This is a genomic window from Olleya marilimosa CAM030, assembly GCF_000518485.1.
GTDB lineage: Bacteria > Bacteroidota > Bacteroidia > Flavobacteriales > Flavobacteriaceae > Olleya > Olleya marilimosa.
The window spans coordinates 230,686-288,356 of sequence record NZ_KI912443.1; the positions used below are offsets into that span (position 1 = coordinate 230,686).

55 protein-coding genes, 1 tRNA gene and 1 riboswitch (2 of these 57 only partly in view) are annotated in these 57,671 nt (G+C 31.8%); of the genes, 36 read left to right on the forward strand and 20 right to left on the reverse strand.

Translation table 11 applies throughout. From position 1 onward, the window contains the following. The 5 genes from ftsZ to M890_RS0114945 all read left to right on the forward strand — a co-directional run. Positions 1 to 1,509, forward strand: the 3' portion of a protein-coding gene (gene ftsZ / locus M890_RS0114925; protein ID WP_028284288.1) for a cell division protein FtsZ. Its footprint begins 465 nt before the window's first position; only the last 1,509 of its 1,974 coding nucleotides appear in the window; the start codon falls outside the window, past its left edge; it ends in the stop codon at positions 1,507 to 1,509. Positions 1,510 to 1,662: 153 nt separating this feature from the next. Then, the gene (locus M890_RS0114930) at positions 1,663 to 2,112 is read left to right on the forward strand and encodes a GatB/YqeY domain-containing protein (protein ID WP_028284289.1); all 450 of its coding nucleotides are present in this window, start codon (positions 1,663 to 1,665) and stop codon (positions 2,110 to 2,112) included. A 10-nt stretch (positions 2,113 to 2,122) separates the two neighbouring features. After that, positions 2,123 to 2,196, forward strand: a tRNA-Arg gene (locus M890_RS0114935). 165 nt (positions 2,197 to 2,361) lie between these two features. Further along, on the forward strand, positions 2,362 to 3,243 hold the full coding sequence (locus M890_RS0114940) for a zinc-dependent peptidase (protein WP_036597730.1): 882 nt from the start codon (positions 2,362 to 2,364) through the stop codon (positions 3,241 to 3,243). Between the two features lie 80 nt (positions 3,244 to 3,323). Further along, positions 3,324 to 3,743, forward strand: coding sequence for a CBS domain-containing protein (locus M890_RS0114945; protein WP_028284291.1), 420 nt, complete (start codon positions 3,324 to 3,326; stop codon positions 3,741 to 3,743). Positions 3,744 to 3,807: 64 nt separating this feature from the next. Here M890_RS0114945 and rpe read toward each other — a convergent pair whose 3' ends face one another. The 4 genes from rpe to M890_RS0114970 all read right to left on the reverse strand — a co-directional run bounded on the left by rpe (position 3,808) and on the right by M890_RS0114970 (position 7,114). After that, on the reverse strand, positions 3,808 to 4,470 hold the full coding sequence (gene rpe, locus M890_RS0114950) for a ribulose-phosphate 3-epimerase (protein WP_028284292.1): 663 nt from the start codon (positions 4,468 to 4,470) through the stop codon (positions 3,808 to 3,810). Between the two features lie 43 nt (positions 4,471 to 4,513). Beyond that, positions 4,514 to 4,921 (reverse strand): BLUF domain-containing protein, encoded by a 408-nt coding sequence (locus M890_RS16560; protein WP_051437563.1) that lies wholly within the window; start codon positions 4,919 to 4,921, stop codon positions 4,514 to 4,516. A 140-nt stretch (positions 4,922 to 5,061) separates the two neighbouring features. Next, positions 5,062 to 5,925: a sigma-70 family RNA polymerase sigma factor gene (locus tag M890_RS0114960; protein WP_028284293.1), complete on the reverse strand. Its 864-nt coding sequence runs from the start codon at positions 5,923 to 5,925 to the stop codon at positions 5,062 to 5,064. Positions 5,926 to 6,142: 217 nt separating this feature from the next. Next, on the reverse strand, positions 6,143 to 7,114 hold the full coding sequence (locus tag M890_RS0114970; RefSeq protein WP_224740615.1) for a hypothetical protein: 972 nt from the start codon (positions 7,112 to 7,114) through the stop codon (positions 6,143 to 6,145). A 114-nt stretch (positions 7,115 to 7,228) separates the two neighbouring features. Here M890_RS0114970 and M890_RS0114975 point away from each other — a divergent pair, with 114 nt between their 5' ends. Continuing rightward, a complete protein-coding gene (locus M890_RS0114975) occupies positions 7,229 to 7,891 on the forward strand; it encodes a hypothetical protein (protein WP_028284295.1) in 663 nt (220 codons plus the stop codon). A 58-nt stretch (positions 7,892 to 7,949) separates the two neighbouring features. Here the strand turns inward: M890_RS0114975 and M890_RS0114980 are convergent, their stop codons facing one another. The 6 genes from M890_RS0114980 to rpsO form a co-directional block, all read right to left on the reverse strand. Then, positions 7,950 to 9,149: a glutamate-5-semialdehyde dehydrogenase gene (locus tag M890_RS0114980; protein ID WP_028284296.1), complete on the reverse strand. Its 1,200-nt coding sequence runs from the start codon at positions 9,147 to 9,149 to the stop codon at positions 7,950 to 7,952. Positions 9,150 to 9,165: 16 nt separating this feature from the next. Beyond that, positions 9,166 to 9,945 (reverse strand): glutamate 5-kinase, encoded by a 780-nt coding sequence (gene proB / locus M890_RS0114985; protein WP_028284297.1) that lies wholly within the window; start codon positions 9,943 to 9,945, stop codon positions 9,166 to 9,168. A gap of 2 nt (positions 9,946 to 9,947) precedes the next feature. After that, positions 9,948 to 10,754 (reverse strand): pyrroline-5-carboxylate reductase, encoded by an 807-nt coding sequence (gene proC, locus M890_RS0114990; RefSeq protein WP_028284298.1) that lies wholly within the window; start codon positions 10,752 to 10,754, stop codon positions 9,948 to 9,950. Positions 10,755 to 11,036: 282 nt separating this feature from the next. Beyond that, positions 11,037 to 12,461 (reverse strand): glycosyltransferase family 2 protein, encoded by a 1,425-nt coding sequence (locus M890_RS0114995; RefSeq protein ID WP_028284299.1) that lies wholly within the window; start codon positions 12,459 to 12,461, stop codon positions 11,037 to 11,039. Positions 12,462 to 12,657: 196 nt separating this feature from the next. Beyond that, positions 12,658 to 14,910, reverse strand: a complete 2,253-nt coding sequence (locus M890_RS0115000; protein WP_028284300.1) for a polyribonucleotide nucleotidyltransferase — start codon at positions 14,908 to 14,910, stop codon at positions 12,658 to 12,660. Between the two features lie 170 nt (positions 14,911 to 15,080). Further along, entirely contained in the window at positions 15,081 to 15,350 is a 270-nt protein-coding gene (gene rpsO / locus M890_RS0115005) for a 30S ribosomal protein S15 (protein ID WP_028284301.1), read from the reverse strand. A gap of 119 nt (positions 15,351 to 15,469) precedes the next feature. Between rpsO and M890_RS0115010 the strand changes: the two genes are divergently transcribed. Together M890_RS0115010 and def are read left to right on the forward strand one after the other, a co-directional pair. Next, positions 15,470 to 16,609, forward strand: coding sequence for a sensor histidine kinase (locus M890_RS0115010; protein ID WP_232219163.1), 1,140 nt, complete (start codon positions 15,470 to 15,472; stop codon positions 16,607 to 16,609). A 32-nt stretch (positions 16,610 to 16,641) separates the two neighbouring features. Beyond that, positions 16,642 to 17,265: a peptide deformylase gene (gene def, locus M890_RS0115015; RefSeq protein WP_036597734.1), complete on the forward strand. Its 624-nt coding sequence runs from the start codon at positions 16,642 to 16,644 to the stop codon at positions 17,263 to 17,265. Between the two features lie 46 nt (positions 17,266 to 17,311). Here the strand turns inward: def and accD are convergent, their stop codons facing one another. The 3 genes from accD to tamL all read right to left on the reverse strand — a co-directional run bounded on the left by accD (position 17,312) and on the right by tamL (position 22,201). Then, the gene (accD, locus tag M890_RS0115020; RefSeq protein WP_028284304.1) at positions 17,312 to 18,169 is read right to left on the reverse strand and encodes an acetyl-CoA carboxylase, carboxyltransferase subunit beta; all 858 of its coding nucleotides are present in this window, start codon (positions 18,167 to 18,169) and stop codon (positions 17,312 to 17,314) included. Between the two features lie 312 nt (positions 18,170 to 18,481). Then, on the reverse strand, positions 18,482 to 19,549 hold the full coding sequence (gene fbaA / locus M890_RS0115025) for a class II fructose-bisphosphate aldolase (protein WP_028284305.1): 1,068 nt from the start codon (positions 19,547 to 19,549) through the stop codon (positions 18,482 to 18,484). Between the two features lie 114 nt (positions 19,550 to 19,663). Continuing rightward, complete coding sequence (tamL, locus tag M890_RS0115030) at positions 19,664 to 22,201, reverse strand: translocation and assembly module lipoprotein TamL (RefSeq protein WP_028284306.1); 2,538 nt, start codon at positions 22,199 to 22,201, stop codon at positions 19,664 to 19,666. A gap of 163 nt (positions 22,202 to 22,364) precedes the next feature. Between tamL and M890_RS0115035 the strand changes: the two genes are divergently transcribed. Then, a complete protein-coding gene (locus M890_RS0115035) occupies positions 22,365 to 23,075 on the forward strand; it encodes a TrmH family RNA methyltransferase (protein ID WP_028284307.1) in 711 nt (236 codons plus the stop codon). 38 nt (positions 23,076 to 23,113) lie between these two features. On the opposite strand, the gene porT is transcribed toward M890_RS0115035, so the two are convergent. Both porT and ubiE read right to left on the reverse strand, forming a co-directional pair. Further along, positions 23,114 to 23,839 carry a type IX secretion/gliding motility protein PorT/SprT gene (gene porT, locus M890_RS0115040; RefSeq protein WP_036597737.1) on the reverse strand — a complete coding sequence of 242 codons (726 nt, stop codon included), beginning with the start codon at positions 23,837 to 23,839 and terminating at the stop codon, positions 23,114 to 23,116. After that, the gene (gene ubiE / locus M890_RS0115045; protein ID WP_028284309.1) at positions 23,839 to 24,567 is read right to left on the reverse strand and encodes a bifunctional demethylmenaquinone methyltransferase/2-methoxy-6-polyprenyl-1,4-benzoquinol methylase UbiE; all 729 of its coding nucleotides are present in this window, start codon (positions 24,565 to 24,567) and stop codon (positions 23,839 to 23,841) included. The genes porT and ubiE overlap by 1 nt, the downstream gene beginning before the upstream one ends. A gap of 118 nt (positions 24,568 to 24,685) precedes the next feature. Between ubiE and trkA the strand changes: the two genes are divergently transcribed. The 4 genes from trkA to M890_RS0115060 all read left to right on the forward strand — a co-directional run bounded on the left by trkA (position 24,686) and on the right by M890_RS0115060 (position 28,330). Then, a complete protein-coding gene (trkA, locus tag M890_RS0115050; protein ID WP_028284310.1) occupies positions 24,686 to 26,035 on the forward strand; it encodes a Trk system potassium transporter TrkA in 1,350 nt (449 codons plus the stop codon). After that, positions 26,035 to 27,540 carry a TrkH family potassium uptake protein gene (locus tag M890_RS0115055; RefSeq protein WP_028284311.1) on the forward strand — a complete coding sequence of 502 codons (1,506 nt, stop codon included), beginning with the start codon at positions 26,035 to 26,037 and terminating at the stop codon, positions 27,538 to 27,540. Before trkA ends, M890_RS0115055 begins: the two co-directional genes overlap by 1 nt. A 91-nt stretch (positions 27,541 to 27,631) precedes the next feature. Further along, positions 27,632 to 27,880: a hypothetical protein gene (locus M890_RS16795; RefSeq protein ID WP_157243307.1), complete on the forward strand. Its 249-nt coding sequence runs from the start codon at positions 27,632 to 27,634 to the stop codon at positions 27,878 to 27,880. 183 nt (positions 27,881 to 28,063) lie between these two features. Then, positions 28,064 to 28,330 (forward strand): hypothetical protein, encoded by a 267-nt coding sequence (locus tag M890_RS0115060; protein ID WP_028284312.1) that lies wholly within the window; start codon positions 28,064 to 28,066, stop codon positions 28,328 to 28,330. 238 nt (positions 28,331 to 28,568) lie between these two features. Here the strand turns inward: M890_RS0115060 and M890_RS0115065 are convergent, their stop codons facing one another. Beyond that, a complete protein-coding gene (locus M890_RS0115065; protein WP_028284313.1) occupies positions 28,569 to 29,759 on the reverse strand; it encodes a pyridoxal phosphate-dependent aminotransferase in 1,191 nt (396 codons plus the stop codon). A gap of 30 nt (positions 29,760 to 29,789) precedes the next feature. After that, positions 29,790 to 30,884 (reverse strand): fatty acid desaturase family protein, encoded by a 1,095-nt coding sequence (locus M890_RS0115070; RefSeq protein ID WP_028284314.1) that lies wholly within the window; start codon positions 30,882 to 30,884, stop codon positions 29,790 to 29,792. A 134-nt stretch (positions 30,885 to 31,018) separates the two neighbouring features. Here M890_RS0115070 and rsmG point away from each other — a divergent pair, with 134 nt between their 5' ends. After that, a complete protein-coding gene (rsmG, locus tag M890_RS0115075; protein WP_028284315.1) occupies positions 31,019 to 31,651 on the forward strand; it encodes a 16S rRNA (guanine(527)-N(7))-methyltransferase RsmG in 633 nt (210 codons plus the stop codon). Between the two features lie 59 nt (positions 31,652 to 31,710). Here rsmG and metK read toward each other — a convergent pair whose 3' ends face one another. Further along, on the reverse strand, positions 31,711 to 32,967 hold the full coding sequence (gene metK, locus M890_RS0115080) for a methionine adenosyltransferase (RefSeq protein WP_028284316.1): 1,257 nt from the start codon (positions 32,965 to 32,967) through the stop codon (positions 31,711 to 31,713). 347 nt (positions 32,968 to 33,314) lie between these two features. Between metK and M890_RS0115085 the strand changes: the two genes are divergently transcribed. The 14 genes from M890_RS0115085 to M890_RS0115155 all read left to right on the forward strand — a co-directional run bounded on the left by M890_RS0115085 (position 33,315) and on the right by M890_RS0115155 (position 49,612). Continuing rightward, positions 33,315 to 35,894 carry a phosphoenolpyruvate carboxylase gene (locus M890_RS0115085; RefSeq protein ID WP_028284317.1) on the forward strand — a complete coding sequence of 860 codons (2,580 nt, stop codon included), beginning with the start codon at positions 33,315 to 33,317 and terminating at the stop codon, positions 35,892 to 35,894. 222 nt (positions 35,895 to 36,116) lie between these two features. Beyond that, positions 36,117 to 36,240: riboswitch (SAM riboswitch) on the forward strand. A gap of 119 nt (positions 36,241 to 36,359) precedes the next feature. Further along, on the forward strand, positions 36,360 to 37,652 hold the full coding sequence (locus M890_RS0115090; protein ID WP_028284318.1) for an O-acetylhomoserine aminocarboxypropyltransferase/cysteine synthase family protein: 1,293 nt from the start codon (positions 36,360 to 36,362) through the stop codon (positions 37,650 to 37,652). Between the two features lie 93 nt (positions 37,653 to 37,745). Next, complete coding sequence (locus M890_RS0115095; RefSeq protein ID WP_028284319.1) at positions 37,746 to 38,198, forward strand: OsmC family protein; 453 nt, start codon at positions 37,746 to 37,748, stop codon at positions 38,196 to 38,198. Between the two features lies 1 nt (position 38,199). Further along, complete coding sequence (locus M890_RS16305; RefSeq protein ID WP_036597741.1) at positions 38,200 to 39,219, forward strand: alpha/beta fold hydrolase; 1,020 nt, start codon at positions 38,200 to 38,202, stop codon at positions 39,217 to 39,219. Next, positions 39,216 to 40,217, forward strand: a complete 1,002-nt coding sequence (locus M890_RS0115105) for a homocysteine S-methyltransferase family protein (RefSeq protein ID WP_036597743.1) — start codon at positions 39,216 to 39,218, stop codon at positions 40,215 to 40,217. The genes M890_RS16305 and M890_RS0115105 overlap by 4 nt, the downstream gene beginning before the upstream one ends. Further along, positions 40,217 to 42,931, forward strand: coding sequence for a methionine synthase (gene metH, locus M890_RS0115110; protein WP_028284321.1), 2,715 nt, complete (start codon positions 40,217 to 40,219; stop codon positions 42,929 to 42,931). Before M890_RS0115105 ends, metH begins: the two co-directional genes overlap by 1 nt. Before the next feature lie 152 nt (positions 42,932 to 43,083). Next, positions 43,084 to 44,040: a methylenetetrahydrofolate reductase [NAD(P)H] gene (gene metF, locus M890_RS0115115; RefSeq protein ID WP_028284322.1), complete on the forward strand. Its 957-nt coding sequence runs from the start codon at positions 43,084 to 43,086 to the stop codon at positions 44,038 to 44,040. 26 nt (positions 44,041 to 44,066) lie between these two features. Next, positions 44,067 to 44,474, forward strand: a complete 408-nt coding sequence (locus M890_RS0115120) for an RrF2 family transcriptional regulator (protein ID WP_028284323.1) — start codon at positions 44,067 to 44,069, stop codon at positions 44,472 to 44,474. A gap of 85 nt (positions 44,475 to 44,559) precedes the next feature. Beyond that, complete coding sequence (locus M890_RS0115125; protein ID WP_028284324.1) at positions 44,560 to 44,814, forward strand: DUF2061 domain-containing protein; 255 nt, start codon at positions 44,560 to 44,562, stop codon at positions 44,812 to 44,814. After that, a complete protein-coding gene (locus tag M890_RS0115130; protein WP_036597746.1) occupies positions 44,811 to 45,428 on the forward strand; it encodes a phosphoadenosine phosphosulfate reductase domain-containing protein in 618 nt (205 codons plus the stop codon). Before M890_RS0115125 ends, M890_RS0115130 begins: the two co-directional genes overlap by 4 nt. A gap of 14 nt (positions 45,429 to 45,442) precedes the next feature. After that, positions 45,443 to 46,345: a sulfate adenylyltransferase subunit CysD gene (cysD, locus tag M890_RS0115135; protein ID WP_028284326.1), complete on the forward strand. Its 903-nt coding sequence runs from the start codon at positions 45,443 to 45,445 to the stop codon at positions 46,343 to 46,345. A 127-nt stretch (positions 46,346 to 46,472) separates the two neighbouring features. Beyond that, a complete protein-coding gene (locus M890_RS0115145) occupies positions 46,473 to 47,720 on the forward strand; it encodes a sulfate adenylyltransferase subunit CysN (protein WP_028284327.1) in 1,248 nt (415 codons plus the stop codon). Positions 47,721 to 47,775: 55 nt separating this feature from the next. Continuing rightward, complete coding sequence (locus M890_RS0115150; RefSeq protein WP_028284328.1) at positions 47,776 to 48,867, forward strand: acyloxyacyl hydrolase; 1,092 nt, start codon at positions 47,776 to 47,778, stop codon at positions 48,865 to 48,867. A 1-nt stretch (position 48,868) separates the two neighbouring features. After that, on the forward strand, positions 48,869 to 49,612 hold the full coding sequence (locus tag M890_RS0115155) for a head GIN domain-containing protein (protein WP_028284329.1): 744 nt from the start codon (positions 48,869 to 48,871) through the stop codon (positions 49,610 to 49,612). A gap of 4 nt (positions 49,613 to 49,616) precedes the next feature. Here the strand turns inward: M890_RS0115155 and gldA are convergent, their stop codons facing one another. Continuing rightward, positions 49,617 to 50,510, reverse strand: a complete 894-nt coding sequence (gene gldA, locus M890_RS0115160) for a gliding motility-associated ABC transporter ATP-binding subunit GldA (protein ID WP_028284330.1) — start codon at positions 50,508 to 50,510, stop codon at positions 49,617 to 49,619. A gap of 311 nt (positions 50,511 to 50,821) precedes the next feature. On the opposite strand from gldA, the gene M890_RS0115170 reads away from it, so the two are divergent. Genes M890_RS0115170 through M890_RS0115185 form a run of 4 tightly spaced genes read left to right on the forward strand, consistent with a single transcriptional unit; the run spans position 50,822 to position 54,765 of the window. Continuing rightward, positions 50,822 to 51,649, forward strand: coding sequence for a prephenate dehydratase (locus M890_RS0115170; protein WP_028284332.1), 828 nt, complete (start codon positions 50,822 to 50,824; stop codon positions 51,647 to 51,649). Further along, positions 51,646 to 52,788 (forward strand): pyridoxal phosphate-dependent aminotransferase, encoded by a 1,143-nt coding sequence (locus M890_RS0115175; RefSeq protein ID WP_028284333.1) that lies wholly within the window; start codon positions 51,646 to 51,648, stop codon positions 52,786 to 52,788. Before M890_RS0115170 ends, M890_RS0115175 begins: the two co-directional genes overlap by 4 nt. Beyond that, entirely contained in the window at positions 52,788 to 53,639 is an 852-nt protein-coding gene (locus M890_RS0115180; protein WP_028284334.1) for a prephenate dehydrogenase, read from the forward strand. The genes M890_RS0115175 and M890_RS0115180 overlap by 1 nt, the downstream gene beginning before the upstream one ends. 43 nt (positions 53,640 to 53,682) lie before the next feature. Next, positions 53,683 to 54,765: a bifunctional 3-deoxy-7-phosphoheptulonate synthase/chorismate mutase type II gene (locus tag M890_RS0115185; RefSeq protein WP_028284335.1), complete on the forward strand. Its 1,083-nt coding sequence runs from the start codon at positions 53,683 to 53,685 to the stop codon at positions 54,763 to 54,765. 55 nt (positions 54,766 to 54,820) lie between these two features. On the opposite strand, the gene M890_RS0115190 is transcribed toward M890_RS0115185, so the two are convergent. Continuing rightward, positions 54,821 to 55,300, reverse strand: a complete 480-nt coding sequence (locus M890_RS0115190) for a hypothetical protein (RefSeq protein ID WP_028284336.1) — start codon at positions 55,298 to 55,300, stop codon at positions 54,821 to 54,823. 113 nt (positions 55,301 to 55,413) lie between these two features. On the opposite strand from M890_RS0115190, the gene rsgA reads away from it, so the two are divergent. The 4 genes from rsgA to M890_RS0115210 all read left to right on the forward strand — a co-directional run. Beyond that, positions 55,414 to 56,364 (forward strand): ribosome small subunit-dependent GTPase A, encoded by a 951-nt coding sequence (gene rsgA, locus M890_RS0115195; protein ID WP_028284337.1) that lies wholly within the window; start codon positions 55,414 to 55,416, stop codon positions 56,362 to 56,364. Further along, positions 56,365 to 56,817, forward strand: coding sequence for a D-aminoacyl-tRNA deacylase (gene dtd / locus M890_RS0115200; protein ID WP_028284338.1), 453 nt, complete (start codon positions 56,365 to 56,367; stop codon positions 56,815 to 56,817). 1 nt (position 56,818) lies between these two features. After that, positions 56,819 to 57,013, forward strand: coding sequence for a hypothetical protein (locus M890_RS0115205; protein ID WP_028284339.1), 195 nt, complete (start codon positions 56,819 to 56,821; stop codon positions 57,011 to 57,013). Between the two features lie 84 nt (positions 57,014 to 57,097). After that, positions 57,098 to 57,671, forward strand: partial view of a DUF3858 domain-containing protein gene (locus M890_RS0115210; protein ID WP_028284340.1) — the 5' end (the start) only. 1,328 nt of this gene lie beyond the right edge of the window; 574 of the gene's 1,902 nt are visible here — the first part of the coding sequence; its start codon is at positions 57,098 to 57,100; its stop codon lies beyond the right edge, outside the window.

A 57,671-nucleotide genomic window follows, 5' to 3' on the forward strand; every position in this document is an offset into this window, starting at 1 on the left:
GCACAAGAAGGGATTGAAAAATTACGTAAAGAAGTCGATAGTTTAGTTGTGATTAATAACAACAAACTACGTGAAGTATATGGTAACCTAGGATTTAAAGCTGGTTTTTCTAAAGCAGACGAGGTCTTATCTACTGCAGCACGTGGTATTGCAGAGGTAATTACACATCACTACACACAAAACATCGATTTACGTGATGCTAAAACAGTACTTAGTAATAGCGGAACTGCTATTATGGGATCTGCCTCAGCATCAGGTCAAAATCGTGCGCACGAAGCGATTTCTAAAGCATTAGATTCACCTTTATTAAACGATAATAAAATCACTGGAGCCAAAAACGTATTGTTGCTAATCGTTTCTGGTGCTCAAGAAATTACTATTGACGAAATTGGAGAAATCAATGACCATATTCAAAACGAAGCTGGTCATGGTGCAAATATTATAATGGGTGTTGGTGAAGATGACAATTTAGAAGAGTCAATTTCAGTAACAATTATTGCAACTGGTTTTGATGTAGAACAACAAAACGAAATTTCTAATACTGAAACTAAAAAGGTAATCCATGCATTGGAAGATGATCAAAACATGGAGCAAGATTTAAATAAGAAGGATAAAGAGCCTGCTATAATCTTACCAAATATTGAGCTGGAAGAAAAGAAAGAAACACCTAAAGCAGTTGTACATACATTAGATATAGAAGAAGATACTGACGATCAATTATCAGCTTTTGAAATTGCTCAAGTAAACAAGCAAAAAAGTACAACAGTTAACGACCAAGATTTTGTTCAAACCACTCAGTTTATAAAAAATATTGATGTTAACTATACTCAAGTAAATGCGTTAATTGACGAAACGGAAGAGTTTAACATAACAAATACTAATGCTAAAGTCAACCAAGTTAGTAATGTTGAGGAGACTGAAAAAAAACAACAAATTACGTTAAGTTTTGATATGCCATTATCAGAGCCTGTAGCAGAACCTGTTGTGGAAGAAGAAAAACCTGTTATTATGAATTTAACAGATGAAATCAGTAACTTAGAAGTTAATGATTTTGTTGAAGTTGTTCCAGTAACAGAAAATTCAGAATCAGGCGAAATTAGATATGCATTAGATGACTATTCAGATGTTGAGTCTAAGACAACTAAAGTATCAGAAGCTAAAGTTGAAGTTGATAAAGAAGTTGTTTTTGAGAAAAAAGAAATTGAAGCTCAAGAATTAGAAATTGATATTGATGCTGAGGTTGATCCAATGAATACTCCAATTTCTGAATTACTTAAAAGTAGAGCAGATGAGCGTAGAAAGAAAATGAAAAATTTTAATCATAAATTTAATAGCTCAAAAATTGAAGATATTGAAAAAATTCCAGCGTACAAGCGACAAGGTTTAGAGTTAGAAGACAGACAGCATTCGTCAGATAATAATATTTCAAGAACATCTTTAGGTGTAGATGAAAATGACGACATACAATTAAGAAGCAATAATTCTTTTTTACATGATAATGTAGATTAATAATCAATTAGATTAATCCATTTTTTTGACCCGGAAAGTTCCCTCAAACTTTTCGGGTTTTTTGTAAGCTATAATCAGGTCATCACTTGCAGTTAGCCTACTTAAATAAATACTTTTAACTATCTTCGTAATAAATATTAAATAATACATACAATGAGTCTATCTACAGATATAATGAAAGCCCTAAAAGAGGCAATGAAAAGTAAAAATACAGTTGCTTTAACAGCTTTAAGAGCAGTCAAGTCAGCTATATTGTTAGCTCAGACAGAAAGTGGTGCAAAAGAAGAATTAACAGAAGAGCAAGAGCTTAAGATTTTACAAAAGCAAGTAAAACAACGTAAGGACAGTGCAGCTATATTTTTAGAACAAGGACGTGAGGATTTAGCAGCTCCAGAGTTAGCTGAGGCTGAAGTAATTTCTCAATTTTTACCAGAAGCTATGAGTGAGGAAGAGGTTGCTAAAGTTGTTGAAGACGTAATAGCAAAAACAGGAGCAGAAGGTATGAAGGACATGGGTAAAGTCATGGGAATGGTTAGTGGTCAATTAGCTGGAAAGGCAGATGGTAAAACGATATCTACCATAGTTAAGGCTAAGTTGTCTTAAACATAAGTTGGGCCTCGTAGTTCAACTGGATAGAATATCAGATTTCGGCTCTGAGGGTTGGAGGTTCGAATCCTCTCGAGGTCACAGTTTTAATTAAAAACCAATCAGTATTTTAAGTTCTTGAAATAGTGATTGGTTTTTTATTTCTAATAAAAAATAATAATTTAAGTAGCCCTAATATTTAAAAATCACTTTCTTTATTTTAATTTACATTTTATCAATAAACATTTTAAAACCAGATAATAATTAATGCTATTACAAGCTAAGGCAGAATTAGAAGAAAACCCATTGGTCTACAAATATGTCTTAGGGGTAATGTCTGTTTTACTAGTTTGCTTTTTAGTAATAGCTGGCTCTATTTGGCTATTTAAATTAGTGGAAAGTATTTATATTGACTATGTTGCTAGAAAACCATTATTCCGTCATTTTTATTTTAAATTAAATGACTTAACTCCAGGACAAAGACAAATACTAGAAAGTAATTTTAAGTTTTATAAAAGACTTAATTTAAAAGAGCAAAGGTACTTTAGGCATAGGCTTCATAAATTTTTAAATAATACCGAGTTTGTTGGTAAAGAGCATTTAGTAATTAATGATACACATCGTGTTTTGGTTTCTGCTACAGCAGTAATGTTAACTTTTGGCTACAGAGATTATAGCATTGGATTAGTAGACAAAATATTAATTTATCCCACTAGTTTTTACTCTAACTTAGATAAGACTTACCATAAAGGTCATTTTAATCCTGCTTACAGAGCTGTGATATTATCTTGGGAAGATTTTATGATTGGATACAAAATTGAAGACGATAATCTTAATTTAGGAATACACGAATTTATACATGCGTTACACTTAAGTTATTTGCAAACAGAATTTAAAAATGATGTGACTTCGTATTTATTTTTAACAAGTTTAAAGGAACTGCAAGCTTATATTAATGACAATCCTGTTTATAAAAGTAAACTAGTAAATTCAAATTATTTTAGAGCCTACGCTTTTGAAAATAATTTTGAATTTATTGCAGTTGTTGTTGAGTCTTTTATTGAAACACCACAAGATTTTAAAGCGCAATTCCCAGAACTTTACAAAAAGGTTAAGCAAATGCTTAACTTTAATTTTAAAGGCTACTAAAAAGATTTATGCTGACTTTTATCATGTTTATTTAGGTTTATATAGGCTAACTTTATTAATATAATTTAAAAGCCTATAACATGAAAAAAAGAACTCCAGTATCAGACATAATGACTAAAAATGTCATTACCTTAAATACAACTGACGATTTAGAAAAAGCAGAAAACTTATTTAAGCTTCATAATATTAGACATATACCTGTTGTTAGTGGAGAGGCTATAATTGGAATGTTAAGTTATACGGATTTACTTAGAATAAGTTTTGCAGATGCTACAGATGAACAGGATAGTGATGTAGACACAGTAGTATATAATATGTTTACCATTGAGCAAGTTATGGCTAAAAATTTAATAAGTGTGTCTAGTAGTACAACAATAAAAGAGGTTGCAGAGCTACTGTCTAAAAAAGAATTTCATGCATTACCTGTTGTAGATAACAATGTTTTGGTTGGGATTGTTACTACTACAGATTTAATTAATTACTTAATTAATCAGTTTTAGGGTTAATAATAAATAATTAAGTAATTAAAAAGGCTCCATATTATGGAGCCTTTTTTTATATCTATTAACTGTTAGCTAAAGCTTTTAGGTTTTTTATAGCGTCTTTTTGATTTTCGCTTTTAAAAACATGACTACCAGCAACAAAAACATCTGCACCAGCTTCAACTAGTTTTTCAATGTTTTTATCTGTTACACCACCATCAATTTCTATTTTGGTATCAAGACCTTGTTCGTCTATCATTTTTCTAAGTTTTTTTACACGTTGATAAGTAACGTCTTCAAACTTTTGACCTCCAAAACCAGGATTAATGGACATAAGTAAAACCATATAGCATTCTGGAAGTATATCCTCTAAAACAGATACAGGAGTAGTAATATTAAGGACAACACCAGCTTTACAGCCAGCATCTTTAATTTGTCTTAATGTACGATGTAAATGTACAGTAGACTCGTGGTGTACAGTAATAATATCTGCACCTACTTTTGCAAACTCTTCAATATATCGTTCTGGTTTTTCAATCATTAAATGCACATCTAATGGTTTAGTGGCATGTTTTTTAATGGCAGCAATTACTGGCATTCCATAAGATATGTTTGGGACAAAATGACCATCCATAACATCTATATGAAACCAATCGGCATCACTATTGTTAACCATTTCTGTATCGCGCTGTAAGTTGCCAAAATCGGCAGCAAGCATTGAAGGAGCAATTAATTTAGAAGACATTTTTTATAGTTTTGTGTTGTTTGCACAAAGCTAACATTTTTTATTAGTGCTCAGTTAATAGCTCTTCAATTATTTGTAAAAACAAAGGACTGTTTTCTATATTATTTTGTTGCAAACCCGTAACAAATTTTTGTAAACCATAAAGAGCGTCAGTATCCTTAATAACTGCATAACCAATGTCAAAAGATTTAAAATTTAATTGAGCAATGGATTTGTTTAGAAGTTCTAATATATTAGAGTGTCTATGGTCTTTTTTAATTTCTTCATAAACCGTATCAATTATTATAGGGTTTCCTTCTAGTATCTGAAAAAACACATTGTCTCTTTTAACCAAAACACCTGTAATGTTGTGGCTATTATTTTTTAACTGAGTTTGATTAAATAAAGCCTCAAACTCTAGTAAATTTAGGCTAGCATTAGCTTCGCTTTTATAGCAAATGGTTTTAAACATAATTAAATATAGTGATAAAATTTAAATAATAATAATGTTGATATTTTAAATGAATGAACCCGAAGTAATCAGCTTCGGGTTCTTTCATCAATCAAAAAACGAACAGTTATGAATAACTGTTTGTTACCGTAACTTAAGTTTTATCCTAAGTAAGTTTTTAATATTTTACTTCTAGACGTATGTTTTAATCTACGTATAGCTTTTTCTTTAATTTGTCTTACACGCTCTCTAGTAAGGTCAAAAGTCTCACCAATTTCTTCTAAAGTCATTGGGTGTTGGTTACCTAAACCAAAGTATAATCTAATAACATCAGCTTCACGAGGCGTTAGTGTTTCTAAAGCACGTTCAATTTCTGTACGTAAAGATTCATGTAATAATTCACGATCTGGATTTGGTGACTCACCAGAGTTTAATACATCATATAAGTTAGAGTCTTCACCTTCAACTAAAGGTGCATCCATACTTACGTGACGACCAGAATTTTTCATAGACTCCTTAACATCGTTAATAGTCATGTCTAATTCCTTAGCAATTTCTTCTGGACTTGGTGGACGCTCATGCGCTTGTTCCAAGAAAGCAAAAGTTTTATTTATTTTATTAATAGATCCAATCTTATTAAGTGGTAAACGCACAATTCTAGATTGTTCTGCCAATGCTTGTAAAATAGATTGTCTAATCCACCAAACAGCATACGAGATAAATTTAAATCCACGCGTTTCATCAAAACGTTGCGCAGCTTTAATTAATCCCAAGTTACCTTCATTAATTAAATCCGGAAGCGTTAACCCTTGGTTTTGGTATTGCTTAGCTACCGATACTACGAAACGTAAATTAGCTTTTGTCAATTTTTCAAGAGCAACTTGGTCTCCAGCCTTGATACGTTGTGCTAATTCTACCTCTTCGTCTGCGGTAATTAAGTCAACTTTTCCAATTTCTTGTAGATATTTATCTAACGATGCGGTCTCACGGTTGGTAACCTGCTTGGTAATTTTAAGTTGTCTCATCTAAAAAAGTGTGATTATTTTCTTTGTGAATATTTTGCTATCAATAGTTATACGTATGCAATCTACTTTTTGTTACAAAAAATTGTAATTATTTTTTTAGCGTTACCCATTTAAGCTTTTTTGTAAGCTTAAATGCGTCAGGCTGTACGTTATATCTTTTTTGCAAAAAAACAAAAAAGGATGCCACTTCCATCCTTAACGCGCTTACTGTTGCGACTTACTCAAAATCTAATAACTGCGTGGCTGCTACAAGTTGCTTTAAAGCTTCAATTTTACTAAATAGTTTATTAAAAAAGCGGTTCCGTTCTTTTTCTCCAGCGGTATTTAATAATTTACTATTCTGTAACTGCTTTTTCAAAAAGCGTTCAGCTTCTTCACATGTGTGTCTGTCCTCAGTTTTATAATAAGATAGCAAAGTAAAAGGCACATATAACATTTGGTTATTAGGCGTACTTACCAGAACATTGTTATTCATTAAATGTAACTCATTATAATACAGTAAAAAAGGATGGTCTTCCGACGTCAATTTATTAAAAATAGATGTGATTAATTGTTTTAATAAATCACATAGCTGTAACGCAGATTTAGCGCTTACTTGTCCAGCCTGAAAGTAAAAATGTATTTGTTTTAAAGTGCTATTTATAGTTGTAATGTCCCAAACCTCCTGAGTGTTTAAAGTATTGTATAAACTACCTAGTTGCTTTCCTGCTTCAATTAAAGATGGGCTTGGAGCAAAATTATCAAAACTTTTACTGGCTAGTTTAGGGTTTAATAACTTAAGCCAAACATAATATTTAAACTGGCTTAAAGCATCACCATTTAAGTTGTAAAATAACGGTATATCCTTAGCCGAATATAATATGGTACTGTCCTTCTGTTTTAATAAGGGTAATAAAGACTGATAAGAATCTTCAAAATAGTGTTGCAATTCTGTTTCGTTCTCTATTTGCTTCGTTTTTTCAATGGTTACAAACTCATTAGCAGTCGTTTCAAATAACCTGTCTAAAGACACATTGTAATATTTAGCCAATGCAACACTTTCATCTAAAGATAATTTACTTTTTAAGCTAACACGTCTATGTGCAGCATCATAACTAATGTCTAATGCAGTTGCAACAGCGTCTATTACAGAGGTGTTTTTAGGTAATTGCGCTTTTAAATAGGCTAAAAATGTAGTTTGAAACATCATGTAATTTACTGTTAATTTGCAAAAATCACAAAAATTACTTTTACTATTGGCGGATTACCTAAAATTTTATGTGATTATAACAATAATTTTGAATCAAATTTTAAAATTATAATCATGAAAAATTTAATATTTACCATTGTTTTTTTTGGAGGATTACTACTATGTACAGCACAAAAGGATACTATTTACGTGACCAATAGTAATCAATATCATAGTTATATGGACGACTACTTTAAAAGAGTGACGTTTAAAATTGGAGGAGGTGTCATGCTACCTCAAGGTAAACTAAAAAATTATTTTGGAGTCTCTCCATTAATCCAGCTAAGTTTAGACTTTCCTGTTACTAATAAAAAGTCTTTAGAATTAGCTTTACAATTTGTAGTTCCGGATCAAAAACAGTCTTTTAAGTATGTTAGAGCTTTGGATACCATTCAGGCTAAAGCAGCTTTTATGTTTAATCCTATGCTGAAGTTTAAAAAAAACTTAAGTCAAAATGTTAATTCGCAGTTGCATGTTAGTTTTGGTATTGGAGCCTCTATTATTAAGACAGATGCAAGAAATCCATTTTATACAGGAGACAATGATACGGAAGAAAAGTACGAAGTTATTACCGCATTTTTAATGTCGCCAACTTTAGATTATGTCAAAAAATTTAGAAATAACGAAGAGTTAACCTTTAGTCTAGGTTTAAATTATGCACCTTATAAAATTGAAGGTGCAGTTCAAGAAAATGTGGGATCTGTGTATATAACACCTAAAATATTATACAGTTTTTAGTTTGGTATTACATAAAAAATCCGATGATTAAATTCATCGGATTTTTTAAATATTTTTTTTAAACTCTAACTTGGCCATCACCAAATACATAGTATTTATTGGTTACTAATTGTTTTAGTCCCAATGGACCTCTGTGGTGTAATTTGTCTGTGCTTATTGCTAACTCTGCACCAACTCCCATTTGTCCACCATCTGTAAATCTAGTAGAGGCATTATGGTATACAGCAGCACTATCTATATGATTCATAAAATGTAGTGCTTCAGTAGTGTTTTCGGTTATAATAGCTGCAGAATGCTTACCTGAGTGTGTATTAATCATATCTATAGCTTCCTCTAATGTGCTAACTTCACCTATAAGTAGCTTTAGGGCTAAAAACTCTTCCTTCCAAATCGCATCTTCTGTTATTTTTTTAGAGGAATCTAAAACTTTAGAGACGCTATTATCAGATAGTATAGTGACATCGTGTTGTTCTAGCTTTTGCTGCAGCATTTTAAGCTTTAATTGGTATTCCGGAATGTTTTTATTTATTAATACTTTGTCTAAAGCATTGCAACCAGAGATTTTATCTGTTTTTGCATTTACTATTACGTTTACCGCTTTGCTCCAATCGGCTTGTTCTGAGACGTACAAAAAGTTGTTACCTCTACCACTAACTAATACAGCACATGTAGCATGTGTTTTTACAAAATTAATTAAACGTTCTCCACCTCTTGGTACTATTAAGTCTAATGGCTCTGGAGGGTTTTTTAAAAAGGCTTGTGTTTCTTCTCTTTTTAAATGTAAAAGTTTAATCCAATCTTTAGATAGTCCGTTGTCTTCTAACGCTTGATGCCAACACTTCTCTAAAATAAGGTTACTGTTTAACGCTTCTTTACCACCTTTTAATAAAATTTTGTTGTTGGCTTTAAAAGCTAGTACTGCAGCTTCAATGGTGACATCTGGTCTAGATTCGTAAATAATTAATATGGTACCAAAAGGAGCAGTTGTGTTAACAACATTAAGCTGATTTTTAAGGGTCAAATTTGATAGCTCTTGACCAACAGGATCATCTTGACTTAATACTGCTTTAACAGCCTCAATCATATCATTTACTTTTTGATTATTTACAATCAGGCGGTCAAACAATGCTTGATCGTCTTTGTTAAAAGCGTCTAAGTCTTTTTTATTGGCAGCAATAATATGTTCTCTTTCATGGTCTAAAATCTGTATCATTGATTTTAGAACATTATTTTTTATATCTGTATTTAATAGTTTCATTAATTTAAATTTTTAGTTAGGCACAAATAAACTTTGTACCAATTTGTTTATTATCTATAATATCTACCATTACATTTTCGCGTTTACCATTAGCAATATATGTTGGTATATTTTTACGTGCTGTGACTTTTGCTATTCGTAATTTAGAAGCCATACCACCACGACCTTCTCCTTCTTTTTTACCAGAAGCACACACGTATTTTTCTACATTCTGATTAGTTTTAACCTCATGCAATTTAACCGAGTCTTCATGGTCTGGATGACCTGTATACAAACCATTTGTATCTGACAAAATAATTAATCGATCAGCATCAATTAATTCTGCAACTAAACTAGCTAACTCGTCATTATCAGTAAACATGGACATGGTTAATGATACAGCATCATCTTCATTAGCAATAGGTGTTATGCCTTCAGACAACAAACCTTCATAACAATTAATCATATTTTCTCTGTATTTTCCTAAGTCAAAATCACGTTTTGTGGCTAATACTTGAGCGCAACGCATTCCGTAATCATGAAAAATGCTATAATAATGCCTCATCATTCTGGGTTGACCAACAGATGAGTAGACTTGACGTCGTATAGACGAATCTTTAATTTGTGTGTTTCCTAAAATTTCTTTTCCAGCAATAGCAGATCCAGAAGAAACTAATACGACCTTAATACCACGTTCGTACAATACAGCAATTTGTCTAACTAATTCTCTAAGAACTGGTCCTAATATTCTGTTATCTTTATTTGTTAGCACGTTGGTACCAACTTTTACTACCACGCGCTTAATATTATCTTCCATTATTATTTTTCTTTTCCTAATTCAACAGCTCTATCAAATGCAGCATAAGCAGCATCTTGGATAAGTTGTTTTACATTGTTATCTTCCATACTATCAATTGCAGCTTGAGTTGTACCTCCTTTAGAGGCTACTTTGTCAATCCATTTTTCTGGAGATATATCGTTTTGACTAAATAATTCTATTGCACCTTCAAAAGTGTTACTTACTAATACTTTAGAGTCATAGTCCGAAAAGCCCATTTTTAAAGCAGCTTCTAACATGGACTGCATAAAATAAAATACATAAGCAGGACCACTTCCAGAAATTCCGGTTGAGGCATCAATAAAGTTTTCGTTACTAACCTCAATCGATGTTCCTGTGGTATCTAATAAATGTCTTATCATTAAAAGCTCTACTTTTGAAACAGATGCGTCACCAGTATAAGACGTCACACCTTTACCCACCTTAGCTGGTAGGTTAGGCATAGTTCTAATTACTTTTTTTATACCCAAGCCTTTTTGAATGGAGTTTATAGTAACTCCTGCCATTAGAGATACAAAAATTTGCTCTTTATTAACCATACGCTTCATTTCTGTAAATAGGTCGTCACAGTGGTAAGGTTTTACTGCTAAAAAAATAATGTCTGCTTGTGGTAAACAATCTTTTAAAGAGGTGTAAACATTAAATTTTGGTTCTTGTCTTAAGGTTTCAATTTTTTTAGGATCGGTATCAAATATTCTTAATTTGTGTTTATTTAATAATGAAGAATTTATCATTCCTTCAGAATAAGTTAAACCCATGTTTCCGGCTCCTATTACTAATACTTTCATAATTTGTTTTAATTAATAAATTAACTGTCAGTATCATAATAGCCTCAATTACTGTGCGACAGTGCCAAAACGAAAGTTTGATTTAAAGAATTTAGGTTTTTATAAAGATTTGTAGTGATAATTGTGATATTGAAAATTAAAGGAGTAAATAGGTGGCAATATCTAAATTTATAAAATTAAGAAACGGGTTAATTGTGACAGTCTGTCGGTGACAAATTTTGATTTTTGCACCATTCTGAAACAATTAACCCGTTTGAATTAGGGGTGTTTAGTGAATAAATGTTACTTTTTTTCGACTAATCCTCTTGTTAGCCAGCCTCTTCTATTTGCTGTTGCAATTGCGTAAGGTGTAATCCAAAACAATCCAAAGGTGTATAAAATACTATATGAGTATGCCCAAAACCCTTGATAAGTTTTATATTTTTTGGTGAAAAATAATAATGAAAATGTAGATAAAATTAAGATGCTTACTAGAGTAGATCCAAAGAATAACAATGGATGTACCATGACAAAAAATAACATAAAAATTATTAAAGGATAACTCATTATTAGTTTAGAAAATTGACTAAAAAATAATAATCTAGTTCCTAATTTATTACCTTCTCTAAAGTTAGTAAACACATATTTAGCCATTTCTAAATTTTCTCTTACATTGCTTCTTCCCCAACGTATAAACATCTTGTAAAGTCCTAAATATTCTTCAGGTACATTAGTGTAAGCAATAGCATTACTTTGAAATAATACATGGTCGCCTTGTTTTAAAATCATATTGGTCATGGCTCTATCTTCTCCAATATCTGAAGGTTGTCCCATAAAAGTCTGGTTAATCCACTCTGGTAATACTTTAAACACAGCAGTGCTTCTATATGCAGCTAATGCTCCTGGAGTACACAAAACAGAGTTTAAATTACTTTCTGCAGATCGTACAAATTCAAAACTCATAACAAAGCTTACATCAAGCATTTTAGGAAGCATTTTGGATTTGTTATTAAGTACTCTAATGTTTCCAGCTACAGCACCACAATTTTTGTTAGCTACAAATGGACTTACTAAATTTCTTAACGTGTCTTTAGTAACAATAGAGTCGCTATCAACGGTTACAAATATATCACCTGTTCCAAGGTTAAAACCACGATATAAAGCATGACGTTTTCCTTTGTTTTTAGGTTGTTTATAAATTTCTAGTCGGTCTCCTAATTGTTTTTTAGCATCAACCATCCAATCCCAAGTGTCGTCTAAGCTACCATCATCTATTGCTAATAGTTGTAATTTATCTTTTGGGTAGTCGCTTTTATCTAAGCTCATTAATGTATCCCAAACTTGTTTTCCTTCATTGTAAGCTGGTACTATAATAGTACAAGTTGGTAACTCTTGGTCAGTAACTGATGTAACTGGTTTGTATTTAAAATAATTATAGGCTGTATATAAAAAGAATAAAACCTTATATGCAAATAAAGTTGTTGCCACGTAAATAAAAGTAAGCCCAATTTTAGTGCTCATTTGTGACGAGTTAAAAGCGTCAAAATCGTTATGAAATACCGAAAAAAAGTAAACCCCCAAAATAATTAGTAAAAAGGTACTTATTAATACTAATCTGTTTTGTGGGCTTCCAGAAATACCTTTACTGTGAAAAAATCCGTTGATGTTGTTTATTATTTTTTTTCTATTTGATGTAGTTTTAATTGCATTGGTAGTTTTTGTAGCCATAAAATTGTCTGTATTTAAATTATAGTGATATTAGATTTACGCTACAAATTTTGGTTTAGATGTTTTTTAATATTTATTTAAGACAACTTTTTTAATAGGTTTTAGTAATTGTATTTTATCCTTAAATTAAAAGCGCAAAAAAGCCCAAATAGAAAAAAAACTATTTGGGCTATTATACTATAAGTTTAAAAAAGAATTAGTCTTCTTTTTTGTCTTCTCTAGGTTTTCTGTCGTCACGCTTGTTATCGCGTCCACGATTATCTCTACCTCTGTTATCACGTCCACCACGATCATTGTTTTCTCTTGGTGGTCTAGCTACATAACCTTCTGGTTTAGGTAAAATTGCTTTTCTAGATACTTTTTCTTTACGTGTTCTTGGGTCAAGACCAAAATATTTAACGTCAAAAACGTCTCCCATGTTAACAACATCAGTAACATTTTCAGTACGTTCCCATGCTAATTCGCTTACGTGTAATAACACTTCGTTTCCTGGTGCATCCATGTACTCTACAACAGCACCAAAATCTAGCATTTTGATAACTTTTACTTGGTATACTTTACCAACTTCAGGTTTAAATAATATAGCATCAATTTTTGCCATTACAGCATCAATTCCTTTTTTACCAACTCCTAAAATCTCAACAATACCTTCTTCTGTAACAGGATCTTCGTTAATAACGATAGTTGTTTCAGTTTCTTTTTGCATCTCTTGGATTACTTTTCCTCCAGGCCCAATTAAAGCTCCAATAAATGCGTTAGGAATACGTCTTGTCACCATTGTAGGTGCATGTTCCTTAACTTCTTCATTTGGTACTGGAATTGTATCTGTAAGTTTACCTAAGATATGTAAACGTCCATCACGAGCTTGTTTTAGTGCATTTACTAAAATTTCATATGATAAACCTTTTACTTTAATATCCATTTGACAAGCAGTAATACCATCTGCTGTACCTGTAACTTTAAAGTCCATATCACCTAAGTGATCTTCGTCTCCTAAAATATCAGATAATACAGCGTATTTTCCTGTTTCTTGGTCAGAGATTAATCCCATTGCAATTCCAGAAACTGGTTTTTTAAGCTTAACTCCAGCGTCCATAAGTGCCATAGTACCTGCACATACAGTTGCCATAGATGATGATCCGTTAGATTCTAAAACTTCTGATACTACACGTACTGTATAAGGACAGTCTGCTGGTACCATATTTTTTAATGCACGTTGTGCTAAATTACCATGACCAACTTCACGTCTTGAAGTCCCTCTTAAAGGTCTTGCTTCTCCTGTTGAAAAAGGAGGGAAGTTGTAGTGTAGATAAAAACGCTCTTCTCCTTCAAAAGAGGCCATATCTATTTGGTTTGCTTCTCTGGATGTACCTAAAGTAACTGTAGCTAATGCTTGAGTTTCTCCACGAGTAAATATAGACGATCCATGTGTTGATGGTAAGTAGTCTACCTCGCACCAGATTGGTCTAATCTCGTCAGTCTTACGACCATCAAGACGTAATCCTTCATTTAAAGTTAAATTTCTAATAGCAGCTTTTTCTGCTTTAGCATAATATTTAGAGACTAAATCTCCGTAATCTGCTAATTCTTCTTCAGTAAATGTTGCTTTTATCTCTTCTTTAATTTCAGAAAAAGCATTGCTTCTTTCTTTTTTAGATGATCCTGCTTTAGCGACAGCATAAACTTTGTCATACGCCATGTCGTATATTTTCTTAGCTAAATCTTCATCTTCTCTTTCTGGTTCGTACTCACGTGTTTCTTTTTTACCAAAAGCTTCTGCTAATCTTACTTGAGCAGCACATTGTACTTTAATAGCTTCGTGAGCAAATTTGATTGCTTCAGCCATTTCTTCTTCAGAAATTTCTAACATTTCACCTTCAACCATCATTACAGAATCAGCAGAGGCACCAATCATCATATCTAGATCAGACTCTTCTAATTGTGCACGCGTTGGGTTAATGATAAATTCACCATTAATACGTCCAACTCTAGCTTCAGAGATAGGCGTTTCAAATGGTACGTCAGATAATTGGATAGCAGCAGATGCAGCTAATCCAGCCATAGCGTCTGGCATAACGTTGTCGTCATGAGACATTAATTGGATCATCACTTGTGTTTCTGCATGATAATCTTTTGGAAATAATGGACGTAAAACACGGTCAACAAGACGCATAGTTAATACTTCTCCATCACTAGGTCTTGCTTCTCTTTTAAAGAAACCTCCAGGATAACGTCCAGCAGCAGCAAATTTTTCGCGGTAATCTACTGTTAATGGTAAAAAGTCAACGTCACTTTGTTTGTAGTTAGATACTAATGTACATAACAACATGCAGTTTCCTGACTGTACAACAACAGATCCATGTGCCTGTTTTGCTAATTTTCCGGTTTCGATAGAAATAGTTCTACCGTCTCCAAGGTCTATGACCTCTTTAAAAACTTGTGGAATCATAAATTTTTTTAATTCTAATTAAACAATGGTCGTTGTGTTGTGGTAGTAGTAGTTGTGATTGACCAATGAAAAACTGTAATTAGCTTCTTCAATTTTGATTATTATACTCGTTCAAATCGAGTTGTTTGGTATCAAAAAACCACGCTAAAAAGCGTGGTTTTTTATTATGATTATTTTCTTAATCCTAATTCTTTAATAATTGCACGATATCTTAAGATATCTTTTTTAATTAAGTAATCTAGTAAGCTTCTTCTTTTTCCTACTAGTTTTACTAAAGAACGCTCAGTGTTATAATCTTTACGATTTTTCTTTAAGTGCTCAGTTAAGTGGTTGATACGGTAAGTAAATAAAGCAATTTGCCCTTCTGCAGTACCTGTGTCTTTTGAATTTTTACCGTGTTTAGCAAAAATTTCTTCTTTTTCTTTTTGATCTAAATACATTCTAATATTATTATAAATGATTGTTATGTACACGAAAGTTTATCTTTCGAGCCGCAAATATAGTTATTTTTAATGATTTCGTAATTTTTAAAACAAATTCTTCTAAAATTTTTTTAAAAATGCAGTATGGTCTATTTTTAGGTCAATATTACATTACCATGAACAAAGAAAATATAGAAGATTTAAAATCCAATTTTTTGCCTGATGTTTTTAATCATGCATATCATGGGATTGCAATTGTAGGACTTGATGGTAAATGGATAAAAGTTAATAAAAGTATTTGTAACCTTTTAGGTTATACTGAAGCCGAACTTTTAAACTTAACGTTTCAGGATATTACCCATAAAGCAGATTTAGACATTGATTTAGATAAATTAAGTGAATTACTTACTGGTATTTCAGATAGTTACACAATGCTTAAAAGGTATTTTGCTAAAAATGGTAATATTATTTGGGCGCAATTATCTGTGTCTATAGTTAAAAATGAATTAGGAGCACCTAAGTATTTTATATCTCAAATACAGGACGTGACCGATTTAAAGAAAGGTGAGAGTGAAAAGGAGGTGTTTACTGAAGTTATTAAAGAGCAAAATGAAAGGTTATTAAATTTTTCTAGGATAATTTCTCATAATTTAAGCACGCATGCTGGAAACCTTAAAACATTAGCCCAGTTTACTAAGACTGAAGTTCCGGAAATTACAAAAAACGAAAGTTTTATTTATTTAAATGAAGCTATTACTAATTTAAATGAGACCGTAAAACATTTAAAAAATATAGCAGAATCTACTTGGTTTGAAAAAGATGATTTAAAACCTTTAAGTTTAAGTAAGTATATAACAAATGCAATTTATAGTGTTAATGCTTTGGCTGTAAATAATACTTGCGAAATTAAAAATTTAGTGACTGAGGATATTAAAGTTGTAGCTGTTGAGGCCTATTTAGATAGTATTATCCTTAATCTATTAACTAATGCGATTAAATATAGAGATAAAAATAAAAAGTCTGAAGTTGTTTTAAGTGCTCAAGTTAAAGATGGATTTGTAGTTTTAAGTGTTAAAGACAATGGTTTAGGTCTGGATATGGATAAATATGGACACAAAATATTTTCTTTATATCAAACGTTTCATAAAAACAAAAATGCTAGAGGTGTAGGATTGTTTATTACAAAAAGTCAAGTTGAATCCATAGGTGGTAAGATAGAATTTGATAGTCAAGTTAATGTTGGAAGTCAGTTTTTGGTCTATTTTAAAACAGCGTAAACCGATTACCTTTATTAAATATAGATAAAACAATGAGATATAGTGTCGGTTTAATGTTACTAATGATTATGTTAGTAAGTTGTGCAAATCAAAAAAACTTAAGACTAGCTAATTTTAGTAATGATCAGAAGGCATTAATAACTGCTTTTGATGCAGATAAGCCCATGCGTGTTTTTAAAATAAACAATGCTAAAGATTCTGTTTTATTAAGACAGCAAAGTAGTTATGTTAAGCCAGATCCTAATGATATTACTTTGAGGCATTTTACTAAGCGGTTGTTTGCAACTGTTAGAGATAGTTTGTCATTAGGTGTCGGTATTGCTGCACCACAAGTTGGTATATTAAAAAATATTATTTGGGTACAACGTTTTGATAAAGCTGATGCACCTTTTGAGGTTTATCTTAATCCAAGGATTATTAATTACTCTGACCAAAAACAAATACAGAGAGAAGGTTGTTTGTCTATTCCTAATAGAAAAGCAACTTTAAATACCAGATCTAAAGCAATTGTTATTGAATATGATACCATGGAGGGTGAGCATCTAGAAGAAACTATTAGCGATTTTACTTCGGTAATTTTCCAGCATGAAATAGACCATTTAAATGGAATACTATTTCTTGATCATTTAAATCAGGATGTTAATACTACAAATTAATATAAAAAAAACCTTACTAGCATTAGTAAGGTTTTTTTTATATTAATTAAGCTCTTAAAGGCTTATTTGTGATTAAGTCAATATATAGATTAACTCTGTTTTTTAATTCTTTACGATGCGTAATAAAATCTAGAAAACCATGCTCTAATAAAAACTCAGAAGTTTGAAAACCTTCTGGTAATTCTTGACCAGTTGTATCGCGTACAACACGTGGTCCTGCAAAACCAATTAATGCTCCAGGTTCTGCAATATTAATATCTCCTAACATTGCAAAAGATGCTGTTGTACCTCCTGTTGTTGGGTCTGTACATAAAGAGATATATGGTAAACCTGCGTCTGCTAGTTGTCCTAATTTTGCTGATGTTTTAGCAAGTTGCATTAGCGATAATGCTGCTTCCATCATACGTGCACCTCCAGATTTAGAGATAATCATAAATGGTAATTTATTTTTAAGTGCGTAGTCTGCAGCGCGTGCAATTTTTTCTCCTACTACACTTCCCATTGATCCACCAATAAAGGCAAAGTCCATACAAGCAATTACAAGATCGTTTCCTTTAGATTTACCTACTGCGCAACGCACTGCGTCTTTTAGTTTGGTTTTTTCTTCTGCTGCTTTTAAACGGTCTGGATATTTTTTAGTATCCTCAAATTTTAATGGGTCTTTAGAGGTAAGGTTTGCGTCTAGCTCTTTAAACTTATTATCATCAAATAATATTTCAAAGTACTCTTTGCTACCTATTCTTACGTGGTATCCATCTTCTGGACTTACGTAAAAGTTTTTTTCTAGCTCTTTAGAGTCTACTATTTTTCCTGTTGGAGATTTGTACCACAATCCTTTTGGAATGTCTTTTTTCTGTTCGGTTGCGGTAGTAATACCTTTTTCTTTTCTTTTAAACCAAGCCATATTGATTTACTATTTTGGGATTAAGATTAGTAGATGTTTTCTAATAATCTATTTTAATTTTAGTTTTTGTTTGCTTTATACAAGCGTACAAAATTACATTTTTTATTAATCAATCTCAAAAATTGATGTCTCTATCTGTTTTTAATTGTTTTTAGAGGATAAAAAAAATCCGTTTAGTACTGAGGTTAATCAGTTTAAACGGAATTTTATTTTATGTAATTATGTTGGCTGCGTTAGGGATGGAGCAATTGTTGGAGCACATCTTTGATTGCGACTTGCGAGAGCCCGACCCTTGGGTAACGCCAAAATAATTTATAGTGTATTGACGTTGTTTAGGTCTTCAAATGCTTTTTTAAGACGTTCTACAAACGTTACTTCTCCTTTGCGTAACCAAACGCGTGGGTCGTAATATTTTTTGTTAGGAGATTCTGGTCCATCTGGATTACCTATTTGTGATTGTAGGTAGTCTGATTTTTCTGCCATGTAATCTCTTACACCTGACATGAATGCGTATTGCATGTCTGTGTCAATATTCATTTTTATTACTCCGTAACCTATGGCTTCTCTGATTTCTTCTAGGGTAGATCCTGATCCACCATGAAATACAAAGTCAATATGGTTGTGTGGTAAGTTGTGTTTTTGAGATAAAAACTCTTGCGAGTTTTTTAAGATTTTTGGTGTTAATTTTACGTTTCCTGGTTTGTATACGCCATGTACGTTACCAAAAGCTGCTGCGATTGTAAATTGGTCGCTTACTTTGCTAAGCTCCTCATAGGCGTAGGCTACTTCTTCTGGTTGTGTGTATAATTTAGACTCGTCTACATCACTATTGTCTACTCCATCTTCTTCTCCTCCTGTAATACCTAACTCGATTTCTAAAGTCATACCCATTTTGCTCATTCTAGCTAGATATTGTTTACAAATTTCTATGTTTTCTTCAAGTGGTTCTTCACTTAAATCAATCATGTGCGAGCTATATAATGATTTTCCAGTTTCTTTAAAGTGTTGCTCACTAGCATCTAATAAACCGTCTATCCAAGGTAATAGTTTTTTTGCACAGTGGTCTGTATGTAATATTACAGGTACACCATAAGCTTCTGCCATTAGGTGAACGTGTTTAGCACCTGCTATAGATCCTGCTATTGCCGCTTTTTGATTCTCGTTACTTAAGCCTTTTCCTGCGTTAAATTGAGCACCTCCATTTGAGAATTGTATAATTACTGGAGCGTTTAATGCTGCTGCAGTTTCTAGCACACCATTAATAGTGTCTGATCCTATTACGTTTACTGCTGGAAGAGCAAATCCTTTGTCTTTAGCAAGTTTAAAAATTTCTTGAACTTCTTTTCCAGTCGCAACTCCTGGTTTGATATTATGAGCCATTTTAATTTTTTTTAGTTGAATTTGTATAGCTTCAAAAGTAATGAAAATTGGTAGATTTTAAGTCTAAATAAGTATAAAACCACGCAAACGTTTTAGCTAAAGTGCTAATTTATACTAGAAAGGATAGTTGATTCCGATGTTGTAAACTGCATTTGCAAAGTTATAATCATTAAACCATCTGTTACCTATTGGATAGGATGGATCGTAGGTTTTAAAGCCTATGTCACCACGAAGTACAAAAAAGTTAAAGTCATACCTAAGCCCAAATCCAGATCCTACTGCAATATCTTTAAGCGAGTCAAATCCGGATAGTGTAGCTTCGTCTTGCTCTATATCGTCAAAGACATTCCAGATGTTTCCTGTATCAACAAAAATGGCTCCATTAAGTGGTCCAAATAAATTAAATCGTTGTTCTGCACTTACTGCTATTTTTAGGTTGGCTTCATTAAACTCGTTACTAGTTTCTAGGCTTCCAGGTCCTAAGTTATAGGCTGACCAAGCCCTATTGTCATTAGCTCCACCTGCAAAAAAACTTTTAGAAAACGGTATGTTTGTAGAGTTGCCATATGGTATTGCTATTCCAAAAAAGGTACGAAAAGCTAGTACGTTTTTATATCCTAAACTCCAATGTTTGATATAGTCTAATTCTACTTTTGCGTATTGCGAGTAGGCTACGTTAAACATTTCGTATTTTCCGTTTGCATTTTTTTGTAATCCTAAAACTCTAGAGGTTAGTGAAAATAGGTTTCCTGCTAATTCTACCCTTGATTTAAAGATTGAAAAATCTTCATCTGCTAAATTATCTCTTCTGTCTTTTGTAAAACTGAAACTAGTTGCAAAAATAAGGTTGTCTTCAGTTAGCCTTTGTTTTCTTTCATTTATAGCGTTTACTGTGTCTAAATCGTCAGAGGATAATATGGTGTCATATGACCCATTTTCTACTTGATCCAAAAAGTTATCTGCTTGTGTTGGTATACTAAGGTTTTGGTCTGAATTAATAAAACCTGAAGTTTGTGCAATTTCATTTAATGAATCAAATGAATTATCATAAACATTAAAGTAGTTTGCTGTATTAAGGTTTTTTACAAATTGGATATTAAATAAATCTAATTTATTAGTAATGGTGTTATTTGGATACCATCTGTAATTAAATGACCCTGTAAAGGTTTGCTTGTCTAAACCTATGTTAGTTTGACTAGAGGTTGCTACAGTTAACCTTGTACTAGGAAACATGTATTTAGGAATTATCTTTTCTGTATTAAATGGTGAAAATAATCTTGGGATAGTAAGTTTTAAATTTGCTCCAATCTCGTTGATATCAAAAAACTGATCCTTTATATTACTAGCATCTTTTGAAGATCCAATAGATGTAAATCCAGAAATTTCTAATGTCTCTGCCGAGTTAAATACGTTTCTAATTAATAGGCTAGGGTTAATAGAAAAACCAATAGTTTGTATGTTGCTTTGAAGAGCTTCAGCACTAAACTCTAATTCAAACTTTTTTAATGGTGTTAAAAAAATATTTGCTGTTAGTGTCGTGTCTGCATTTTCTACGTAAGTAATATTTGGATATTTAAACGTGCGTAAATCACTAATTTTTCTTGATGTTAATGGTCTGTTTTTATCTTTAAAAACAGTGTTAGGTGTTATAAATATTGAGTTTGTTAATGCTTTGGGTTTGTATTTTAATTCACCAATACTATAAATGTTGTAACCATCGTAATAAGTGGTGTCATTTGTAGATTGATTTCTGTTTTTAAATGAGCTGTTAGTGTAGATGTTTACATCTTTTACTTTAAAGACCTTAAAGGGTTCTCGTCTAGAAATTTCGTCTTCTCTAATTAAACGGTTTTCAATAATAGTTTCAATATTCATTTTATTATTGCCAAAAATGGTGTCACCTTCAAACTCGATATAATCTTGGCTAAAGTGGTATACTCCATTATCACGCATTAATTCAACTATTCTGTCAGCTTCATTATAAACATCATTAATGCGGTATTGTGATCCGGATTTAATTAATGATTCTTCTTTAAACTGGTTGTAGATTTTTTCTACCACTGGAGATTTAATGTTTGAAGAAACCGTGTCAAATTTATAAGCGTTTTTGGTTTCAATAATATAATCTATACTTGCTTTTTTGTCATTACCTTTATTGATTTTATAGTCTGCAGTAGCATTAAACCAACCATTAGTTTTGTAATAATTTTCTATTTTAACTATAGATTTATTAGTCAAGGATGTATCGATTATTACTGGCGCTTCTCCTGTGCGTTTTAGCCAGCTATTAAAGCTTTTTTTAGAGTCTAAGTACTTGTCCAATTGTTTTCTAGATAGTAATTTAGACTTTCTAGCCATTTTTTTTGGATTGCTATAAAACCTAGCGTTTAAAACAGAGTCAATATTAGGTCTAGCACTATTATATATATATAGTTTAAGTGGTATTGTTGTAAAGGGTATAGGTAATCTAGAGTTTGGTTTTTGATACAATAAATTTGATATCGTATCATTTGTTACACTTTCCCCATTAATAGTTATTGTGTTTTTAGTTAATAAATGCTGGTTTTGTGCTACACGTTTTACTGAGTCACATGCATTAAATAACACGGTTATTGCTATTAAAACTATTATTTTAAATTGAATTTTTTTCAAAAGAATACTAAATAATAAGGGTGTTTATTGCTGTTTTGACGCATTACTAATACATCACATTCAAAAATACACTATTTATTGAACAAATAAATTTTAAATAAATAGAAACACGCAAATGCCAACTGCTTTTTTTTCTTTTTCTTTATAAAAAAATATTAAAAGCGTGCTTTCTAAAAATCAAATTAAAAATATAACGCGTTTAAAGCAAAAAAAATATAGGCAACAAGAAGGTTTATTTATTGCTGAAGGCGGAAAAGTAATTAAAGAGTTTTTAAATTCTACTTTTAAACTTGTGGATTTATTTACCACAGAGACTTTTAATGTAGAAAACGAAAGTATTATATCTGAAGCCGATTTAAAAAAAATTAGTTGTTTAACCACTCCAAACACTGCTCTTGCAATTTTTAAAATGCCTGATGCAAAAGCTTTAAAAAACGAAGGTTTAATATTAGCGTTGGACGATATACGTGATCCTGGTAATTTAGGTACAATTATACGACTATGCGATTGGTTTGGAATCAAACAATTAGTTTGCAGTCATAAAACTGTGGATTGTTATAACCCAAAAGTTGTACAAGCAACCATGGGATCTTTAACTAGAGTAAAAATTGTTTACACAGACTTAAGTGCTTATTTAAAAGCAATCAATCTACCAGTTTTTGGTGCTTTTATGGAGGGTAAAAATGTGTACCAAACTAATTTGCCTAAAGCAGGTATTTTAGTTTTAGGAAATGAAGCCAATGGAATATCCTCAATAATTGAAACTTGTGTAACAGACAAAATAAGTATTCCAAGATTTGGAGATCTTCAAGCAACAGAAAGTTTAAATGTAGCTACAGCAGGAGCTATTTTGTTAAGCGAGTTTAGACGTTAAATTATTTAAAACTAAAAATTATTTAGGAGACTAAAGTTTTACTGTACAGTAAAATTAATGAATATACCTCGTGTTTGCATTTGACTAATGTTACTAGTCCAAGGACTATTTATGTCTTTGTCTCTAATAAGTTCGTCCTGCATTGCAAATACACCTCTAATAGATGGTGTAAACTTAAAACGGTCTAAGTAAAAATCAATACCAAAACCAAGTTCAAAAAACTGCATGTTTTTTACCATTCTAAATTCTCCAGCCGAGTTGTCGTCAGGGTTTTTCTCGTTACTAGACAAGTTAATAGCAGTGGATACACCTGCTAAAACAAATGGTTTAAAGTTGTTGACACGCTTAGTTGATATTTTTAATAGTAACGGAAAGTATACATAAGTTGACTTAACTTCGCGTAGTAAATCTGAGTCTGTAATCTCTTCGTCAAAAGTGTCAAAATAATTTTCTGGATACATCAAGTTACGTTGAGATATTACTAAACCAGGCTCAAAACGCACATCAAAATAATCGTTAATACGTACGTTACCTAACAACCCTACATTAAAACCAATGGTGCGTTCCGTTTGTATATCGCCAAGATTATTATTGTAGTCTAATTTAAAATCTAAGTTGTTAAACCCTAAATAATAACCCCAACTTAAAGTTGCTTTATCTACAGTTTCTAGGTTTTTCACTTTTTCTTTAGTAAAAAGCTGCGCTTGAGAAGCTGTCGTTAAAAATAGAGCAAGTAGTAAGGTCGAAATATGTTTTGTGTTCATTATTTTTTAAATGCTTTGTAAATTGTAGCAACACCAAATGTTTGAGGCATGTCTGTAACATTACTAAACCCAATTTTACGTAAAATATTGTTTAAAGCCTCTCCATAAGGAAAAGCATTAGCACTTTCGCTTAAATATTTATAAGCTGTTTTATCCTTAGAAAATAATTTACCAACAGTAGGTAAAATAACTTTAGAATGGAATTGATACCCTTGTTTAAAAGGAAATTTAGTAGGTACAGATGTTTCTAAAATAACAAAAATTCCACCTGGTTTTAATACACGTAAAATATCTTTTAAACCATTTTCTAGGGTTTCAAAGTTGCGGACACCAAAAGCTACAGTTATAGCATCAAAGGTGTTATCGTCAAAAGGCATATTCTCGGAATCACCAATAACCATATCAATTTTTTGATCTAGCTTTTTAGCTTTTATTTTTTGTTTTCCAACGTCTAGCATACCGCTACTTATGTCTAAACCAATAATTTTTTTTGCGCTAGTTTCAGCAAGATTAATAGCTAAATCACCAGTTCCTGTCGCAATATCTAAAATGTTTTCTGGATTAGTAGCTTTTACAATGTCAACTACTTTTTTGCGCCATTTAATATCTATTCCAAAAGAAATTACACGGTTTAAACCATCATATTCACCAGAAATGGTATCAAACATTTTAGTTACCTGTTCTTTCTTTCCTAAGTCGCTATCTTTGTATGGATTTACTTTTATCAAAATCAATTTTTTTACAAAGATAATGCATATATAATAGTCTGTAAAACTTCAAAAGAATAAATAATTGACCCTTAAATCTTTAAATTAATTATCTTTGCACTCCCTTTATTAAAGAAATATGAAAATAATTATTGCTGGAGCTGGTGAAGTAGGATTTCATTTAGCAAAATTATTGTCTTACGAGTCTCAAGAAATTACACTTATTGATACAGATAGAGACAGTTTGTCTTACGCAGATAACCACCTGGATATAAAAGTCTTAAAAGGTGATGCGACATCTATTGCTATTTTAAAAGAAGCCAAAATAGATCGTGCAGATTTATTAATTGGCGTAACAGCATCCGAAACTACAAATATTACTGTCTGTGTATTAGCTAAGCAGTTAGGTGCTAAACGTACTATAGCTAGAATTTCTAACACGGAGTTTATCAAACATAAAGATGAGGTTGGTTTTACCAGATTTGGTATTGACGAGCTGATTTCGCCAGAAAGTTTAGCTGCTGCAGAGATCGAGTTGCTTTTAAATCAATCGGCCTTTAAAGATAGTTATGAGTTTGAGGGTGGAGCACTAACTATGGTTAGTTTAAGTTTAACCAGAACAGCAGGTTTTGTTGGTAAGACAGTAAAAGAAGCTGCCGAGTTATTTTCAGAAATTCATTTTGTGCCAATTGCAATACAACGTTTTGGTACCCAATATACGATTATACCTAGAGGAGATACCGAGTTTAGAGAAGGAGATAATGCAGTGTTTATTACATGTGCTGGTGGAGGAGATGAGTTATGTAAAATGACAGGTAAAACAAATACACCTGTTAAGGATGTCATGATTTTAGGTGGTAGTAAAATTGGTTTTAAAACTTCTAGAGATTTGTCATTAAGTGGATTTAATGTAAAATTAATAGAGAATAATAAAGATATTGCTTTTGATTTAGCAGACGACTTACCTAAAGTTTTAGTCATTAATGGAGATGGTCGTAATGTTGAATTGTTGGAAGAAGAAAATATTAGCGAAATGGATGCTTTTATATCTGTAACTGGTAATTCTGAGACTAATATTATGTCCTGCCTTGTTGCTAAATCTAAGGGTGTTAAAAAGACTATTGCCTTAGTAGAGAATATGGATTACTTTGAGTTATCCCAATCTATTGGTATTGACACGCTAATTAATAAAAAACTTTTAGCTGCCAATAACATTTTTAGATACATACGTAAAGGTGAAGTTATTGCAATGACAAAACTTAACAACATGAATGCCGAGTTGTTAGAGTTTAAGGTTAAACCTACTTCAAAAATTTGCAATAAGTTAATTAAAGATGTTGAATTTCCTAGATCTGCTATTGTTGGTGGTGTTATCAGGAATGGTAAAGGATTGATTGCCTTGGGTAGTTTTAGAATAGAAGAAGGAGATTATATTGTCGTGTGTTGTTTACCACGATCTATTAAAGAAGTAGAAAAACTATTTTTATAATGGGAAAACGATTACGCCTTAACTACAAAATTATATTTTACTTTTTTGGTTTACTATTAGTCTTTAATGGTGGTTTTATTTTATTGTCAGCATTGGTAAGCTTAATTTATCAAGATGGTGTGACTTTACAATTGGTGTCTTCTGGCTTAGGAATTTTAATTTTTGGGCTTTTAGGGATGATTAATCATCGAAACCATAATAAAGAAATGAATAAGCGTGAAGGTTACATTGTTGTAGCTTTTGGGTGGATTGTTATGTCCTTATCTGGTGCAATACCATATTTAGCCACAGGAGCAATTCCTAATTTTACAAACGCTTTTTTTGAAACCATGTCTGGTTTTACAACCACAGGAGCATCCATTTTAAATGATATCGAAATTGTACCTAAAGGGGTTTTGTTTTGGAGGAGTTTAACCCATTGGATTGGAGGTATGGGTATTATTGTTTTAGCAGTTGCCATATTACCATTACTGGGAATTGGAGGTATGCAGTTATTTGCAGCTGAAGCACCTGGACCTAGTGCTGATAAATTACATCCTAGAATTACAGATACCGCAAAGCGTTTGTGGTTAATCTATTTTGGTTATACTGCTGCCGAAACTATTTTGCTTCAAGTAGCAGGAATGAGCTTTTTTGATGCCATAAACCACTCCATGTGTACGTTGTCTACTGGTGGTTTTTCTACTAAAAATGCAAGTGTAGCCTATTGGAATAATCAACCAATTATACAATATATTATTATCGCTTTTATGTTTTTAGCAGGTTCAAACTTTGTACTAAGTTACTTTGCTTTTAAAGGTAAAGTTCAAAAAGTAATACATGATGAAGAGTTTAAATTGTACTTTAAATTTGTTGCTATATTTACAGTAATTGCTGCGTTAATCATTTATTTTAGAGCAGATTTAACAGTGTCTTCAATAGATCATCCAATGGTTTGGGGTAAAGGCGAAAGTGCTTTTAGACACGCATTGTTCCAAGTATTATCTGTAATTACTACTACAGGATTTGTCACAGCAGACTATACCTTGTGGACACCATTTTTGGTAGTATTTTTCTTTGGGCTAATGTTTTTAGGTGGCTCTGCAGGAAGTACAGCAGGAGGTGTAAAAGTTGTGCGTCATTTAGTATTAATTAAAAATGGATTTTTAGAGTTTAAACGTACACTGCATCCTAATGCTATTTTACCAGTACGATATAATAAAAGAGCTATATCAGGAGATATTGTATTTAATATTCTAGGCTTTTTTATTTTATACATGATTGCTTTTATAATTGGTGCCTTAGGTTTTTCTATGATGGGTATAAATTTTGAATCCTCGATTGGGATTGCAGCTTCAAGCCTAGGAAACGTAGGTCCTGCTTTAGGTCAATTTGGACCAGTAAATAATTATGCAGCATTACCAGCTATTGGTAAATGGTGGTGTAGTTTTTTAATGTTAATTGGTCGTTTAGAGTTGTTTACTGTATTGATTTTATTGACGCCTTTTTTCTGGAGAAATAGATAGTTTTCAAAATAGTATTGGTATTTTATTTGTTGTACTGTAACATTTTAAAGTCTACTTCGTCTTTATTATATAACCAATACATCAATCAATCATGTCACTATCAATCAACACACAGTCTTTACAAACGGACTCAGTAACTACATTAAATAATTATTCAGGAATCTTAAATTCAAATTACAAGTCTATTGTAATAGGTAATTTTAAAAACATTTCGTCTAAATCTTTATTTAACCGTAAGCAACGTCTAAAAAGTTGGTCTTACAATCGAAGCTGTTGTACAGTTGCTACATCACTTAAAGTATTGTTGTTTTTAGTAATGATTATCATCGCTATTATTTAAGTTCCATTAGTCTATTGTTATTTTCTCTAATCAGGAATGTAACATTTTACAAAAAGCTGCTACATATATGTAAAGCAGCTTTTTTTGTATAATAATCTTGATGGTACTTTGATTTTTTAAAGATTTGCTTAAAAGATTGTGATGTTTAATTTCTGAAAACATTCAGGTTAAAATTTATAATTTATGGGTGGAGAAGGATCAATGATGGCAGCAAACCAATCATTAAAAAGTAATAGAAATATGTTAGCAAAACGTAAAGAGAAGTCTTTTAGTTTTGTTAGTAATTCAACAGAAAAAACAGAATACAACTTACCTAAAGCATCAGAAAAGGATATTGCGTTTTTGCGAAATAAATTTAAGAGAGAGCACAAATTGAGGCGTACCAAACAAATTATATTACTTATTATATCTTTGGTAGCTATGATTTTTTTGCTAATTTATTTGGTGTAAATAGAGTTCTATCTTTTTAAATTTAGTCTCTAGTCTGAAAAAAGTCTTAATTGTAAAATTAATCCCATTATTGAAAACTTAATGTTTGTGTTAGTGTTTTACGTATTGGCAACAGTATTATTGTTGTAAAAAAATTTTATGGATACCAATCTGTAACAGATTATAATTAGTTATATTTAAAAAAAAAAAGCTTCACATGTGTGAAGCTTTTTTTAATTATTTATATATAAAGGGTTAATTAGCTAACCGCTTCTTTAATACGCTTTATAGCTTCAGTGATTTCTTTTTGTGAAGCTGCATAACTTAATCTAATGCAATTAGGATTTCCAAAAGCTTCTCCAGTAACTGTTGCTACTAATGCTTCTTCTAATAAATATAAAGAAAAATCTGTTGCGTTATGTATTGTTTTTCCTCTTAATGTTTTTCCGAAAAAATAAGAAATATCTGGAAACACATAAAAAGCGCCTTCTGGTGTATTTGTATTAAAACCTTCGATGTTACTAAGTAAATCTAAAACTAAATCACGACGTACTTTAAACTCGTCAATCATAAATTTTACAACACTTGGGTCGGCATTTAAAGCTGTGATTACTGCTTGTTGTGCAATACAATTTGCTCCACTAGTCACTTGACCTTGCATTTTGTTACACGCACGTGCAATCCAATCTGGAGCACCAATGTAACCAATACGCCATCCAGTCATTGCAAATGCTTTAGATACTCCGTTTACAGTAATGGTATTGTTAAACATACCATCAACAGAAGCCATACTTGCATGAGATTTTCCGGTGTAATTAATATGTTCGTAAATTTCATCAGAAACAACGTAAATATTTGGATGTTTTTTTAAAACTTCAGCTAAAGCTTCTAATTCTGTTTGACTATATAATGATCCGCTTGGGTTACAAGGACTACTAAACCATAACATTTTAGTTTTTGGTGTAATGGCAGCTTCTAATTGTGCAGCAGTCATTTTAAAATCCGTATCAATACTTGTTTGTACTTCTACAGGAACACCTTCACTTAACTTAACAATATCAGAATAACTTACCCAATAAGGACATGGTAAAATAACCTCATCTCCTTTGTTTAACATTACTGCTGCAATGTTTGCTAAACTTTGTTTAGCACCTGTAGATACTACAATTTGTGGTAAGGTGTAAGTTAAGTTGTTATCACGCTTAAATTTAGTAATAACCGCTTCTTTTAACTCAACATAACCATCTACTGGTGAATAAGAATTGTAGTTGTCATTTATAGCTTGGATAGCAGCATCTTTAATAAAGTCTGGTGTATTAAAGTCTGGCTCGCCTAAGCTTAATCCTATAATGTCTTTTCCTTCAGCTTTAAGTTCTCTAGTTTTTGCTGCCATAGCTAAAGTGGCAGAAGTGGACATGTTTAAAATACGATCAGAAAGTGGTTGGCTCATGTGTGTGTTGTTATATTGTGCAAAAATTAATTATGCCATGTTAGGGTTTTGACCTAACATTTTTAGTTGTTGGTAGTGTTCTCCAATAGCTTTCCAAATAGAGTTATATTCATTGTATGGTAAGCTAAATTCATGTGCAGTTTCTTTGACTATTTTTGCTATGTTTTTGTAGTGTACATGGCTAATATGTGCAAATAAATGGTGCTCTACTTGTCTGTTTAATCCACCTGTATAAAACTCTACTAACCAATTTTTAGGTGAAAAGTTAGAGGTTGTAAATAACTGGTGAATAGCCCAAGTGTTTTTCATGTTACCATTTTCATCTGGTAAAGGCATCTCTGTATTTGGCATAACGTGTGCTAATTGAAACACAACACTTAAAATAATTCCTGCAGTGTAATGCATGATTAAAAAGCCAATTAAAACTTGCCACCAAGCATATCCTAATGATAAAGGTAAAACCACCCAGATGGTATAATATAAAATTTTACCAATAATTAATTTAGTCCATTGTGTTGCTGGTTTAGGAAAATCACCATAAGATAATTTTCTTTTTAAGTACACATAAGTTTGTTTGAAATCTGTTGTAATTGCCCAATTTACAGTTAATAAACCATAAAGTAAAAAGGCATAATATTTTTGATATTGGTGTATTTTTAACCACTTAGAGTGCTTAGAAAAACGTATGATTCTTCCAGCGTCAATATCCTCGTCATGTCCTTCAATGTTAGTGTATGTATGGTGTAAAACATTATGTTGTACTTTCCAATTGTAATCATTACCAGCTAAAATATGGATACTACTTCCCATTAAACGATTAACCCATTTTTTGCTAGAAAAGGACCCATGATTAGCATCGTGCATCACATTCATTCCAACACCAGCCATTCCAACACCTATGACCATTACTGATATAATCTGTAGCCAAGTTGGTAAATCTACGGTTAAGATAAGTACTAATGGACCTAGTAATAAGGTAAACATTACTATGGCTTTAATGTATAATTTCCAATTTCCTGTTTTTTTAATATTGTTTTCTTTAAAATAATTGTTGACACGTTTATTAAGTGTTTTAAAAAATTTTGCAGAGTCTGTTCGAGAGAACGTTACTGTTTGTTTTGTCATTGTAATTGTATTCTTTTTACTATAACGGAAAAATCCGTCAAATAATATTTCTTACAAAGATAATTAATTAAGCAAAACAGATACTCCCTTTTTAGTGTTAAAATGCATATTTTTGTCGAAAATTATAAACGTTTATGGAGCTGATTTTAAAGTATTTTCCTGATTTAACCCCTTTACAAATAGAACAATTTACTAAGCTTGAAGCATTTTATCAAGATTGGAATTTAAAAATTAATGTTGTGTCTAGAAAGGATATTGACGAGTTGTATTTGCGTCATGTACTACACTCTTTAGCAATTGCTAAAATCATTAATTTTAAAGAAGGAAGCTCAATGATGGATGTAGGCACAGGAGGAGGTTTTCCTGGTATTCCTTTAGCTATTTTATTTCCTGAATGCGAATTTCATTTAGTGGATAGTATTAATAAAAAACTAAACGTAGTTAGAGAGGTTGTTGCTGGTTTAGAGTTGCAAAACGTTAAAGTAACACATAGTCGTGTAGAAGAAATTAAAGAAACTTACGACTTTATTATCAGTCGTGCTGTTGCAGCAATGCCAACGTTTGTGCATTGGATTAAAGGAAAAGTTTCAAAAACACAGCAAAACCAACTTAAAAATGGAATAATTTATCTTAAAGGTGGTGATTTAACGGAAGAGCTTCAGGATTATAAAACCACTACAATTTATAATATATCTGATTATTTTGAAGAAGACTTTTTTGACACTAAAAAAATTGTGCATTTGCCAATAAAATGGAAAGCTAACTAATAAATAAAAAAGCCTCTCAAATGTTTTGAGAGGCTTTTTTTATATAAATAAGTTGGATGTTATAATCCAAACTCAGCTTTTACTTTGTCTACGTAGTCTAATTTTTCCCAAGTAAATAATTCAACATTCATAGTAATGTCTCCTCCATTTGGTCTAGAAAATGTTTTGGTTACGGTTTCGTTTAGTCTTCCCATATGTCCATAAGCAGCTGTTTCGCTATACATTGGATTACGTAATTTTAAACGGTCCTCAATAGCAGATGGACGCATATCAAATATCTTAGATATTTTTTGTGCAATTTCTCCATCTGTCATGTTAAATGGACAAGTTCCGTATGTGTCTACAAAAATTCCCATTGGCTCAACAACACCAATTGCGTATGATACTTGTACTAAAATTTCATCAGCAACACCAGCAGCTACTAAATTTTTAGCGATATGTCTAGTAGCGTAAGCAGCACTTCTATCAACTTTACTTGGATCTTTTCCAGAAAAAGCACCACCACCATGGGCTCCTTTTCCTCCATAAGTGTCAACAATAATCTTACGACCTGTTAATCCAGTATCACCATGAGGTCCACCAATAACAAATTTTCCTGTTGGATTAATGTGGTATTTAATGTCGTCATTAAATAATGCTTGTGTCGCTTCTGGTAATTTAGCTACCACTCTAGGTATTAATACCTCGACAATGTCTTTTCTAATTTTAGATAACATCACCTCGTCGTTAGCATCAAAATCGTCATGCTGAGTTGATACTACAATTGCATCAATACGTTGTGGTACATTATCATCACTATACTCAATAGTAACTTGACTTTTAGAGTCAGGTCTTAAATAAGTAATGTCTTTGCTTTCGCGACGTAACTCTGCTAATTCTATTAAAATTTTATGAGATAAATCTAAAGCTAAAGGCATGTAGTTTTCTGTTTCACGTGTTGCGTAACCAAACATCATACCTTGGTCCCCAGCACCTTGCTCTTCTTTGCTAGCTCTGTCAACACCACGATTTATATCGTCTGATTGCTCATGTATTGCACTAAATACACCACAAGAATTACCATCAAACATATACTCACTTTTAGTATATCCAATCTTATTAATAGTATCTCTAGCTATTTGTTGTACGTCTAAATACGTGTTTGATTTAACTTCTCCAGCTAAAACAACCTGTCCTGTTGTTACTAAAGTTTCGCAAGCAACTTTACTGTCTTTATCAAATGCCAAAAAGTTATCTATTAAAGCATCACTAATTTGATCTGCTACTTTGTCTGGGTGTCCTTCAGACACACTCTCTGATGTAAATAAATACGCCATATTTGTTTTTTAAAATGTATATAATAGATTTGACGAAAGCGTCTAAGGAAGTTTACACTGCCTTTAGCATTTTTTAATGAGGTTGCAATCAGTCAAATCCGTCCTCTAATTTATTGAGCAGCAAAAGTAAGAAAATAAAGTAGTTTTTATCAAAACATACCGTTAAAAATAGTTAATTGATGTATTTAGCTATCAATATAACATTTTATAAAAATCAAAATTTAAACATTTAATTATGTAATTCTTACAAAGGATAGGCTTTAGTTAATAATTCCTAAAAATTTCAATCATTTTATCAAAGTCAGCTATTGTTCATTAACTTTATAACTTATCTAAAAATAAAAATTATGCCTTTACAGCCTAAGTTAACGCGTTTCAATCAAAACGTATTGTCTAAATATCAAATATACAACGGTATTTTTATGACCCTTCCTTTTGATACTATTACAAAAACAGGTGTTTTATTACCATTGTTTCATGAGACATGTAAAAAAGGGTTTGAAGATGGACATAACCCTACTGTAATTGTTGATACCTTTTTTAAAAAATACCAGGCAAGACGTTCTGATAAATCTAAAATAGATTTATTGTTTCGTTTTATTCAATATATAGAAAGACAAGTTGTTTTATTTGATGCTATTGAGGATGCTGCTTTTCCAATTGTTAATAATATGGACGGAATTGGTACGCTTAGAAGTTTGAAGGAAAGTGCTGCTGCAGAAGGAAAGCTAGATAAGTTACGTCAGTATTTAGAAGAATTTAAAGTTAGAATTGTCTTAACAGCACATCCAACACAATTTTATCCTGGTACTGTTTTAGGAATTATCACAGATTTGACAGAAGCAGTTAGAGAAAACGACTTACTACGTATTAATGATTTATTAGCGCAGTTAGGAAAAACACCATTTTTTAAACATGAAAAACCAACACCTTACGATGAAGCGGTTAGCTTAATTTGGTATTTAGAAAATGTGTTTTATGAATCTTTCGGAAAAATATATGATTACATCCAACAAAACATTTTTGATGGAAAACATATAGATAACGATATCATTAATATTGGTTTTTGGCCAGGAGGAGACAGAGATGGTAACCCATTTGTTACACCAGAAATTACAGTTAAAGTAGCAACTAGACTGCATGAAACTATTATTAAAAACTATCATAAAGATGTCAGAAAGTTAAAACGTAAATTAACGTTTCAAGGCGTTGAAGAGCGTATATCATATATAGAAACAGAGTTGTATAAAAAAGTGCTACATGAAAAGTCAAGCTTAACATTAAATGATTTAATTTCAGAATTAAAAGCTATCAGACAAATTATAATTGATCAGCATCAATCACTTTATGTTACAGAAGTAACTAGTTTGCTTAATAAGATTCATTTATTTGGTTTTCATTTTTCAAGTTTAGATATACGTCAAGATAGTAGAGTGCATCATTCAATATTTACCTCTATGGTGGATAGTATGATTGCAAACGGAAGCAAGGATATACCTAGTAACTATCATGATTTAACGGAAGCAGAACAGGTTAAAGTGTTATCTGAGGTTAAAGGAACAGTGGATTTATCTTTAATTAAAGATGAAGAAACCCTAAAAGCACTAAATACTATTAAGGCCTTAAAATCTATTCAGGAAACTAATGGAGAGTTAGCTGCAAACCGTTATATAATTAGTAATAATCAAACCACTTTAAATGTGATGCAGTTATTTGCAATGCTTAAAGTAGTAGCATTTAATGATAAGCTTACGGTTGATATTGGACCTCTTTTTGAAACTATTACAGATTTAGAAAATGCACATATAGTTATGGAGGATTTATATACAAATACTGCCTATGCTAAACACTTAAAATCTAGAGGAAACAAACAAACCATAATGTTAGGCTTTAGCGACGGAACTAAAGATGGAGGTTATTTAATGGCTAATTGGGCTATTTATAAAGCAAAAGAACGTTTAACAGCTATCTCTAGAAAATATGATGTAACTGTCATATTTTTTGATGGTCGTGGTGGACCACCAGCAAGAGGTGGTGGTAAAACACACAATTTTTATGCTTCATTAGGACCAACTATAGAGGATAAAGAAGTGCAATTAACCATCCAAGGACAAACTATTAGCTCTAATTTTGGGACGTTAGATTCTTCTCAATATAACCTTGAACAATTAATAAGTTCTGGTATATATAATAGTTTAAGTGATACGGATTTGCGCATGTTACCAGAAAACAGAGTTGTTATGGATAATTTAGCAAACCTAAGTTACCAAGCGTATGTAGATTTTAAAAACCACCCAAAGTTTATTTCGTATTTAGAACATATGAGTACGCTAAAATACTATGCTAAAACAAATATTGGAAGTAGACCATCCAAACGTGGTAAAGCAGAAGGCTTAGTGTTTGAAGATTTAAGAGCTATCCCATTTGTAGGATCTTGGAGTCAATTAAAACAAAATGTACCAGGATTTTTTGGTGTTGGTACTGCTTTAAAACATTATGAAGATTCAGGCGAATTTGAAAAAGCACAAAAGCTATTTAAAACGTCTAGCTTTTTTAGAACATTAATAGAAAACAGTATGATGTCCTTATCAAAATCGTTTTTTGATTTGACTAAATACATGAGTGATGATCCAGAATATGGTGCCTTTTGGAATGTTATACACACAGAGTACTTGACTACAAAACGATTGATTTTAAAATTAACTGGCTATACAGATTTAATGGAAGAAGAGCCAGCTGGTAAAGCCTCTATTAAGGTTAGAGAGTCTATTGTACTACCTTTATTGACTATACAACAGTATGCTTTAAAACAAATTCAAGAATTAGAGAAAGCAGATGTAAAAGATGCCGAGTTGATTGCTGTTTATGAAAAATTAGTAACACGATCGTTATTTGGTAATATAAATGCGAGTCGTAATTCGGCTTAAAATTCAATTAATTTTTTATGTGTACGATATAGCAAGTTTGAAAATTTTCAGACTTGCTATATTTGTTTTGTAGATTATAAATCTGTTCATATTTAATTTTAGCGAATTATTTTCTGTTTAAATTAAAAAATGTTAATTTTTTAGAAAATTATTCTATTTTGTTTGTTTTTAAAATATATATTTTGCAATATTTGTATTCACAAAGTTCAAAAACTTACTGAAATGTTATCAAGAAAGGTGGAGGGATTAGACCCATTGAAGCCTTAGCAACCCTTAGATTTACTAAGAAGGTGCTAAATTCTACTTAATTTTCGATTCATTAATCGATACATTGGATAGATAACTTAAACTAATTGCTCATCTGCAATTAGTATTTTCTTTTTAACATTTTTCTATTAAGTATGCTTCAAACGAAGCTTATTTGACTTTTGGTTTAATTTATTTATTAACTCAAAATTTAGAAAAATGAGTACACAAAAATTTGCTACACAAGCATTACACGCAGGACACGACACAACCAAGACAGCAGGTACAAGAGCAGTGCCTATTTATCAAACCACTTCATACGTTTTTGACGATTCGGATGACGCAGCAGGACGTTTTAATTTATCAGTGCCTGGATTTATTTATACACGTTTAAATAATCCAACAAACGATGTTTTAGAACAACGTATTGCTGCTCTAGAAGGTGGTATTGCAGCAGTAGCAACTGCTTCCGGAACAGCAGCAATTTCTACAACATTATTAACCTTATTAAAAGCAGGAGATCACATTGTAGCTTCTAGTAGTTTGTATGGTGGTACCTATAATCTGTTAAGTGTAACCCTACCAAGACATGGTATTACAACCACTTTTGTAGATCCATCAGATCCAGAAAATTTTAGCAAAGCAGCACAAGAAAATACAAGAGCGGTGTTTGTAGAGTCTTTAGGTAATCCAAAATTGGATGTATTGGATTTAGAGGCTATTTCAAAACAAGCAAAAGCACATAAAGTACCATTAATTGTGGATAACACAGTTGCGACACCATACTTGCTGAATCCAATTGAATATGGTGCAAATATAGTCATCCATTCACTTACAAAATATATTACAGGTAACGGTACCTCGTTAGGAGGCATCATAGTGGATGCAGGAACTTTTGACTGGACTAATGGAAAGTTTCCAGAATTTACAGAGCCTTCAGCTGGTTATCATGGATTGGTTTATAGCGATGTTATTGGAGCTGCAGCATTTATTGCTAAAATTAGGATTGAAGGTTTGCGTGATTATGGTGGTGCATTAAGTCCCTTTAATGCTTTTCAAATAATTCAAGGATTAGAAACCTTAGAATTAAGAATTTTAAAACACTCTCAAAACGCTTTACAATTAGCTAAATGGTTACAAGAACAACCAGAAGTAACATGGGTAAATTATCCAGGGTTACAAACTAGTAAATACAATACGTTAGCTAAAAAATATTTACCTAAAGGTCAAAGTGGTGTAGTGACATTTGGAGTTGAAGGAGGTTTTGAATCGGCTAAAAAAATAGCAGATACTACCAAATTGTTTTCATTGTTAGCCAACATTGGTGATACTAAATCACTAATTATTCACCCAGCAAGTACAACACATCAACAACTTAGTGATGAGGCGCAACAAACCACAGGAGTTACAAAAGACTTAATCAGATTGTCTGTTGGGATAGAAAATATAGACGATCTAAAAGCAGATTTAAAAGAAGCCTTTGCTGTCGTCAATAAAACCGTTTTAGCTTAAGCCTAATTTAATTTTAATTATTTAACCCGAAATAACGTCACACTTTTTAGTTGCCATTTTAAAGTGTGATGGTTATTTCTAATGCAATAAAGTATGAGTGATTTAAAATTTACAGTAACAGGAAACAGTACTTCTGCTACTCAATTTATAGGACAAGCTAGACAGTTTAAATTAGTAATTGATGAGCCAGAAGCTTTAAATGGGACAGATGAAGATGCTAATCCTGTCGAGTATATTTTAGCAGGTTTTGCAGGTTGCGTAAATGTCGTTGGACACTTAGTTGCAAAGGAACTTGGTTTTAAAATAGAAAAACTTGATATCGAAGTATCAGGACAAATCAATCCTAATAGATTTTTAGGTGTGTCTCAAGATGAGCGTGCTGGTTTTAAAACTATAGAGTTAAACTTAATTCCAAAAACAGATGCAAGTATAGAAACACTTGCTAAATGGTTAGAAATTGTTGAAGCACGTTGTCCTGTTAGAGACAATTTGTCTAATAAAACGCCTATTAAAATTTCGGTTGAAAAAGAATATAGTTTAAAGTAAAATGAAAAATTTAAAATATATAAACATTCCTGATTTTGTTAACAATAATGGTAAGGCAACAACTATCAAGTTGTCTTACCAATTATTTGGTAAAGCATTACATACAGCACCAATTATATTGGTTAATCATGCTTTAACAGGCAACTCTTGTGTGGTTGGAGATCAAGGTTGGTGGAATGATTTAATAGGAGATAATAAATGTATTGACACCTTGCATTATACCGTTTTAGCTTTTAATATTCCTGGTAATGGATATGATGATTTAGAAGAAAATTTAATTCATAATTATAAAGAATTTACAGCTAGAAACATAGCAGAAATTTTTGCTAAAGGACTTCAGCACTTATTAATTAACAAGTTGTTTGCAATCATAGGAGGTTCAGTTGGTGGTGGAATTGCATGGGAATTAGCAGTGTTAAAACCCGATTTGGCAGAGCATATAATACCAATTGCTACAGATTGGAAAGTAACGGATTGGATCATTGCTAATTGTCATATTCAAGACGCTATTTTAAATAATTCAAGCCAACCATTAAAGGATGCCAGAATGCATGCTATGACCTTGTATCGTACACCAGAGTCTTTAACAAAAAAGTTTTCCCGTAGTAAAGATTCACAACCTTTATTTGAAGTCCAAAGTTGGTTAAATTATCATGGAAACCAGTTGGACAGTAGATTTCATTTGCCAGCTTATAAATTAATGAATCAAATACTCAAAACTATTGATATAACTAGAGGACGATTATCTTTTAAAGAAATGGCTTCAGTCATTAAAGGTCATGTGCATATTATAACAATCAATAGTGATTTGTTTTTCAAGGCTGAAGAAAACTGGGAAACTTATATTGATTTAAAATCAGTCAAACAAAACGTAACTATTGGCGAAATAAAATCCCTACATGGTCATGATGCTTTTTTAATAGAATTTGATCAATTGTCTAGATTATTAAACCCAATTTTTGAAATCAAACAAGTACCAAACCATAGCAAATTTGAAACAGTATTAAAAAAGTGTGTATGAGTAGTATCAGAGAAGTCATTAAAAAACGAATTTTAGTACTTGATGGTGCAATGGGTACCATGTTACAACGCTATAACTTTACTGAAGCAGATTTTAGAGGCGACCGTTTTAAAGACTACCCAACAGCTTTAAAAGGAAATAACGATTTATTATCATTAACACAGCCCAATGCAATTGCAGACGTACATCGCAAGTATTTTGAAGCTGGAGCAGATATAGTCGAAACTAATACATTTTCTGGTACAACCATTGCTATGGCAGATTACGATATGGAAGATTTGGTGTATGAACTTAATTTTGAATCGGCTAAAATTGCTAAATATGTTGCAACAGAATTCACTAATAAAAATCCCGAAAAACCACGCTTTGTAGCAGGAAGTATTGGTCCAACAAATCGTACAGCTAGCTTAAGTCCAGATGTTAATAGACCAGAATTTAGAGCTGTAACTTTTGATGAGTTACGCATCGCATATAAGCAACAAGTAGAAGCATTAATAGATGGAGGAGTAGACTTATTGTTAGTCGAAACTATTTTTGACACATTAAATGCAAAAGCAGCATTATTTGCAATTGAAGAAGTAAAAGAAGAACAAAATATAGACATTCCAATTATGGTATCTGGTACCATTACAGATGCGTCTGGTCGTACGCTGTCAGGTCAAACCGTAGAAGCTTTTTTAACTTCTATTTCTCACGTTCCATTGTTAAGTGTTGGGTTTAACTGTGCATTAGGCGCAAAGCAATTACAACCTTATTTAAAACGTCTGTCAAGTCAAACAGATTTTTACACGTCTGCGCATCCAAATGCAGGATTACCAAATGCTTTTGGAGAATATGATCAAACTCCAGAAGAAATGAAAAACTTAATTGAAGCCTATTTAAAAGACGATTTAATTAATATTATTGGTGGTTGCTGTGGGACAAATCCAGAACATATTAAAGCAATTGCTCAGGTTGTAAAAAACTATAAACCAAGACAAATAAAACAACTAGCATAATGGACGACTGCGACTGTCAAAAATATTTAACACTTTCTGGTTTAGAACCCTTAATTGTAACACCAGAAAGTAATTTTATAAACGTAGGAGAACGTACTAATGTTACAGGTTCGCGTAAATTTTTAAGATTAATAAAAGAAGAAAAATACAACGAAGCTTTAGCTGTAGCTAGAGACCAAGTTGAAGGTGGTGCACAAATTTTAGATGTCAACATGGACGAAGGGATGTTGGATGGCGTTTATGCTATGACTACTTTTTTAAATCTCATTGCTTCAGAGCCTGATATTTCCAGAATCCCTATAATGATTGATAGCTCTAAATGGGAAATTATTGAGGCTGGTTTAAAGGTGGTTCAAGGTAAATCTGTTGTAAATTCTATAAGTTTAAAAGAAGGTGAAACCGAGTTTATACGTCAAGCTAAACTAGTAAAACGTTATGGAGCTGCTGTAATTGTAATGGCTTTTGATGAAAATGGTCAAGCAGATACGTATAATCGTAGAATAGAAATTTGTGAGCGATCTTATAAAATATTGGTTGACATTGTCAATTTTCCACCACAAGACATCATTTTTGATCCTAATATTTTTCCTGTTGCCACAGGAATGGAAGAACATCGTAAAAATGCACTAGATTTTTTTAAGGCAACTGAGTGGATTAGACAAAACTTACCGTTTGCTAATGTGTCTGGTGGTGTAAGTAATGTGTCCTTTTCTTTTAGAGGAAACAATACTGTGCGTGAGGCTATGCATGCTTCGTTTTTGTTTCATGCCATAAAAAACGGAATGAATTTAGGTATTGTAAACCCAACGATGTTGGAGATTTATGATGAAATTGATAAAGAGTTACTGCAATGTGTTGAAGACGTTTTATTTGACAGACGTGAGGATGCTACTGAGCGTTTATTAGCGTTTGCCGAAACCGTAAAAGGAAATAAAAAAGAATCTACAGAAACGGTTCAAGAATGGAGAAATACCGAGTTGCAAAACAGGATTACACATGCTTTAGTAAAAGGAATTGATGCATTTATAATTGAAGATGTTGAAGAAGCAAGACAATCTGTTTCAAGACCAATAGAGGTTATTGAAGGTCACTTGATGCAAGGTATGAGTGTGGTTGGAGATTTATTTGGAAGCGGAAAAATGTTTTTGCCACAAGTAGTAAAATCGGCTAGAGTCATGAAAAAAGCTGTAGCTTATTTACAACCATTTATTGAGGCTGAAAAAGACGGAAAACAAGCCTTTGCTGGAAAAATTTTGATGGCAACCGTAAAAGGAGACGTCCATGATATTGGTAAAAATATTGTGAGTGTAGTTTTAGGTTGTAATAATTACCAGATTATAGATTTAGGTGTTATGGTTCCTCCAGAAAAAATAATTGATACTGCTATTAAAGAGCAGGTTGATATTATTGGTTTAAGTGGTTTAATTACACCTTCGTTAGACGAAATGGTTTATGTGTCTAAAGAAATGGAAAAGCAAAATCTTGATATTCCTTTGATAATTGGAGGAGCAACCACATCTAAAGCACATACGTCTGTTAAAATAGCACCTCATTATAAAGATGCTGTGGTACATATTAATGATGCTTCAAGAGCAGTAACAGTTGTTGGCGAATTATTAAATAAAAACAATGTTGTTTATAAAGAGCAGATTAGGGAAGAATACGATGTGTTTAGAGAAAAATTCTTAAACAGAACAAAACAAAAAGACTACATAAGTATTGAAGAGGCTAGAAAAAGAAAATATAAAATAGATTGGCAAACCTCTAAAATTGTGAAACCAAAACAATTAGGAATTCAAATAATTGAAGATTTTGATATTACAAAATTAGAAGCGTATATAGATTGGTCTCCATTTTTTAGAAGTTGGGATTTACATGGAAAATATCCAGATATTTTAACCGATAGCGTAGTTGGAAGTCAAGCAACAGATTTGTTTATTGACGCTCAAGAATTATTAAAAAGAATTTTTGATGAAAAGCTATTAAAAGCAAAAGCCATCTTTGGATTGTTTCCAGCAAATAGCATAAATGATGATGATATAGAGGTTTCTCTCAAAGAAGGTCATACTGAACTCGTTTCAGTATCTCATAATCATGAGGACCAACTAACCTTTTTAACCTTACGTCAACAATTAAAGAAAAGAGAAGGTGTGCCTAATCATGCGTTAGCAGATTTTATTGCTCCAAAAGAAACAGGAATACAAGATTATATTGGTGCATTTTGCGTGTCTACAGGTTTTGGTACAGCCAAATTAGCTGAGCAGTTTGAAGCTGATAACGACGATTATAATTCGATAATGATTAAAGCGTTAGCAGATAGATTAGCCGAAGCTTTTGCAGAATATCTACATAAAGAAGTGAGAACAAAACATTGGGCTTATGCACAAGATGAAAGTTTAACTAACCAAGAATTAATTAAGGAAAACTATAAAGGCATTCGTCCAGCTCCTGGTTATCCTGCGTGTCCAGATCATTTAGAAAAGCAAACCATCTGGAAGCTATTAAATGTGGAAGAAAATATTGATGTAAAACTTACCGAAAGTCTTGCTATGTGGCCTGCAGCAAGTGTTAGTGGCTATTATTTTGGTAATCCTGAGGCTAAGTATTTTGGCTTAGGAAAAATTAAGGAAGATCAATTATTAGATTATTCAAAACGAAAAAATATTAGCATAGCGGAAGCTACCAAATGGCTAAACCCAAATTTAGCAGATTAGTGCGTTAGCGATTGATGTGGCATCCTTTTTACGTCAGTTTGAGTAATACGACGTTAGGAGTATTGTACGAGAACAAGTAAAAAGATATAACGGAAAGCGCGACCCTTGTGGTAACGCCATAAAAATAACTGAGATATAATTTTAGGTAATACATGAAAGTAACAGAGCATATAACTAAAGGAAAGGGGAAAACACAATTTTCGTTCGAGATTTTACCGCCTTTAAAAGGACAACATATCCAATCTATTTTTGATAATATTGATCCATTAATGGCATTTAATCCACCTTTTATTGATGTTACGTACCATCGTGAGGAATATGTGTATAAAGATTTAGGTGATGGTTTGCTTAAAAAACAGGTGGTTAAAAAGCGTCCAGGAACCGTTGGTATTTGTGCTGCTATCCAAAATAGATATAATGTGGATGCCATACCGCATATATTATGTGGTGGTTTTACTAAAGAGGATACAGAGAATTTTTTGATTGATTTAGACTTTTTAAATATTGATAATGTTATGGCATTGCGTGGTGATGCTGTTAAAACTGAAACTTATTTTACGCCAGAAAAAGAAGGTCATGCGTATGCTAGTGATTTGGTAAAACAAATAACAGCTTTAAATAAAGCTAATTATTTGGATGATCAACTCCTTAATTGTAGTGCTACGGATTTTTGTGTTGGTGTTGGAGCGTACCCAGAAAAACATATGGAAGCACCAAGTTTGGATAGTGATATTCATTTTTTAAAAAAGAAGATTAAAAATGGTGCAGAATATGTGGTGACACAAATGTTTTTTGATAATCAAAAGTATTTTCAGTTTGTAGATAAATGCAGAAGTGAGGGGATTACAGTACCAATTATTCCTGGTTTAAAACCAATATCCACATTAAAACAGTTAAATGTTATTCCGCATCGTTTTCATGTGGATTTACCAGAAGCTTTAATTAAAAGTATTATTAAATGTAAAACTAATGTTGAGGTCAGACAGGTTGGTATTGAGTGGTGTATCCAGCAATCTTTAGAGCTTAAAAAAGCAGGCATACCAATGTTGCATTACTACTCGATGGGAAAAAGTGATAATATCAAAGCAATTGCAGAAGCTGTTTTTTAATAACAAAAAACGCTTACTTTTGTATTATGCTTTCTAAGAAAACAAAATACGGAATTAAGGCTTTAGTACATTTAGCAAAAAAGGATCAACGCTGTCCTGTGCAAATTAGTACAATATCTTCGGCTGAAAATATTTCTCAAAAATTTTTGGAAACCATTCTACTTATTCTTAAAAAAAACGGAATATTAGGTTCTAAAAAAGGAAAAGCAGGAGGATATTATCTTTTAAAAGAGCCTAATCATGTTAGTATGGCAGATGTCATGCGTATTTTAGAAGGACCTATTGCAATGGTGCCTTGCGTAAGTTTAAATTTTTATGAGGCTTGTAGCGATTGTCCAGATGAAACTATTTGTGCTGTCCATAACTTAATGGAAGAGGTAAGAGACAGCTCTCTTAAAATTTTTAACAACAAGACCTTAGCAGATTTTATTTAATTTATTTGTGCAAACAAGCTTCAATCTATACATTTGCATTTAATCTACTATTCCGATAGGAATTAAAGAGTAATTGATTTATTATATGATTTTAGATGCGTTTTTTAAAATAGAAAACAAAAAGAAGGAAGCTAAGTCATCCGAAGAAAACATTAACAGAAGTATCCTTAAAACAATTAGTTGGAGGATAATAGGAACATTAGATACATTAGTAATAACTTATTTTATTACAGGTACTATCAAAATGGCATTGAGTATTGGGTTTATAGAGTTTTTTTCTAAAATGTTATTATATTTTTTTCATGAACGTGCTTGGAATAAAATTAAACTAGGAAAATGATACAAATAGATATAAATCGTGTAAACCAAGAATTAAAAGATAAATCTCCTCAAGACATTGTACGTTGGGCAATTAATATCGCTAAAAACCCTTTGGTGACTACTAATTTTAGACCTTATGAAGCTGCAATATTACACCTAGTATCAGCTCAAAAAAAAGATATTAAGGTAATTTGGTGTGACACAGGATATAATACGCCTAACACTTATAAACATGCAGAAGCTGTTATCAAAACCTTAGAATTAAATGTAAAACTATACGTACCCAAACAAACTGTTGCACATCGTAACGTAGTCATGGGTATTCCTGACGTAAATGATCCTAATCATAAAAAATTTACTGAGCAAGTTAAGTTAGAGCCTTTTACTAGAGCTTTTTTAGAGCATAAACCTGATTTGTGGTTTACTAATTTAAGAAAAGGACAAACTACGTTTAGAGATAGTATAGATGTGGTGTCGATTGATAAGAATGGCGTAATTAAAGTAAGTCCTTTTTATAATTTTTCAGATGAAGCGCTAGATGCTTACCTAGAAAAACATCAGTTACCAAACGAGTTTAAATACTTTGATCCAACAAAAGTTTTAGGTAATAGAGAATGCGGTTTACACGCATAAATGATAAATAAACAATGAAAAATACCTCGCAAATAAATCCGTTAGAAAACGAAGCCATATATATTTTTAGAGAAGTCGCTGCACAATTTGAAAAACCTGTGCTATTGTTTTCCGGAGGAAAAGACTCAATCACGTTAGTAAGATTAGCACAAAAAGCTTTCTATCCTGCTAGTATTCCATTTCCATTATTACATATAGATACAGGTCATAACTTTCCAGAAACTATAGCTTTTAGAGACCGTTTAGTTAAAGAGTTAGGTTTAGAATTAATAGTAAGAAATGTGCAAGATTCTATTAATCAAGGAAAAGCAAAAGAAGAATCTGGTAAATATGCTAGTCGCAATACCTTACAAACTGTAACACTATTGGATGCTATAGAAGAGTTTAAATTTGATGCTTGTATTGGTGGAGCTAGACGTGACGAAGAAAAAGCAAGAGCAAAAGAACGCATCTTTTCAGTGCGAGATGATTTTGGACAATGGGACGAGAAAAATCAACGTCCAGAATTATTTGATATGCTAAACGGAATGATTGAACATGGTCAAAATGTTCGTGTTTTTCCTATATCAAATTGGACAGAATTAGACGTTTGGTCTTATATTCAAAAAGAAAATATAGAAATTCCATCAATTTATTTTTCGCATACACGAGCAACTTTTTTACGTGATGGTCTTATTTGGTCAGCAGATGATGATGTTGTGTTTAGAGAAGAAGATGAAATTGTAGAAGATCGAGTAGTCAGATTTAGGACAGTTGGTGACATGAGTTGTACAGCTGCAGTATTATCTGAAGCAAAAACAATAGATTCGGTAGTTGAAGAAATTAGAAATTCTACAATATCAGAACGTGGAGCCAGAATTGATGATAAACGTAGCGAAGTAGCTATGGAAAAACGTAAGCAACAAGGTTACTTTTAAAGTTTAATTAAAATGCTTAACCCTAACTATTGATGCTTATCAATAACAGTAATTAAAATAAAATTTAAAAAATTTAGGTGTTGATTATGTGCTATTTGTAGCTTATCAATAACCATCAGTCAAAAATATGGAAGTATTAAAATTAGCAACAGCAGGAAGTGTAGATGACGGAAAAAGTACTTTAATTGGACGTTTATTGTATGACACAAAATCCTTAACGTCAGATAAAATTGAGGCTATCCAACAAAAAAGTGAACAACTGGGTTATGATTATTTAGATTTTTCACTAGCAACAGATGGTTTGGTAGCAGAGAGAGAACAAGGAATTACTATAGATGTTGCGCATATATACTTTTCAACTCAAAATAAAAGTTACATAATAGCAGATACACCTGGACATGTAGAGTATACCAGAAACATGGTTACAGGAGCATCAACATCTCAAGCGGCTATAATTTTAATAGACGCTAGAAAAGGAGTTATAGAGCAAACTAATAGACACTTTTTTATTAATAATTTGCTTAGGGTAAAAACTGTAATTGTAGCTATAAATAAGATGGATTTGGTTGATTTTTCTGAAGAAAGATATAACCAAATAAAATCAGATTTTGAAATCTTGATGAGTAAACGTGATTATCAAGAGCAAAATATAACTTTTATTCCTGTTAGTGCATTAAAAGGTGATAACGTAGTAGCTAAATCTGTAAACACACCTTGGTACAAAGGAAAAACTTTAATTGATTATCTAGAAACTATAGATAGTCAAGCGCTTTATAATAGTGGGACACCAAGATTTCCTGTGCAATATGTTATACGTCCAAAAACGGAAGAATTTCATGATTATCGTGGATATGCAGGAAAAGTATATGGTGGCGAATTAAGTGTTGGTGATGAGGTAGTCGTGTTACCTTCACAAACAAAATCTAAGATTAAAGGTATTCAGTTTTATGATCAAGAGGTCAAAACCGCATCTAGACGCTCTTCAGTAACCATAACCTTAACCGACGATGTCAATATTAGTCGTGGTGACATGATTGTTAAAGCAAACGATTTGCCGACTGTAGATAAGCAGTTTACAGCAACAGTATCTTGGATGGATACTAAGCATTTAAATGTTGGAGGTAAGTATGTTTTACAACATGGTGTAAATAGAGTGTTAGCTAAAGTGGATAAGATTCATCATAAAATTAATCCTGATTATTCTGGGATTGATCAGACTGTAGATAGCCTTAAAATTAATGATATCGCAACAGTATCGTTTAAGCTAAACAAACCTGTTTTTTATGATGCGTTTAAATCACATAGGACTAATGGGTCTTTTATTTTAATAGACACGTTATCTAATAATACGGTAGCAGCAGGTTTTATTCAATAGCAACAATACGTTATTAATAATTTACATACTTTTGCGACCTAATTATTAGTGTTTAATGAGGTATTATTTTAATTGCTTGCTTTTGTTTTGTGTTTTAGTTGTAACAGCACAAGAAAACAATAATCAATATTCTGTTGATGCTAATTTTTTCTACGGAAACATTGCAGAGCATAATAGTGATATTTCACATTTAATAAAAGGACATCCTACAGGTTTTATATTAAGTTATAATAAAAAAACCTTTGGTCAAAATGCATGGGAAAGTAGATATAACTATCCAGATTATGGTGCGTCAATTATCTATCAAGATTTAAAAAACGAAACTTTAGGAAATAATTTTGGTGTTTATGCACACTACAATTTTTATTTTTTAAAACGTAATTTAATATTCAGAATTGGTCAAGGTTTAGCCCACAATTCTAACCCATACGATAAAGTTGATAATTATCGTAATAACGCATTTGGGACACGTTTATTAAGTAGTACATACCTGATGCTAAACTATAAAAAAGAAAACATTTTTAGTGGTTTTGGACTGCAAACAGGTTTGTCTTTAATCCATTATTCTAATGCTAATGTTAAAGCGCCAAATAGTTCAATAAATAGTATCACGTTTAATTTAGGTGTAAATTATGTATTGGATGCAGATAACTCACCAGAATATATTAAACATATTGACCAAGACTTTACAGAAAAAGTAAAATATAACTTAGCGTTTAGAACAGGTGTCAATGAAAGTGATATTATTGATTCTGGACAATATGCCTTTTATATCGTTTCGGCTTATGCTGATAAGCGTTTAAATAAAAAAAGTGCCATACAATTAGGTACAGATGTGTTTTTCTCAAACTTTTTAAAAACGCATATTAGATACAAATCAGTTGCATTTCCCTTAGATAATGTGTCTGGAGACGAAGACTACAAGCGTATTGGAGTATTTGTTGGTCATGAGTTGTTTATTAGTAAAACATCATTAGTAACGCAGTTAGGTTACTATGTTTATTATCCATTTGATTTTGAAGGTCGTGTGTATAATAGGGTAGGTTTAAAACGCTATTTTAGTGATAAACTATATGGAGCCTTAACCTTAAAGTCGCATGGTGCAAAAGCTGAAGCAGTAGAATTAGGAATAGGAATACGTTTATAATATGAAACAATTAATATACATACTATCAGTAATATTTCTATTTGGTTGTGATTCTGAAAACGCACCAGATTGTTTTCAAAATTCTGGAGATATCGTCCAGCAAGAGATTGTAGTGGATGAGTTTACTAAAATTACGGTATATAAAAATATCGAATTATTTATCCAGCAAGGATTAACTCAAAAAGTGGTGTTAGAAACTGGCGAGAATTTAGCAAACGATGTTGAGGTTTATGTTGAAAATGGTCGATTGACATTAAAGGATAACAATAGTTGTAATTTAACAAGGGATTATGGGATTACTAAAATATATGTTACAACGCCTAACGTAACAGAAGTTAGAAACAGTAGTAATCTAGACGTACATAGTATTGGTGTTTTAAATTTTCCTGATCTTAAACTGACTTCAGAAGATGATTCTGGAGATTATTATAATGTTGGATTGTTTAATATGGAAGTTAATTGCACAAACTTGTTTGTTGTAATTAATAATATTACTACAAATATCATCTCTGGTACAACTGAAAATTTAAGAGTTAATCATGCATCAGGTAATGGTCGTTTTGAAGGTCGTTATCTTATAGCGCAAAACGTAATCGTATATCATCGAGGTACAAATGATATAATTGTAAATCCACAACTTAGCTTAACAGCTAGTCTAGTTAGTACTGGAGATGTTATTGCTGTAAATACACCACCAACGGTTACAATATCAGAACAATTTGATGGACGCGTAATTTTTGAATAATTTACTAGCTGGTTAATTCTCTAAATAAACTTTCTAAGCTTGCATTTTTTTGATTTAGTTGTAAAATCTTTAACTGATTATCATGTGCAAAGTCAAAGACATGACTACGCATATCTTCAGAGGTTTCAAAAGTAATTTCGTAAATAAAATCATGTGTATTTTTTACTTTTTTAGCATTTGGTAATCTAAGTAAAAAAGCATCTTCTACTCTGTAGTCAAACTCGACAACAACAATTTGTGCTTGTCCATCGCGTAAGTCTTTTAGTTTTTTATTGGCAACAATTTCACCTTTATTAATAATAATTACACGATCACACATAGCTTCAACTTCTTGCATAATATGTGTAGATAAAAATACAGTTTTATCTTTTCCTAAATTTTTAATTAGGTTTCTAATATCAATTAATTGGTTTGGGTCTAAACCGGTTGTAGGTTCATCTAAAATTAAAACCTCTGGATTATGTAGTAACGCATTTGCAAGTCCAACACGCTGTCTGTAACCTTTACTTAGTTGTCCAATAGTTTTGTGTGCTTCTGGTGTTAATCCCGTTAATTTTATGACCTCTTCAATACGTGATTTGTCTACTTTATAGACATTAGCATTAAAACTTAAATATTCTCTTACATACTGTTCTAAATACAAAGGATTGTGTTCAGGTAAATAACCTACACTTTTTTGTACATTTTTTGTGTCAGTTAAAATATGATGTCCATTAACTTCCGCATCGCCTGATGTAGGATTGATGTAAGTAGTTAAGATTTTCATCATTGTAGATTTTCCTGCGCCATTAGGACCCAAAAAACCAACAATTTCAGGACGATTAATTTCAAATGAAATATTATTTAAAGCCTTCTGCGAGCCATAAACTTTAGTGATGTTTTCTACTTTAATTGACATGGATATAATCTTTACTCAAAAATAGACATTCTGTAATTTATACCATAGATTATTAATAAATCTTTAAATATTTACTAAAAAGCACAAAAATAGGTGCTTAGTGTTTTGTTATATCATTTTATTATTTACTTTAGCAATATTATTACAAACATGAGCACAATAAACAATACATATTTTAGCTGGTATTATTTCTTTTTTAACAAAAGGAACGAGACGCTGTATATGTAATTTAGCAACATATATTTTTAAAAAAAGTCTCGATATATATCGAGACTTTTTTTGTTTAAATAACTCAGTAAAAAACAAATAATTTGATAAAAACAGTAGCCATACAAGGTATAAAAGGATCGTTTCATCACATTGTGTCTCAAAATTATTTTAAGACCAATATTAGTATTGTCCCTTTTATGTCTTTTGATCAAACGGTAGATAGTGTTCTTAAAAAGGAGACAGATGCAGCTATAATGGCTATTGAAAACTCAATTGCAGGATCTATTATTCCTAATTATGCACTAATAGATACTAATAATTTGCATGTAGTAGGAGAGTATTATTTAGATATTCAACACAACTTGATGGCTTTGCCAAATCAAAAGATTGAGGATATTACAGAGGTGTATTCTCATCCTATGGCGTTATTACAATGTAAAGCCTTTTTTAAGCAATATCCTCATATTAAACTTATAGAAGATAAGGATACTGCTGAGGTTGCTGAGCGTATACATAAAAAACAATTAAACAACACAGGAGCTATTGCTAGTACTTTAGCTGCAGAAATATTTGAGTTAGATATTTTAGCAACAAGTATCCAGACTATAAAACATAACGAAACCCGTTTTGTAATTGTAAAACAGGATAATTCTGAAATCGCTGAAGCGGAAATAAATAAAGCATCTATCAAATTTGAATTAGATCATAAAAGAGGAAGTTTAGCAACCATTTTAAATGTTATGAGTGATTGCAAATTAAACTTAACAAAAATTCAGTCTTTACCAATAATTGAAACCCCTTGGAAATATGCCTTTTTTGTAGATGTTACATTTCAGGATTATCAAGATTTTAAAAAAGCCAAATCTATAATGGATATTATGGCCACACATTTTAAGGTTATTGGTCAATATAAAAATGCGAAAATATAATGAAAGTAGCTAATAGATTACATAGTGTAGAGGAATACTACTTTTCTAAAAAATTAAAGGAGGTCAATGCTTTAAAAGCAGCAGGAAAACCTATCATTAATTTAGGAATTGGAAGTCCAGATTTACAACCATCAAGCCAAGTTGTTGCAGCGTTAACAGCAGGTTTGTTAGATGCTAATGCACATAAGTATCAAAGTTATCAAGGATTACCAGAGTTTAGGCAAGCTATTTCAGAATTTTATAAAGCACATTATAACGTATCAATTAACCCAGATGCAGAAGTGTTACCATTAATGGGAAGCAAAGAGGGAATTATGCATATATCTATGGCTTTTTTAAATGAAGGTGATAGCGTATTAATTCCTAATCCAGGATATCCAACGTATGCAGCTGTGACTAAATTAGTGCAAGCTAATCCTATCACTTATAATTTAGATCAAAGCAATAATTGGTTGCCTAATTTAGAGGAGATTGAAACCTTAGATTTAAGTAAAGTTAAATTAATGTGGATCAGTTATCCGCATATGCCAACAGGTGCTAAAGCGTTTAAAACGGATTTAAAAAAGTTAATCGATTTTGCTAAAAAGCATGATATTTTACTAGTAAATGATAATCCTTATAGTTTTATTTTAAATAATAATCCGTTAAGTATTTTAAATGTTGAAGGTGCAAAGGATGTTTGTTTGGAGCTAAATTCTCTAAGTAAAACTTTTAATATGGCTGGTTGGAGAGTTGGAATGGTTTTAGGAAGTCCAGACCATATAAACGCAATTTTAAAAGTAAAAAGCAATATGGATTCTGGTATGTTTTACGGAATTCAAAAAGGTGCAATAGCAGCATTAAATAGTCAGCAAGATTGGTTTGATAGTTTAAACAAAGTGTATACAACACGTCGTAAATTAGTTTGGCAGTTAGCGGATAAATTAAACTGTACCTATGATAAAGAAGCTTCAGGTTTATTTGTTTGGGCAAAAGCACCAGAAGGTTATAAATCAGAAACATTTATAGATACATTGTTACACGATAAAAGCCTATTTATAACACCAGGAACAGTGTTTGGAACACAAGGCGAAGGGTATGTAAGATTTTCGTTATGTGCAACGGAAGAACAAATAGAAGAAGCAATAGCAAGAGTATGATACAAAATATATACATAATTGGTGTTGGATTAATTGGCGGTAGCTTGGCTTTGGACATAAAAAATAAACGTCCTGAAGTTACAGTTTATGGTATTGATAAATCCGAAGACCATATAAATCAAGCTTTAGAGCTTGGTGTTATTGATCATAAAGCCACTTTTGAAGATTTAGATAAGGCAGATTTAGTAGTACTAGCTATTCCTGTGGATGCTTCTGTTAGTGTTTTGCCTGATGTCCTTGATAAAATATCAGATTTTACGTTAGTTGCTGATGTTGGTTCGACTAAGTCTGATATCTGCAAAGTGGTAGAAAACCATAAAAGACGACGTAATTTTTTAGCAATGCATCCTATTGCAGGAACCGAGTTTTCTGGACCAAAAGCAGCAATCAGAGATTTGTTTAATCAAAAGACAAATATTATTTGCGAAGTAGAAAAAACAGCCTTCAAGCTACAAGAAAAAGCAGTCGGTTTGTTTACAGAAATAGGAATGCGTATGCGTTACATGAATCCAGAATCTCATGATAAACATATTGCTTATGTGTCGCATTTATCACATATTAGTGCATTTATGTTAGGTAAAACGGTTATTGAAAAAGAAAAGAATGAGCGTGATATTTTTGATATGGCTGGTTCAGGATTTGAAAGTACAGTAAGATTAGCAAAAAGTAGTCCAGCCATGTGGACACCAATTTTTAAACAGAATAAAACTAATGTAGTCGAAACATTAGAGGATTACATTGCTAATTTAACACAGTTTAAAAAGCTTATAGAAAACGATGATTTTGAAGGTGTCTTTAACGAAATGAAAGATACCAATTACATCAAACAAATATTAAACGGAATACAATAAATAGTAATATTCTATAAAATTTATAGGATTAGATAAGAAGATTATGGAAAATAAAAAAGAAATGAGAAACTGGTTGGATGACATGAAGTTAGATCATCCATTAGTCATCGCTGGACCTTGTAGTGCAGAGACTGAAGAGCAAGTATTAAAAATAGCACACGAGCTAAAAGATACTGATGTTAGCTATTTTAGAGCAGGTATATGGAAACCACGTACTAGACCAGGAATGTTTGAAGGTGTTGGTGCTTTAGGTTTAAATTGGCTTAAAAAAGTTAAAGAAGAAACAGGTATGAAAACCTGTACTGAAGTTGCAAATGCAGCACACGTAAAATTAGCTATCGAGAATGATGTTGATTTGCTTTGGATTGGAGCACGATCTACAGTTAGTCCATTTATCATGCAAGAATTGGCAGACGCACTAGCAGGAACAGATAAAATTGTATTAGTTAAAAATCCAGTAAATCCAGATTTAGCGCTATGGTTAGGTGGTATTGAAAGATTATATACTGCAGGTATTAAAAACTTAGGAGCAATCCATAGAGGGTTTTCTACTTATGAAAAGACCATGTATAGAAACATTCCAGAATGGCAAATTGCTATTGAGTTTCAAAACAGATTTCCTGATTTACCATTAATAAACGATCCGTCGCATATTACTGGAAAACGTGATATGGTTTTTGATGTCTCTCAAACAGCATTAGATTTAAATTTTGATGGGTTAATGATTGAAACTCATACAGATCCTGATAATGCATGGAGTGATGCAGCACAACAAGTAACACCTTCTGCTTTAATCCAGATGATGGTAGATTTAAAGATTAGAAAAGAATCTGATCCAGAAGCAGAATACAATCAAGAGTTAACTAACCTAAGAGCGCAAATAGATGTTGTGGATAATCAAATTATCGAAGCTTTAGGTAAACGTATGAAAATTGCTGATGGAATTGGAGGTCTTAAAAAACAGAAAAACGTTGCAGTTTTACAAAGCAAACGTTGGAACGAGATTTTAGGAAAAATGGTTTTAGAAGGTGAGTCTAAAGGATTGAGTGAAGAGTTTATCTTAAAAATGTTTAAGGCAATTCACCAAGAATCAATTAATCATCAAGAAAAAATTATAAAAGGATAATTTTAGTTTTGAATATAAAAAAAAGCCTCTTAAATTTAAGAGGCTTTTTTGTGTTTTAAAGTGTTCGTTTAAACGTGTATCTTGTAATAAAAATACCTTTACCATCACCTTTTCCTCCTTCACTTTCAACACCAGTATTAATAAAGGCTAATTCCCATCCTTGAGCAACCATGTCGTTAACTTTTGAAGTCATAACAGCATCGTTAGCAGCTATATTTTGAAATCTAATTCCACCTAAATTATAAAAGTTTAATAACTTAGTTTCGTCATAATTTTTAACTCTGATTTCACTTCTTTTAGATTTGTTTTTTTCATCAGAATCTTTATCGTCAGAGCGCACAGTTGTATATTCTTTGTAATCTTTAGTTTCATTTGCAGATATCATTCTAGAACGCCCTAAACCATTAGGTACAATAGATTCTACAACAGTCACAACCTTATACTCTACCTGACCACTTTTGTCAGATTTAGTAATAAATGAGAAAGAAATAAAGCCAACAATGGCTAATGCGATAAATAAATAGTTTTTTTTCATGATATAAGTTTATGTTAAGACACGAAGTTAATAAAAATTTTAAACCAACAAAGGATGCCATTTGGTACTGATTTTTGTTGGAATAGAAGATAATAATTTTCATATTTGTAGTAATGACAGGACGCGTATACAAATCTACAGGTAGTTGGTACACAGTAAAGACCGAATTAGGTCAGACTTACGAGTGTAGAATAAAAGGGAAGTTTAGACTTAAAGATATAAAAAGCACAAATCCAATTGCTGTTGGAGATTTTGTGGACTTTGAATTGGATACAAAATCTGACCAAGAAACAGGTGTGATTAACACCATTCATGACAGACAAAACTATATTGTCCGTAAATCAGTAAATCTATCTAAACAAACACATATCATTGCATCAAACATTGATCAAGTTTTTTTGTTGGTGACCATAGATAATCCACCAACATTTACAAGTTTTATAGATCGGTTTTTAGTAACAGCAGAGGCTTATGATATTAAAGCGGTTTTATTATTTAATAAAATTGATACATACGATCAAGACACTTTAGATGAGGTAAGATATTTGGCTCATGTTTACAGACAAATTGGATATGAATGTATAGGTATTTCGGCTACGACCGGAAAAAATCTAGACCAAGTTAAAAGCTTAATGGAAGGTAAGGTTAGCATGTTTACAGGACATTCTGGTGTTGGAAAATCAACATTAGTTAATGCTATAGAGCCTACTTTGGACTTAAAAACTAAAGCCATATCTATGCAGCATATGCAAGGTCAACATACCACAACGTTTGCTGAGATGTTTGATTTAAGTTTTGATGCTAAAATTATTGACACACCTGGAATTAAAGGTTTTGGCGTGGTTGATATGGAAAAGGAAGAAATTGGAGATTATTTTCCTGAGTTTTTTGCTTTAAAACAAAATTGTAAATTTAACAACTGTTTACATATCGAAGAACCTAAATGTGCTGTTAAAGAAGCTTTAGAGAAAGATGAAATTGCAGCATCACGATACAAAAGTTATGTGCAAATTGTAGAAGGAGACGAGGAACATTATAGAACCGATATTTGGAATCAGGAATAAATGAAAGCAGTCATTCAAAGAGTTAGTAAAGCAAGCGTAACTATTGAAGGTGATTTAGTAGCTAATATTAACTGTGGACTACTAATTTTACTAGGTATTGTAGAGCAGGATACGCAAGAGGATATTGATTGGTTAGTCAACAAAATTAGTAATTGTCGCATATTTAATGATGACAATCAAGTAATGAATAGGTCATTAATAGACATAAATGGTGAGGCGTTGGTGGTAAGCCAATTTACACTACATGCAAGTACCAAAAAAGGAAATAGACCAAGTTATATAAAAGCAGCAAAACCTGAAATTGCAATCCCATTATATGAAGCTTTTGTAAAACAAATACAATCTGTTTTAAGTAAGACTGTTCAAACAGGTCAGTTTGGCGCAGATATGAAAGTGGAGTTGTTAAATGATGGTCCAGTGACAATAATTATGGATTCTAAAAATAAAGAATAAAGTGAAAAAAAAGGTGATCACATTTTTTGTAGCAGCATTGTTTTATGGTATTTTAAGTTATCTAATTAATTATTTTGTAAAATCTGATTATACAAATAATCAAATCATAAATATGTCCATCTTTTTTGGTGTGGCAATGGGTTTATTTGAAACTTTAGTTAGACCACTAATTTTTAAAAGACGTAATACAAAGTAAAAAAGTAGTTGTAATAAGTATTTTATTCAGGTCATTTTTTTACGTTTTCTACAAATTTTATATATTGGTGTTTAATTATTTTAAATGTCTATAACTTCACTATTTAAAAGTATTTTTTTTATACTTTTTTTCTCCGTAAACACCTTTGCTCAAGATACGTATCAAGCACTTTTAATTGATTCGGATTTAAAAAAAAATGCCAACGCAATTATTAGATCTAGTCATACCGAAATAACTATTGATGCTAGAGATAAGTTAATAACTAAACAGCAACGTGTGGTTACTGTACTAAATAAATATGGTCAAAAACACGAAGGTGCTTATGTATATTATGATGATTCTAAATCCATAAAAACACTAGAGGCAGTAATATATGATGCTTTTGGAAAAGAAGTTAAAAAGTATAAAAAAAGAGATTTTTTAGATTTAAGTGTAGCAGATGGTGTTTCTATATTTAATGATAATAGAGCCAAGCGTATAGATTATACACCTAGTGCTTATCCATATACGATTGTTTTTAATTTAGAAACAATATCTACAAATACTGCATTTTTACCGCAGTGGTATCCTATAGAAGGCTATCATGTAAGTACAGAACATTCTTCAGTAAAAATAATCAATAATTCAGAGATACAATTAAGCTTTAAGGAAACAAATT

Excerpts from the sequence above, each read along its gene's own strand:
- M890_RS0115190 (WP_028284336.1), bottom strand. The coding sequence starts at position 55,300 with ATGAAAAAAAACTATTTATTTATCGCATTAGCCATTGTTGGCTTTATT.
- M890_RS16560 (WP_051437563.1), bottom strand. The coding sequence starts at position 4,921 with ATGTTTAAAACCATTTGCTATAAAAGCGAAGCTAATGCTAGCCTAAAT.
- M890_RS0114975 (WP_028284295.1), top strand. The coding sequence starts at position 7,229 with ATGAAAAATTTAATATTTACCATTGTTTTTTTTGGAGGATTACTACTA.
- porT (WP_036597737.1), bottom strand. The coding sequence starts at position 23,839 with ATGAACACAAAACATATTTCGACCTTACTACTTGCTCTATTTTTAACG.
- rpsO (WP_028284301.1), bottom strand. The coding sequence starts at position 15,350 with ATGTATTTAGATCAAAAAGAAAAAGAAGAAATTTTTGCTAAACACGGT.
- M890_RS0115070 (WP_028284314.1), bottom strand. The coding sequence starts at position 30,884 with ATGACAAAACAAACAGTAACGTTCTCTCGAACAGACTCTGCAAAATTT.
- accD (WP_028284304.1), bottom strand. The coding sequence starts at position 18,169 with ATGGCTTGGTTTAAAAGAAAAGAAAAAGGTATTACTACCGCAACCGAA.
- M890_RS0115000 (WP_028284300.1), bottom strand. The coding sequence starts at position 14,910 with ATGATTCCACAAGTTTTTAAAGAGGTCATAGACCTTGGAGACGGTAGA.
- proC (WP_028284298.1), bottom strand. The coding sequence starts at position 10,754 with ATGAAAGTATTAGTAATAGGAGCCGGAAACATGGGTTTAACTTATTCT.
- gldA (WP_028284330.1), bottom strand. The coding sequence starts at position 50,510 with ATGTCAATTAAAGTAGAAAACATCACTAAAGTTTATGGCTCGCAGAAG.
- M890_RS0115065 (WP_028284313.1), bottom strand. The coding sequence starts at position 29,759 with ATGAGCCAACCACTTTCTGATCGTATTTTAAACATGTCCACTTCTGCC.
- M890_RS0115155 (WP_028284329.1), top strand. The coding sequence starts at position 48,869 with ATGAAACAATTAATATACATACTATCAGTAATATTTCTATTTGGTTGT.
- M890_RS0114960 (WP_028284293.1), bottom strand. The coding sequence starts at position 5,925 with ATGAGACAACTTAAAATTACCAAGCAGGTTACCAACCGTGAGACCGCA.
- M890_RS0115105 (WP_036597743.1), top strand. The coding sequence starts at position 39,216 with ATGAGTAGTATCAGAGAAGTCATTAAAAAACGAATTTTAGTACTTGAT.
- metF (WP_028284322.1), top strand. The coding sequence starts at position 43,084 with ATGAAAGTAACAGAGCATATAACTAAAGGAAAGGGGAAAACACAATTT.
- rpe (WP_028284292.1), bottom strand. The coding sequence starts at position 4,470 with ATGTCTTCTAAATTAATTGCTCCTTCAATGCTTGCTGCCGATTTTGGC.
- M890_RS0114980 (WP_028284296.1), bottom strand. The coding sequence starts at position 9,149 with ATGAAACTATTAAATACAGATATAAAAAATAATGTTCTAAAATCAATG.
- M890_RS0115150 (WP_028284328.1), top strand. The coding sequence starts at position 47,776 with ATGAGGTATTATTTTAATTGCTTGCTTTTGTTTTGTGTTTTAGTTGTA.
- M890_RS16795 (WP_157243307.1), top strand. The coding sequence starts at position 27,632 with ATGTCACTATCAATCAACACACAGTCTTTACAAACGGACTCAGTAACT.
- fbaA (WP_028284305.1), bottom strand. The coding sequence starts at position 19,549 with ATGGCTCATAATATCAAACCAGGAGTTGCGACTGGAAAAGAAGTTCAA.
- M890_RS0115060 (WP_028284312.1), top strand. The coding sequence starts at position 28,064 with ATGGGTGGAGAAGGATCAATGATGGCAGCAAACCAATCATTAAAAAGT.
- proB (WP_028284297.1), bottom strand. The coding sequence starts at position 9,945 with ATGGAAGATAATATTAAGCGCGTGGTAGTAAAAGTTGGTACCAACGTG.
- M890_RS0115055 (WP_028284311.1), top strand. The coding sequence starts at position 26,035 with ATGGGAAAACGATTACGCCTTAACTACAAAATTATATTTTACTTTTTT.
- M890_RS0115090 (WP_028284318.1), top strand. The coding sequence starts at position 36,360 with ATGAGTACACAAAAATTTGCTACACAAGCATTACACGCAGGACACGAC.
- dtd (WP_028284338.1), top strand. The coding sequence starts at position 56,365 with ATGAAAGCAGTCATTCAAAGAGTTAGTAAAGCAAGCGTAACTATTGAA.
- M890_RS0115130 (WP_036597746.1), top strand. The coding sequence starts at position 44,811 with ATGATACAAATAGATATAAATCGTGTAAACCAAGAATTAAAAGATAAA.
- M890_RS16305 (WP_036597741.1), top strand. The coding sequence starts at position 38,200 with ATGAAAAATTTAAAATATATAAACATTCCTGATTTTGTTAACAATAAT.
- cysD (WP_028284326.1), top strand. The coding sequence starts at position 45,443 with ATGAAAAATACCTCGCAAATAAATCCGTTAGAAAACGAAGCCATATAT.
- M890_RS0114970 (WP_224740615.1), bottom strand. The coding sequence starts at position 7,114 with ATGATGTTTCAAACTACATTTTTAGCCTATTTAAAAGCGCAATTACCT.
- M890_RS0115085 (WP_028284317.1), top strand. The coding sequence starts at position 33,315 with ATGCCTTTACAGCCTAAGTTAACGCGTTTCAATCAAAACGTATTGTCT.
- M890_RS0114940 (WP_036597730.1), top strand. The coding sequence starts at position 2,362 with ATGCTATTACAAGCTAAGGCAGAATTAGAAGAAAACCCATTGGTCTAC.
- metH (WP_028284321.1), top strand. The coding sequence starts at position 40,217 with ATGGACGACTGCGACTGTCAAAAATATTTAACACTTTCTGGTTTAGAA.
- rsmG (WP_028284315.1), top strand. The coding sequence starts at position 31,019 with ATGGAGCTGATTTTAAAGTATTTTCCTGATTTAACCCCTTTACAAATA.
- M890_RS0115125 (WP_028284324.1), top strand. The coding sequence starts at position 44,560 with ATGATTTTAGATGCGTTTTTTAAAATAGAAAACAAAAAGAAGGAAGCT.
- M890_RS0115145 (WP_028284327.1), top strand. The coding sequence starts at position 46,473 with ATGGAAGTATTAAAATTAGCAACAGCAGGAAGTGTAGATGACGGAAAA.
- M890_RS0115120 (WP_028284323.1), top strand. The coding sequence starts at position 44,067 with ATGCTTTCTAAGAAAACAAAATACGGAATTAAGGCTTTAGTACATTTA.
- def (WP_036597734.1), top strand. The coding sequence starts at position 16,642 with ATGAGATATAGTGTCGGTTTAATGTTACTAATGATTATGTTAGTAAGT.
- metK (WP_028284316.1), bottom strand. The coding sequence starts at position 32,967 with ATGGCGTATTTATTTACATCAGAGAGTGTGTCTGAAGGACACCCAGAC.
- M890_RS0114945 (WP_028284291.1), top strand. The coding sequence starts at position 3,324 with ATGAAAAAAAGAACTCCAGTATCAGACATAATGACTAAAAATGTCATT.
- trkA (WP_028284310.1), top strand. The coding sequence starts at position 24,686 with ATGAAAATAATTATTGCTGGAGCTGGTGAAGTAGGATTTCATTTAGCA.
- M890_RS0115185 (WP_028284335.1), top strand. The coding sequence starts at position 53,683 with ATGGAAAATAAAAAAGAAATGAGAAACTGGTTGGATGACATGAAGTTA.
- M890_RS0114930 (WP_028284289.1), top strand. The coding sequence starts at position 1,663 with ATGAGTCTATCTACAGATATAATGAAAGCCCTAAAAGAGGCAATGAAA.
- M890_RS0115095 (WP_028284319.1), top strand. The coding sequence starts at position 37,746 with ATGAGTGATTTAAAATTTACAGTAACAGGAAACAGTACTTCTGCTACT.
- M890_RS0115010 (WP_232219163.1), top strand. The coding sequence starts at position 15,470 with ATGCAGTATGGTCTATTTTTAGGTCAATATTACATTACCATGAACAAA.
- rsgA (WP_028284337.1), top strand. The coding sequence starts at position 55,414 with ATGACAGGACGCGTATACAAATCTACAGGTAGTTGGTACACAGTAAAG.
- M890_RS0114995 (WP_028284299.1), bottom strand. The coding sequence starts at position 12,461 with ATGGCTACAAAAACTACCAATGCAATTAAAACTACATCAAATAGAAAA.